63 protein-coding genes (2 of these 63 cut by a window edge) are annotated in these 53,517 nt (G+C 59.9%); 22 read left to right on the forward strand and 41 right to left on the reverse strand.

The genetic code is table 11. From position 1 onward, the window contains the following. Nucleotides 1-478, reverse strand: the start of a protein-coding gene (locus Q1A32_RS18580; RefSeq protein WP_299656551.1) for an alpha/beta fold hydrolase. Its footprint begins 812 nt before the window's first position; 478 of the gene's 1,290 nt are visible here — the first part of the coding sequence; its start codon is at nucleotides 476-478; its stop codon lies beyond the left edge, outside the window. 175 nt (nucleotides 479-653) lie between these two features. On the opposite strand from Q1A32_RS18580, the gene Q1A32_RS18585 reads away from it, so the two are divergent. The 3 genes from Q1A32_RS18585 to Q1A32_RS18595 all read left to right on the forward strand — a co-directional run bounded on the left by Q1A32_RS18585 (nucleotide 654) and on the right by Q1A32_RS18595 (nucleotide 3,622). Then, the gene (locus Q1A32_RS18585; protein ID WP_299656554.1) at nucleotides 654-1,289 is read left to right on the forward strand and encodes a DUF1007 family protein; all 636 of its coding nucleotides are present in this window, start codon (nucleotides 654-656) and stop codon (nucleotides 1,287-1,289) included. Further along, on the forward strand, nucleotides 1,277-2,161 hold the full coding sequence (locus tag Q1A32_RS18590) for a nickel/cobalt transporter (RefSeq protein ID WP_299656556.1): 885 nt from the start codon (nucleotides 1,277-1,279) through the stop codon (nucleotides 2,159-2,161). The genes Q1A32_RS18585 and Q1A32_RS18590 overlap by 13 nt, the downstream gene beginning before the upstream one ends. Before the next feature lie 78 nt (nucleotides 2,162-2,239). Then, nucleotides 2,240-3,622, forward strand: a complete 1,383-nt coding sequence (locus Q1A32_RS18595) for an MATE family efflux transporter (protein ID WP_299656559.1) — start codon at nucleotides 2,240-2,242, stop codon at nucleotides 3,620-3,622. A gap of 55 nt (nucleotides 3,623-3,677) precedes the next feature. Here Q1A32_RS18595 and Q1A32_RS18600 read toward each other — a convergent pair whose 3' ends face one another. The 3 genes from Q1A32_RS18600 to Q1A32_RS18610 all read right to left on the reverse strand — a co-directional run bounded on the left by Q1A32_RS18600 (nucleotide 3,678) and on the right by Q1A32_RS18610 (nucleotide 7,179). After that, nucleotides 3,678-5,390, reverse strand: a complete 1,713-nt coding sequence (locus Q1A32_RS18600) for a calcium-binding protein (protein WP_299656562.1) — start codon at nucleotides 5,388-5,390, stop codon at nucleotides 3,678-3,680. A gap of 159 nt (nucleotides 5,391-5,549) precedes the next feature. After that, a complete protein-coding gene (locus tag Q1A32_RS18605) occupies nucleotides 5,550-5,966 on the reverse strand; it encodes a hypothetical protein (RefSeq protein WP_299656565.1) in 417 nt (138 codons plus the stop codon). Between the two features lie 10 nt (nucleotides 5,967-5,976). Then, entirely contained in the window at nucleotides 5,977-7,179 is a 1,203-nt protein-coding gene (locus tag Q1A32_RS18610) for a pyridoxal phosphate-dependent aminotransferase (protein WP_299656568.1), read from the reverse strand. An 89-nt stretch (nucleotides 7,180-7,268) separates the two neighbouring features. Here Q1A32_RS18610 and Q1A32_RS18615 point away from each other — a divergent pair, with 89 nt between their 5' ends. The 3 genes from Q1A32_RS18615 (at nucleotide 7,269) to Q1A32_RS18625 (ending at nucleotide 8,523) form a co-directional block, all read left to right on the forward strand. Next, nucleotides 7,269-7,664, forward strand: coding sequence for a helix-turn-helix domain-containing protein (locus Q1A32_RS18615; protein WP_299656571.1), 396 nt, complete (start codon nucleotides 7,269-7,271; stop codon nucleotides 7,662-7,664). Next, nucleotides 7,657-7,917, forward strand: a complete 261-nt coding sequence (locus Q1A32_RS18620; RefSeq protein WP_299615344.1) for a succinate dehydrogenase assembly factor 2 — start codon at nucleotides 7,657-7,659, stop codon at nucleotides 7,915-7,917. Before Q1A32_RS18615 ends, Q1A32_RS18620 begins: the two co-directional genes overlap by 8 nt. 120 nt (nucleotides 7,918-8,037) lie before the next feature. After that, nucleotides 8,038-8,523, forward strand: a complete 486-nt coding sequence (locus tag Q1A32_RS18625) for a MarR family winged helix-turn-helix transcriptional regulator (RefSeq protein ID WP_299615346.1) — start codon at nucleotides 8,038-8,040, stop codon at nucleotides 8,521-8,523. A gap of 3 nt (nucleotides 8,524-8,526) precedes the next feature. On the opposite strand, the gene Q1A32_RS18630 is transcribed toward Q1A32_RS18625, so the two are convergent. The 5 genes from Q1A32_RS18630 to Q1A32_RS18650 all read right to left on the reverse strand — a co-directional run bounded on the left by Q1A32_RS18630 (nucleotide 8,527) and on the right by Q1A32_RS18650 (nucleotide 12,969). Continuing rightward, nucleotides 8,527-9,279, reverse strand: a complete 753-nt coding sequence (locus tag Q1A32_RS18630; RefSeq protein WP_299656574.1) for a DUF1194 domain-containing protein — start codon at nucleotides 9,277-9,279, stop codon at nucleotides 8,527-8,529. Continuing rightward, nucleotides 9,276-9,977, reverse strand: a complete 702-nt coding sequence (locus Q1A32_RS18635) for a DUF1194 domain-containing protein (RefSeq protein ID WP_299656577.1) — start codon at nucleotides 9,975-9,977, stop codon at nucleotides 9,276-9,278. The genes Q1A32_RS18630 and Q1A32_RS18635 overlap by 4 nt, the downstream gene beginning before the upstream one ends. Next, nucleotides 9,971-10,399, reverse strand: coding sequence for a VOC family protein (locus Q1A32_RS18640; RefSeq protein ID WP_299656580.1), 429 nt, complete (start codon nucleotides 10,397-10,399; stop codon nucleotides 9,971-9,973). The genes Q1A32_RS18635 and Q1A32_RS18640 overlap by 7 nt, the downstream gene beginning before the upstream one ends. A gap of 94 nt (nucleotides 10,400-10,493) precedes the next feature. Then, nucleotides 10,494-11,882 (reverse strand): surface lipoprotein assembly modifier, encoded by a 1,389-nt coding sequence (locus Q1A32_RS18645; RefSeq protein WP_299656583.1) that lies wholly within the window; start codon nucleotides 11,880-11,882, stop codon nucleotides 10,494-10,496. Nucleotides 11,883-11,970: 88 nt separating this feature from the next. Beyond that, nucleotides 11,971-12,969: a thymidylate synthase gene (locus Q1A32_RS18650; protein ID WP_299656586.1), complete on the reverse strand. Its 999-nt coding sequence runs from the start codon at nucleotides 12,967-12,969 to the stop codon at nucleotides 11,971-11,973. A gap of 208 nt (nucleotides 12,970-13,177) precedes the next feature. Here Q1A32_RS18650 and thyX point away from each other — a divergent pair, with 208 nt between their 5' ends. From thyX to Q1A32_RS18665, 3 genes are all read left to right on the forward strand, one after another. Further along, nucleotides 13,178-14,083, forward strand: coding sequence for an FAD-dependent thymidylate synthase (thyX, locus tag Q1A32_RS18655; protein WP_299656589.1), 906 nt, complete (start codon nucleotides 13,178-13,180; stop codon nucleotides 14,081-14,083). A 189-nt stretch (nucleotides 14,084-14,272) separates the two neighbouring features. Continuing rightward, nucleotides 14,273-15,061, forward strand: coding sequence for a hypothetical protein (locus tag Q1A32_RS18660; protein WP_299656592.1), 789 nt, complete (start codon nucleotides 14,273-14,275; stop codon nucleotides 15,059-15,061). A gap of 358 nt (nucleotides 15,062-15,419) precedes the next feature. Then, entirely contained in the window at nucleotides 15,420-15,776 is a 357-nt protein-coding gene (locus Q1A32_RS18665; protein WP_366141242.1) for a TraR/DksA C4-type zinc finger protein, read from the forward strand. Here the strand turns inward: Q1A32_RS18665 and Q1A32_RS18670 are convergent. Then, the gene (locus tag Q1A32_RS18670; RefSeq protein ID WP_299656595.1) at nucleotides 15,773-16,012 is read right to left on the reverse strand and encodes a hypothetical protein; all 240 of its coding nucleotides are present in this window, start codon (nucleotides 16,010-16,012) and stop codon (nucleotides 15,773-15,775) included. The two genes, Q1A32_RS18665 and Q1A32_RS18670, sit on opposite strands and share 4 nt — an antisense overlap. Before the next feature lie 173 nt (nucleotides 16,013-16,185). Between Q1A32_RS18670 and Q1A32_RS18675 the strand changes: the two genes are divergently transcribed. After that, entirely contained in the window at nucleotides 16,186-16,470 is a 285-nt protein-coding gene (locus Q1A32_RS18675; protein WP_299615366.1) for a hypothetical protein, read from the forward strand. Between the two features lie 66 nt (nucleotides 16,471-16,536). Here the strand turns inward: Q1A32_RS18675 and Q1A32_RS18680 are convergent, their stop codons facing one another. After that, nucleotides 16,537-16,743 carry a cold-shock protein gene (locus Q1A32_RS18680; RefSeq protein ID WP_299045459.1) on the reverse strand — a complete coding sequence of 69 codons (207 nt, stop codon included), beginning with the start codon at nucleotides 16,741-16,743 and terminating at the stop codon, nucleotides 16,537-16,539. A gap of 188 nt (nucleotides 16,744-16,931) precedes the next feature. On the opposite strand from Q1A32_RS18680, the gene Q1A32_RS18685 reads away from it, so the two are divergent. Then, nucleotides 16,932-17,249, forward strand: coding sequence for an arsenate reductase family protein (locus tag Q1A32_RS18685; protein ID WP_299656597.1), 318 nt, complete (start codon nucleotides 16,932-16,934; stop codon nucleotides 17,247-17,249). Here the strand turns inward: Q1A32_RS18685 and Q1A32_RS18690 are convergent. The 5 genes from Q1A32_RS18690 to thrS form a co-directional block, all read right to left on the reverse strand. Beyond that, nucleotides 17,246-17,809, reverse strand: coding sequence for a DoxX family protein (locus tag Q1A32_RS18690; RefSeq protein ID WP_299656599.1), 564 nt, complete (start codon nucleotides 17,807-17,809; stop codon nucleotides 17,246-17,248). The two genes, Q1A32_RS18685 and Q1A32_RS18690, sit on opposite strands and share 4 nt — an antisense overlap. A 4-nt stretch (nucleotides 17,810-17,813) precedes the next feature. Beyond that, nucleotides 17,814-18,572, reverse strand: coding sequence for a DNA-binding domain-containing protein (locus Q1A32_RS18695; protein ID WP_299656601.1), 759 nt, complete (start codon nucleotides 18,570-18,572; stop codon nucleotides 17,814-17,816). A 5-nt stretch (nucleotides 18,573-18,577) separates the two neighbouring features. Next, nucleotides 18,578-19,438: a DUF692 domain-containing protein gene (locus Q1A32_RS18700; RefSeq protein ID WP_299656603.1), complete on the reverse strand. Its 861-nt coding sequence runs from the start codon at nucleotides 19,436-19,438 to the stop codon at nucleotides 18,578-18,580. A gap of 69 nt (nucleotides 19,439-19,507) precedes the next feature. After that, the gene (locus Q1A32_RS18705) at nucleotides 19,508-19,816 is read right to left on the reverse strand and encodes a DUF2282 domain-containing protein (protein ID WP_299656605.1); all 309 of its coding nucleotides are present in this window, start codon (nucleotides 19,814-19,816) and stop codon (nucleotides 19,508-19,510) included. A gap of 192 nt (nucleotides 19,817-20,008) precedes the next feature. Further along, nucleotides 20,009-21,955 (reverse strand): threonine--tRNA ligase, encoded by a 1,947-nt coding sequence (gene thrS / locus Q1A32_RS18710; protein ID WP_299656608.1) that lies wholly within the window; start codon nucleotides 21,953-21,955, stop codon nucleotides 20,009-20,011. Nucleotides 21,956-22,225: 270 nt separating this feature from the next. Between thrS and Q1A32_RS18715 the strand changes: the two genes are divergently transcribed. Continuing rightward, a complete protein-coding gene (locus Q1A32_RS18715; protein ID WP_299615380.1) occupies nucleotides 22,226-22,438 on the forward strand; it encodes a hypothetical protein in 213 nt (70 codons plus the stop codon). 56 nt (nucleotides 22,439-22,494) lie between these two features. Here Q1A32_RS18715 and Q1A32_RS18720 read toward each other — a convergent pair whose 3' ends face one another. From Q1A32_RS18720 to Q1A32_RS18730, 3 genes are all read right to left on the reverse strand, one after another. Next, the gene (locus Q1A32_RS18720; RefSeq protein ID WP_299656610.1) at nucleotides 22,495-22,947 is read right to left on the reverse strand and encodes a GNAT family N-acetyltransferase; all 453 of its coding nucleotides are present in this window, start codon (nucleotides 22,945-22,947) and stop codon (nucleotides 22,495-22,497) included. A gap of 195 nt (nucleotides 22,948-23,142) precedes the next feature. After that, entirely contained in the window at nucleotides 23,143-23,559 is a 417-nt protein-coding gene (locus Q1A32_RS18725) for an MAPEG family protein (protein WP_299656612.1), read from the reverse strand. 3 nt (nucleotides 23,560-23,562) lie between these two features. After that, nucleotides 23,563-24,336, reverse strand: a complete 774-nt coding sequence (locus Q1A32_RS18730) for a helix-turn-helix domain-containing protein (RefSeq protein WP_299656614.1) — start codon at nucleotides 24,334-24,336, stop codon at nucleotides 23,563-23,565. Nucleotides 24,337-24,459: 123 nt separating this feature from the next. Here Q1A32_RS18730 and Q1A32_RS18735 point away from each other — a divergent pair, with 123 nt between their 5' ends. From Q1A32_RS18735 to Q1A32_RS18755, 5 genes are all read left to right on the forward strand, one after another. Further along, the gene (locus tag Q1A32_RS18735) at nucleotides 24,460-25,212 is read left to right on the forward strand and encodes an alpha/beta fold hydrolase (RefSeq protein WP_299656616.1); all 753 of its coding nucleotides are present in this window, start codon (nucleotides 24,460-24,462) and stop codon (nucleotides 25,210-25,212) included. Then, nucleotides 25,209-26,189, forward strand: a complete 981-nt coding sequence (locus tag Q1A32_RS18740) for a carboxylesterase (RefSeq protein WP_299656619.1) — start codon at nucleotides 25,209-25,211, stop codon at nucleotides 26,187-26,189. Before Q1A32_RS18735 ends, Q1A32_RS18740 begins: the two co-directional genes overlap by 4 nt. Nucleotide 26,190: 1 nt before the next feature. Continuing rightward, complete coding sequence (locus Q1A32_RS18745) at nucleotides 26,191-26,619, forward strand: VOC family protein (protein ID WP_299656622.1); 429 nt, start codon at nucleotides 26,191-26,193, stop codon at nucleotides 26,617-26,619. Nucleotides 26,620-26,637: 18 nt separating this feature from the next. Then, nucleotides 26,638-27,252, forward strand: coding sequence for a hypothetical protein (locus Q1A32_RS18750; RefSeq protein ID WP_299656731.1), 615 nt, complete (start codon nucleotides 26,638-26,640; stop codon nucleotides 27,250-27,252). Nucleotides 27,253-27,630: 378 nt separating this feature from the next. Further along, nucleotides 27,631-28,341 carry an alpha/beta fold hydrolase gene (locus Q1A32_RS18755; protein WP_299615396.1) on the forward strand — a complete coding sequence of 237 codons (711 nt, stop codon included), beginning with the start codon at nucleotides 27,631-27,633 and terminating at the stop codon, nucleotides 28,339-28,341. A gap of 162 nt (nucleotides 28,342-28,503) precedes the next feature. Here Q1A32_RS18755 and Q1A32_RS18760 read toward each other — a convergent pair whose 3' ends face one another. The 3 genes from Q1A32_RS18760 to phaZ all read right to left on the reverse strand — a co-directional run bounded on the left by Q1A32_RS18760 (nucleotide 28,504) and on the right by phaZ (nucleotide 32,579). After that, nucleotides 28,504-30,624 (reverse strand): hypothetical protein, encoded by a 2,121-nt coding sequence (locus Q1A32_RS18760; protein ID WP_299656625.1) that lies wholly within the window; start codon nucleotides 30,622-30,624, stop codon nucleotides 28,504-28,506. A gap of 101 nt (nucleotides 30,625-30,725) precedes the next feature. Continuing rightward, nucleotides 30,726-31,301, reverse strand: a complete 576-nt coding sequence (locus tag Q1A32_RS18765) for a DUF6151 family protein (protein ID WP_299615400.1) — start codon at nucleotides 31,299-31,301, stop codon at nucleotides 30,726-30,728. A 3-nt stretch (nucleotides 31,302-31,304) separates the two neighbouring features. Continuing rightward, nucleotides 31,305-32,579: a polyhydroxyalkanoate depolymerase gene (gene phaZ, locus Q1A32_RS18770; RefSeq protein ID WP_299615402.1), complete on the reverse strand. Its 1,275-nt coding sequence runs from the start codon at nucleotides 32,577-32,579 to the stop codon at nucleotides 31,305-31,307. A gap of 160 nt (nucleotides 32,580-32,739) precedes the next feature. Between phaZ and phaC the strand changes: the two genes are divergently transcribed. Both phaC and Q1A32_RS18780 read left to right on the forward strand, forming a co-directional pair. Then, nucleotides 32,740-34,545 (forward strand): class I poly(R)-hydroxyalkanoic acid synthase, encoded by a 1,806-nt coding sequence (gene phaC / locus Q1A32_RS18775; RefSeq protein WP_299656628.1) that lies wholly within the window; start codon nucleotides 32,740-32,742, stop codon nucleotides 34,543-34,545. A 141-nt stretch (nucleotides 34,546-34,686) separates the two neighbouring features. After that, on the forward strand, nucleotides 34,687-35,136 hold the full coding sequence (locus tag Q1A32_RS18780; RefSeq protein ID WP_299615408.1) for a phasin family protein: 450 nt from the start codon (nucleotides 34,687-34,689) through the stop codon (nucleotides 35,134-35,136). A 95-nt stretch (nucleotides 35,137-35,231) separates the two neighbouring features. Here the strand turns inward: Q1A32_RS18780 and Q1A32_RS18785 are convergent, their stop codons facing one another. Further along, nucleotides 35,232-36,104, reverse strand: a complete 873-nt coding sequence (locus Q1A32_RS18785; RefSeq protein ID WP_299656631.1) for a LysR family transcriptional regulator — start codon at nucleotides 36,102-36,104, stop codon at nucleotides 35,232-35,234. A gap of 99 nt (nucleotides 36,105-36,203) precedes the next feature. On the opposite strand from Q1A32_RS18785, the gene Q1A32_RS18790 reads away from it, so the two are divergent. Both Q1A32_RS18790 and phaR read left to right on the forward strand, forming a co-directional pair. Next, entirely contained in the window at nucleotides 36,204-37,133 is a 930-nt protein-coding gene (locus Q1A32_RS18790) for an NAD-dependent epimerase/dehydratase family protein (protein ID WP_299656634.1), read from the forward strand. Between the two features lie 86 nt (nucleotides 37,134-37,219). Beyond that, nucleotides 37,220-37,777, forward strand: coding sequence for a polyhydroxyalkanoate synthesis repressor PhaR (gene phaR, locus Q1A32_RS18795; protein WP_299656637.1), 558 nt, complete (start codon nucleotides 37,220-37,222; stop codon nucleotides 37,775-37,777). Nucleotides 37,778-37,808: 31 nt separating this feature from the next. Here the strand turns inward: phaR and Q1A32_RS18800 are convergent, their stop codons facing one another. The 14 genes from Q1A32_RS18800 to rlmJ all read right to left on the reverse strand — a co-directional run bounded on the left by Q1A32_RS18800 (nucleotide 37,809) and on the right by rlmJ (nucleotide 50,631). Continuing rightward, complete coding sequence (locus tag Q1A32_RS18800; protein ID WP_299656640.1) at nucleotides 37,809-38,705, reverse strand: aminotransferase class IV; 897 nt, start codon at nucleotides 38,703-38,705, stop codon at nucleotides 37,809-37,811. Nucleotides 38,706-38,752: 47 nt separating this feature from the next. Next, nucleotides 38,753-39,931, reverse strand: a complete 1,179-nt coding sequence (locus tag Q1A32_RS18805; RefSeq protein WP_299656643.1) for a DegT/DnrJ/EryC1/StrS aminotransferase family protein — start codon at nucleotides 39,929-39,931, stop codon at nucleotides 38,753-38,755. 95 nt (nucleotides 39,932-40,026) lie between these two features. Next, nucleotides 40,027-41,325, reverse strand: coding sequence for an FAD-binding oxidoreductase (locus tag Q1A32_RS18810; protein ID WP_299656646.1), 1,299 nt, complete (start codon nucleotides 41,323-41,325; stop codon nucleotides 40,027-40,029). 67 nt (nucleotides 41,326-41,392) lie between these two features. After that, entirely contained in the window at nucleotides 41,393-42,754 is a 1,362-nt protein-coding gene (locus Q1A32_RS18815; RefSeq protein ID WP_299656649.1) for a glutamine synthetase family protein, read from the reverse strand. Beyond that, nucleotides 42,747-43,436 (reverse strand): type 1 glutamine amidotransferase, encoded by a 690-nt coding sequence (locus Q1A32_RS18820; RefSeq protein WP_299656652.1) that lies wholly within the window; start codon nucleotides 43,434-43,436, stop codon nucleotides 42,747-42,749. The genes Q1A32_RS18815 and Q1A32_RS18820 overlap by 8 nt, the downstream gene beginning before the upstream one ends. 39 nt (nucleotides 43,437-43,475) lie before the next feature. After that, the gene (locus tag Q1A32_RS18825; RefSeq protein WP_299656655.1) at nucleotides 43,476-44,810 is read right to left on the reverse strand and encodes a glutamine synthetase family protein; all 1,335 of its coding nucleotides are present in this window, start codon (nucleotides 44,808-44,810) and stop codon (nucleotides 43,476-43,478) included. A gap of 4 nt (nucleotides 44,811-44,814) precedes the next feature. Continuing rightward, nucleotides 44,815-45,621, reverse strand: coding sequence for an ABC transporter permease (locus Q1A32_RS18830; protein ID WP_299656658.1), 807 nt, complete (start codon nucleotides 45,619-45,621; stop codon nucleotides 44,815-44,817). Further along, nucleotides 45,618-46,502: an ABC transporter permease gene (locus Q1A32_RS18835; RefSeq protein WP_299656734.1), complete on the reverse strand. Its 885-nt coding sequence runs from the start codon at nucleotides 46,500-46,502 to the stop codon at nucleotides 45,618-45,620. Before Q1A32_RS18835 ends, Q1A32_RS18830 begins: the two co-directional genes overlap by 4 nt. A 73-nt stretch (nucleotides 46,503-46,575) precedes the next feature. Further along, nucleotides 46,576-47,298: a transporter substrate-binding domain-containing protein gene (locus tag Q1A32_RS18840; protein ID WP_299656661.1), complete on the reverse strand. Its 723-nt coding sequence runs from the start codon at nucleotides 47,296-47,298 to the stop codon at nucleotides 46,576-46,578. A gap of 28 nt (nucleotides 47,299-47,326) precedes the next feature. Next, nucleotides 47,327-48,100 (reverse strand): ABC transporter ATP-binding protein, encoded by a 774-nt coding sequence (locus Q1A32_RS18845; protein ID WP_299656663.1) that lies wholly within the window; start codon nucleotides 48,098-48,100, stop codon nucleotides 47,327-47,329. Between the two features lie 122 nt (nucleotides 48,101-48,222). Next, nucleotides 48,223-48,960: a PhnD/SsuA/transferrin family substrate-binding protein gene (locus Q1A32_RS18850; protein ID WP_299656666.1), complete on the reverse strand. Its 738-nt coding sequence runs from the start codon at nucleotides 48,958-48,960 to the stop codon at nucleotides 48,223-48,225. Then, entirely contained in the window at nucleotides 48,960-49,391 is a 432-nt protein-coding gene (locus Q1A32_RS18855) for a TerB family tellurite resistance protein (RefSeq protein WP_299656669.1), read from the reverse strand. Before Q1A32_RS18855 ends, Q1A32_RS18850 begins: the two co-directional genes overlap by 1 nt. Nucleotides 49,392-49,416: 25 nt before the next feature. After that, nucleotides 49,417-49,851 (reverse strand): TerB family tellurite resistance protein, encoded by a 435-nt coding sequence (locus tag Q1A32_RS18860; protein ID WP_299656672.1) that lies wholly within the window; start codon nucleotides 49,849-49,851, stop codon nucleotides 49,417-49,419. A 6-nt stretch (nucleotides 49,852-49,857) separates the two neighbouring features. Further along, nucleotides 49,858-50,631: a 23S rRNA (adenine(2030)-N(6))-methyltransferase RlmJ gene (gene rlmJ / locus Q1A32_RS18865; RefSeq protein WP_299656675.1), complete on the reverse strand. Its 774-nt coding sequence runs from the start codon at nucleotides 50,629-50,631 to the stop codon at nucleotides 49,858-49,860. Between the two features lie 308 nt (nucleotides 50,632-50,939). Between rlmJ and Q1A32_RS18870 the strand changes: the two genes are divergently transcribed. Continuing rightward, nucleotides 50,940-51,317: a RidA family protein gene (locus tag Q1A32_RS18870; RefSeq protein ID WP_299656678.1), complete on the forward strand. Its 378-nt coding sequence runs from the start codon at nucleotides 50,940-50,942 to the stop codon at nucleotides 51,315-51,317. Between the two features lie 94 nt (nucleotides 51,318-51,411). Here the strand turns inward: Q1A32_RS18870 and Q1A32_RS18875 are convergent, their stop codons facing one another. From Q1A32_RS18875 to Q1A32_RS18890, 4 genes are all read right to left on the reverse strand, one after another. After that, the gene (locus Q1A32_RS18875) at nucleotides 51,412-52,011 is read right to left on the reverse strand and encodes a ferric reductase-like transmembrane domain-containing protein (protein WP_299656681.1); all 600 of its coding nucleotides are present in this window, start codon (nucleotides 52,009-52,011) and stop codon (nucleotides 51,412-51,414) included. 9 nt (nucleotides 52,012-52,020) lie between these two features. After that, nucleotides 52,021-52,515, reverse strand: coding sequence for a twin-arginine translocation pathway signal (locus Q1A32_RS18880; protein WP_299615459.1), 495 nt, complete (start codon nucleotides 52,513-52,515; stop codon nucleotides 52,021-52,023). Between the two features lie 132 nt (nucleotides 52,516-52,647). Further along, nucleotides 52,648-52,803, reverse strand: a complete 156-nt coding sequence (locus Q1A32_RS18885) for a hypothetical protein (protein ID WP_299656683.1) — start codon at nucleotides 52,801-52,803, stop codon at nucleotides 52,648-52,650. A gap of 140 nt (nucleotides 52,804-52,943) precedes the next feature. Then, on the reverse strand, nucleotides 52,944-53,517 hold the 3' end of the coding sequence (locus Q1A32_RS18890; RefSeq protein WP_299656685.1) for a CTP synthase. It continues 1,070 nt past the right edge of the window; only the last 574 of its 1,644 coding nucleotides appear in the window; the start codon falls outside the window, past its right edge; the stop codon is at nucleotides 52,944-52,946.

Consider the following 53,517-nt stretch of genomic DNA (forward strand, 5'->3'; position numbering starts at 1 on the left):
AGGTGCTGTCGGTGTGATCGATGGACACAGTGATATAGCCCTTGGACGCAAGGTTCTCGCCCAGATGGCTCATTAGATATCGGTTGCCGGGATAGCCGTGGCTGATCACGATCAGGGGATACCGTCCACCTGCCGCCGGGGCCGCGTCACGCGCCGCCTGACCTGTCAACGTCACCTCCGTCGCGCCATCGCGCAACAATGCGGTATATGTGCCGCCCGGTCGTGTGCCTTCCGCCGCAGGGTACCACACTTCCAATGTCAGCGGACGATCATAGCGGGGCAGGTCGCTGCCGGACACGTTCAACACATCAATACTGTCCGGAATGGTCACTTGCAGGGTCTGGACCCCAATGGGCAAGGGGCCATATGCGGCCAGTTCGGGCGCGTCGGGGCGGATCTGGTCGATGGGGTTCGCCCATGCGCCGGCGGCTGTCAGCGTCGCGGCAAGGGTAATTCCGGTGGCGCGAGTTAGTGTCATGGTGCGTCCTCTGGTCAAAATTCAACCTACGGTAACATATCCACCGCTTATTGCACCACTGTGACAGAGCCGCGGCCCGGTGCAAGATGTGATCTGGGCAGCTGATCCAAGCAGCAGCCCGCGCAATGTGGCAATCAGGGTTGAGACACGGCGTCCGGTCGCCTAAATCAACGCTATGCTTTCACGCGTCTCTCTTGCCATGGTGGCAGCCCTCGTTTTGCCCGGTGCGCCCGCCACGGCACACCCGCATGTGTTTGTCGACACGAAGCTCAAGGTTGTGGTCAGCGCGAATGGCAAGCTCGAAGGGATCGAGGTCAGCTGGACCTATGATGATTTCTACTCTCTCCTTCTCATGGCCGATCTCGGGATTGATCAGGATGGTGACGGCGAGTTGACCCAAAACGAGCTTGTTCGGCTTAACGGATTTGATCTGAACTGGGTCGCGGGTTTTGAAGGTGACAGCTATGTTACGCGCAATGGCAGAAAGGTGAGGTTGGGCAAACCGGAGGGGCGCGGTGTTTCGGCGTCAGGCGGGCGCATCACATCCGTACATTTTCGTCCGGCCAGAGGTCGCGCAGATGGCGTGGTGATCAAGGCGTATGATCCCACATTCTACACCGCCTACGACCTGGTTGGCACCGTTGACGTAGATGGGCCTTGTACGGCATCGATCCAGCCCGCAGACCTTGATGCCGCCTTTACCACGGTCGAAGAGCTGCTTTACGCAACACCCGCGGATGAAGCGGAAGAAGCCTATCCGGAAGTCGGTGAAGTCTTTGCCGATACGGTGAGCCTGTCATGCGCGGACTAAGGATTGGCGTCCTTGTCGTTTTTGCCGGGGCCCTGCTGTGGCTCTTTGGCTTTGGTGGCATGGCCGATATTGGCCAGTGGGCCGCAGCCCAGCAGCGTGAGGCCCAAACCGCCCTCGCGGCAGGCTTGCGTGCCGTCCGGGTAGGCCAGCCGGGGGCATGGATCGCCCTGATGGGCGTTTGTGCAGCTTATGGTTTCTTTCATGCGGCGGGGCCGGGCCATGGCAAGCTGGTCATTGGTGGATACGGTGCGGCGGCGCGGGTCACCGCTTGGCGCCTTTCGACCCTCGCCATCGCCTCATCCTTGGCACAGGCACTCGCCGCCATCTTGCTTGTTGCTGTTGGTGCATGGGTTCTCGGCTGGGGCCGCACCGAACTGACGGACGCTGCGGAAAAGGTGTTGGCGCCGGCCAGCTACATCGCGATTGCGCTTGTGGGCTTATGGCTTGTCGTGCGCGGCCTCCGCCGGGCCAGCAGTGCCGCCGCGCACCCGGTCGATGAACATGGCCATTGCGGCACGTGCGGCCACGCTCATGGTCCCAGCGTGGATCAGGCGGAGTCTGTGTCGTCCTTGCGCGACGCACTTGCCATCATCGGATCCATTGCGATCCGGCCCTGCACCGGTGCGGTATTCCTTTTGATCTTGTGCTTTGGACTGGGCATCCCCTGGGCGGGCGTGGCTGGCGCAATTGTGATGGGCCTCGGCACGGCCAGCGTGACTGTGCTGGTCGCGCTGCTTGCGGTTGGCGCACGCAAGTCTGCGCTGTCGGGCTGGTCGGGGGCAGGGGCCGTGCGGGCCATGGGGCTGATCGAAGTCACGGCAGGTGCTCTGATTGCGCTGGTTGCCACAACACTGGTGTTGCCGCTCATCTGATCGCGCACGTGGCGGCATCCCGTCGCCCGGGGCACGGCAGGGCTTTTCATGCTCAGAAAGCAGGCGTAGGGGTGGGGCATGTCGAAATCCGAGATGTCATATACCGCGCATGCGCGCGCGATTCTGGTCCTTGGGCTGCCGCTGATCGGCGGTCACCTTGGGCAGGTGGCGATTGGCGTGACGGATACGGTCATGCTGGGCTGGTATGGGATCGAAGAGCTGGCCGCCTTGGGCGTCGCAAGCAGCCTGTTCTTTGTGCTGTTTCTCATGGGGTCCGGCTTTGCTTGGGCCGTGATGCCGATGGTTGCGTCCTTCCACGCGGAAGGAGACGAGATCAACCTGCGCCGCGCCACCCGCATGGGACTATGGCTGAGCCTTGGCTTTGCGGTGCTGGCGATGCCCGGCATGATCATGGGCGAAGAGTTGTTGTTGCTGTTGGGTCAGACCGAACAGGTTGCAAAGCTGGGCGCTGATTATTTACGTATCGCAGGCTGGGGTATCTTCCCGGCCCTCATGGTCATGACGTTCAAAAGTTACCTTGCTGCCCTCGAACGCACGCAAATCGTCCTTTGGATCACGCTGGCTGCTGCCGTTGCCAACGCACTGGCCAACTACGCTTTTATCTTCGGCAATTGGGGTGCCCCCGGCTGGGGCATTGCAGGCGCGGCCGTGGCGTCACTTGTCACGCAAGTCATCATGCTGGTGGGTGTCGTGGCCTATGCACTCTGGGTCCTGCCCGAACACCAGCTCCTGAAACGGCTCTGGCGCGCGGATTGGGAGATGCTGGGCAAGGTGTTCCGACTTGGCTTGCCCATAAGCGTCACGAACCTCAGCGAGGTCGGGCTTTTTGCAGCGTCAGCCTTCATGATGGGCTGGCTGGGCACTATCCCGTTGGCGGCCCACAACATCGCACTACAATTGGCCTCGATCACCTTCATGGTGCATTTGGGGCTGAGTAATGTGGCGACGATCCGTGCGGGCAACGCTTATGGGCGCGGCGATCTTGATCACATGTTGCGGGGCGCGCGCACCGTCATCGCAATGAGCCTTGCCATGGCGCTTGCAACCATCGTGCTGTTCATCGCAGTGCCCGAACCATTGATTTCCTTGTTCATGGACCGCGATGAACCCGCGCGTGACCAAATTCTCGAAATCGGCGTGCTGCTGCTGGCGCTTGCGGCACTGTTCCAACTGGTGGACGGGGCACAGGTGATCGCTTTGGGGCTGTTGCGCGGCGTACAGGACACCACGGTGCCTATGGTTCTGGCAGCTGTATCCTACTGGCTGGTCGGTATACCCGCCTCGTATGTTCTGGGTTTCACACTGGGATGGGGCGGGCCGGGCATCTGGCTGGGATTGGTGTTTGGGTTGGCCTGCGCCGGTGTCGCGCTCACGATCCGGTTTTGGACCGTGTCGGTGCCACGGCTCAGCCAAAGGATTGCGGCTGTGCCGACCACGTGATTACTGAAGAAAAGGCGGGGACCGTGCCCCGCCAATCCAATTGTTTTGCTAGGCGTCAGAGAATGAAATCGGCCGCCTCGACCGCATTGACCCACGTCAGTTCGATCATCTCATCGACCGTCCCGTCGCCATCGCTGTCGATCTGCACAAAATCACCATCGAACAGCACTTCGGTTTGCGTGCCCGAGAACGTGTCGCCCTCGACAAAGGTCAAACCACCGAAGGTGGTCAGGTCGATCTTGTCGATGATCGAGGTAAAGCCCCGGATCTCGTCCATGGTGCCCTCGGTGGCGCCACTGTCGCCGGGATTGAAGACAAAGACGTCCCGCGCTTCGATATCTTCGTAGTCGAGGATCAGGTCCGCGCCCTCTCCACCGGCTACGCGGTCTTCTCCGTCGCTGCCTGAAACCGTGTCATCGCCTGCGCCACCAAATATCTGGTCGCGCCCATCGCCGCCCGACATATCGTCAGCGCCAAAACCACCAAACAGCTGGTCATCGCCGTCGTTGCCGCGCAGGTAATCATCGCCGGTGTTGCCGTAAACACTGTCGTTGCCGTCGCCGCCCGAAATGGTGTCGAGGCCGTCTTGCCCCCTCAACAGATCGTTGCCCTCGTCGCCACTGATCGTGTCGTCGCCGAGATTGCCGTTGACGGTGTCATCGCCTTCGCCGCCGCGCAACGTGTCAGAACCGCCGTTACCGTCGATGGAATCCTCTCCATCGCCGCCGATCGCGCTGTCATTGCCCGCGCCGGCAAAGATGGTGTCATCGCCATCGCTGCCGCTCAGGTAATCGTCGCCGTTGCCACCGAACAAAAGGTCATCGCCTTCGTCCGCCCACAACGTGTCGGCCCCGCGACCGCCATACATCCGGTCATTTCCGATGTCTCCGGACAATTGATCAAAGCCAAATCCGCCATAAATGGTGTCATCACCCTCGTTTCCATACAGGCGATCATCGCCGTATCCGCCGTCGACAAGGTCATTGCCTTCGCCGCCGCCCAGTGTGTCATAGCCCTTGTGGCCGTACAGAACGTCGTCGCCTTCTTCACCCCACATGCGATCATATCCGGTCTCGCCGTAAAAGGTGTCATTGCCCTCGCCGCCAGCAGAGGTGTCGCTTCCGGCCCCTCCGAAAACGATGTCGTCGCCGAGCCCGGCCCAGATCCGGTCATCCCCGTCGCCTGCTTCGAATATTTCGTTCGCGGCCCCGGCCAGAACAAAGCTGTAATTTCCCGAACGCAGGGTCTCGTCTTCGTCGGTGCCGTAGACGCGGCTCTCGCCGTTGACAAAGTAGTTCATCCACCCCGCCACGTCGGTCACGCGCTCGTTCTGGTTGCCGTCTTCGTTCTCGAAACGTCCATCGACGATGTCAAAACCCAGATGGTAAATCGCATCGGCAACAGTATCGATGAAATCGCGGCCCCGAAATTCCAGTGCGCCTCCATCACCTTGCACCAAGTGAAAGCCGGTTTCTTCGTCTCCCTCATCATCGCCATGCCCTTCAAGGAAGGTGGCGTAGAGGTCTGGGTCATCCTGAATGAAAGCGGACAGAACATACATGTCATCCGTGCTCAGTATGCCATCACCGTTGACGCCGGTCTCTGCCATTGCGGTCTCGAAAACAACATTCATTTGGCGGGCGGCGGCGGCTCCACCGGCAATGTCTTCGGGATAGATATTGGCCGTCAGACCCGGGTCGGTCTCGACCAGCTCGGCAATGGTTTCAAGACCGTTAGGCGTGATGGGATCAAAGGGTGGCTGGGGCATGACGCATGTCTCCTGGCTGTCGTGTCTCACGGACTACTGCAACCGAAGCGGAATATTTCCTACCAATACGTTAAACGCCGACACCCCATCGGCGGAAAAGGATCAAAACGCGGCCAAAAGCACACATAATGCCAGTGAAAATTCGCCGACGGGCGGCGCTCAGGACCTGTCGCTGGACGCACTTATCAAGCGGTCCGCTTTCTTGCGCACCAGAACAGAACGCAAATCATGCATGGCCAGCAAAAGCGCATCTGTTACATTCTCCAACTGATCGTCGGTGGCCCGGCTTTGCGCCCATTGGGTGGTCAGGTTCAAGTAGTCCACGGCCCGGTGAATGTCGTCGATGTCACGATGCGCGAGAACTTCGGCCCGGTCCTCCATCCACGTTTTGATCCGTGTCAGATCGCCCTGCGACAGCGTGCGATCCCCATGTGGCTTGATCTCTCCATTGCGGATGTTGACGACGGCGATCTGGTCCATCTCGATCCGGCGTTGCCGGTTCTCGGTGTCCACGCGAAACACCGCAGCGCCGTTTTCACGCACACGGAAATAGTATTCTGGAAGCTCCGCGCCCATTGCCGTCCCTTTATGTCAGCCCCGCACAAAAGGTCTGAATGCGGGTGCAGGCCTCTTTCAGGGCCTCGTCCGACGTAGCGTAGCTGACCCGGAAGTTTGGCGATAGCCCAAAGGCCGCGCCAAAGACAACGGCGACGCCGGTCTCTTCCAGAAGGGCCGTGCAAAAGGCTTCGTCATCCGTGATGTCCGTACCTGCGGCAGATGTCTTGCCGATGCAGCCTGCAATGGACGGATAGACGTAGAAAGCCCCATCCGGCACCGGGCAGGCAATGCCCTCGGCAGCGTTTAGCATCTCGACCACCAGATCGCGGCGGCGTTTGAACACTTCGTTGTTGGGCGCAATGAACTCCTGAGTCCCGTTCAACGCCTCCAATGCGGCGTACTGGCTGATCGAACAGGGGTTCGAGGTTGATTGCGACTGCACCTTGCGCATCGCCTTGATCACCTCTTCCGGCCCCGCGGCATACCCGATACGCCAGCCGGTCATGGCATAGGCCTTGCTGACCCCGTTCACCGTCAGCGTCCGGTCATAAAGGCGCGGCTCGACCTGCGCGGGCGTACAAAACTCAAAGTCGTCATAGACAAGATGCTCGTACATATCATCTGTCATCACCCAGACATGCGGGTGGCGCATCAGAACGTCGGTGATCTCTTTCAACTCCTCGCGGGTATAGCCCGCACCGGTCGGGTTCGACGGCGAGTTGAAGATCAGCCACTTGGTCTTGTCTGTGATGGCCGCTTCCAACTGGTCGGCCGTCAGTTTGAACCCGGTCTGCAACGACGCCTCGGCAATCACCGGCGTGCCACCGGCGAGCAGCACCATATCGGGGTAGCTGACCCAATAGGGGGCAGGGATCACCACCTCGTCGCCTTCATTCAGCGTCGCCATCAGCGCGTTGTAGAGGATCTGCTTGCCCCCGGTGCCAACCGTGACCTGCGCTGTGGTGTAGTCCAGATCGTTGTCGCGCTTGAACTTGTCGACGATGGCCTGCTTCAGCTCTGGAATGCCATCGACGGGGGTATATTTGGTCTTGCCAAGGGCAATCGCCACCACGGCGGCGTCCTTGATGTTCTGGGGCGTGTCGAAATCCGGCTCGCCCGCACCAAGGCCGATGATGTCTTTGCCCTGCGCCTTAAGGGCAGCCACCTGACCCGTCAGGGCGACAGTCGGAGACGGTTTGACGCGGTCGAGTGTCGCGGAAAGAAATGTCATGTTGGCCTCGGGGTGCTAGAGCGATATCGAAACCCTCATAGGCGGCGCGCCCTGCGCGATCAAGCGCCTCCGCAGACAAGGAGACACCGATGGACGACGTGCAAGACTGGTACAGTGCAGACGCAGCCACATTCGGCGACCGTGTTGCGGGCGCCCGTGAACAGGCGGGCATGTCGCAAAAGCAATTGGCCAAGCGGTTGGGTGTGCGCCTTGCGACGTTGAAGTCGTGGGAAGATGATCTGAGCGAGCCGCGTGCGAACCGTTTGTCGATGATGGCGGGCCTGCTGAACGTATCGATGATGTGGCTCATCAACGGCGAGGGCGAAGGGCTGGATCCGCCGGTCGATGACCCGGCCTCGTCCGACCTGCGCGAGATCCTGACCGAGGTGCGCGACATGCGCGCCGACATGCTGTCACGCGCCGAACAGCTCGGACGGCTCGAGAAGAAACTGCGTGCCGCAATGCAGACGCCTGCCGATGTCTGAGGAAACGCGCGACCACCGTCTCAAGCGCCTGCACATGCGGTCCATGCGGCGCGGGATCAAGGAAATGGATCTGATCCTGTCGACCTATGCAGGCCGGCATCTTTCGGCCATGTCGGATGCAGAACTGGACGTCTACGATGCGATGCTCAACGAAAATGATCAGGACCTCTATCGCTGGGTCACCGGGCAAGAGCGTGCACCGGACCATCTGGTCCCGTTGATTGATGACGTGGCGCGGACCTTTCAGCCCTAAAAATAAGGGGTCTGACGCATTTAACTGAATATTTCCGAATCACGCCCATGTTCTGTTTTGAGCAGATCAGGTCGGAGAAGACGGATGAGCATTCAGGACCCAATTGGCCAGGTCCCAGGCATGGCCGAAAAAACAGCAGCGAACGCCGGTTTCATGATCGGTTATCTTGAAGCCTTGTCGCTGGTCGAACGGCTGCACAGGCTGCTGCTTGACGTAATCAAGGACGAATTCGAGCGCGTCGGTGTGCTTGAGATCAATGCGGTCCAGGCGTTGCTCTTGTTCAACATCGGCGACAACGAGGTGACGGCGGGCGAGCTGAAAAGCCGTGGCTACTACCAAGGCTCCAACGTCAGCTACAACCTCAAGAAGCTGGTCGAAATGGGCTATATGCACCACCAGCGGTGTGAGATTGATCGCCGGTCTGTCCGCGTCAAGCTGACCGAAAAAGGCCGCAAGATCCACGATGTGGTGAATGAACTGTTCCTGCGCCACGCGGACGGCTTGCAATCCAAGGGCGTACTGGGCCCAGAGGGGATCATCGATATCACAGCATCCCTCAAGCGGATGGAACGGTATTGGACCGATCAGATCCGCTATATCTACTGAACGCTACCTGTCCGCAGCTTCCTGAGTGGGGCGGTCGGGCAGGGGCGCACGCCCCAGAATAAGCGTCTCCAACTCCCGCTCCAACTTGCGGGCCATGGCATTGGCATAATCCTCGAACCCCAATGCGGTTTCGACGAAGCTGTCAGACCCGACAATGACGGTGTTCTGAAAATAGGCAGCCAGCCCGGAAATCTCCGCTTGCTGCAGATCGCCAATGCCGGGGGCATCGGCCCCGATCACAAGCGCATTGATAGTGATCCCTGTGGGTTCGATCTCGGGTTTGACGTCAACAGGGCGAACACCAAGGTTGGATTTTCCGTCCCCCGACATATCCAGTGTGAGCTTCCAGCACTCCGATTGTTGCGCCAGATGCGCGACACCCTCGCGCATCGCCAGACCCAATGCGGTGCCGGGACTGGCTTGGCGACGCTCGGTGGCTCTAAGCTGGCCAATGACCGCATCCAGTACCGGCGCGCTCACAATTGCGGTCCAGGGCAGGATCACCGCCGGGTCTTCCGGCCCGCTCCATTCATATACCAGCAACTGAACGGGCGCAGATGGCATCTGCAGCAGCGCCTGCCGAACTCTGCCGGAATCAAGAGCTGCTGCCAGACCATCCATCTGCAATCGGTATTCACGGGCATCTACCGATCCGGACACATCCAGCCCTAAGGCCAGCGCTTGGCGACATGCCGCATCAGCCGCGGCGCCGACGACGGCCAAGAACATGGCCCCGATCAGCGCGGCCCGGCTCATCCACCGCGCCGCGCATCAGGCAGCGCGCCAATCACCGGGGGGGTCAACTCTCGTTCCAGCTTGCGCCGCATGGCGCGCTCGTAATCTTCAAACCCTTGTGCCACTTCAAGAAATGCACCGGGGCCGCGCAACACCTCGCGCTTGTAAAAATCGATTAGCATGGTCTCTGATGTGAACTCAGCCGCATTCACCACCAAACCGTTCACAGTCACCTCGTCGAACGGAAACTCGCGATAAGCCAGTTGCGGCCCGAACCCTTCGTTGTTCTGCCCATCACCCGCCATATCAATGGTGCGGTATAAACACGACGGCGCCCGTCCGAGCATCTCGGCCCCGTAGCCCAAAGCATAGCCCATGGCGGTCGGGAACTCGTTGTGGGATCGTTTACTGGCGGCCACCGTTTCGGCTGCATCCAGCAGCGCGGCGGGTCCGTCAATCAGTGTCCAGTCCAGCACTACCTCCTGATTGTAGCGACCGGACCACTCATACACGGCCAAGGCCACCGGCGCGTCCACGGCAAAGAAGGCCGCTCGCACCTCGGGCGCTGTCAGCGCGGCCACCAGACCACCGCGCTGCAATTCATCCTCGGTCTCATCAACGGAAGAGGACACATCCAGCGCCAACAACAGTGCCAGACGACACGCCGCCGCGGGGGACGCAACGACGCAGGTCAGAAAAAGGGCCGCAGCCCTTACCAATGCCCTGTGTTTTCCATGCTGGACCAGGGCTCGGCCGGGGCGAGCGCATCACCGGCCTGCAACAGCTCGATCGAAACATTGTCAGGCGACCTGACAAAGGCCATGTGCCCATCACGTGGTGGCCGGTTGATGGTCACACCATTGTCCATAAGGTGCTGACACATTTCGTAAATATTATCGACGCGGTAGGCGAGGTGGCCGAAATGACGGCTGTCATCTGGCAACCCCTCGTCACCATCCCAGTTATATGTCAGTTCAATCGGGCATTCGGGCTGGTCAGGCGGTGCCATGAAAATCAGCGAAAACCGGCCCCCTTCGCTGTCCATGCGCCGCGTCTCTTCCAGACCCAGCAATTTGTAAAACGCCATCGAGGCCTCAAGGTCTTTCACCCGAACCATTGTGTGCAGATATTTCAGTGCCATGCTCGTGGCCTCCTATTGTGTGTAGGGGCGAAGCGTAGCACGCGCATCACTGGTGTCGAGATGGACCTGTTCCCAACTGCGTGCGCGACGCGCGTCAGAAAGAGGAACGGATCTGAAAATCGACTGAAAACTCGCGACTTTCAAACCGGCTGATATTGCTGTCACGACGGCCTGTGCGGACCCGAACCGACGGGGCGAATCCAGCATAATCCCAGTCAGAAAAGAAAAACGTAACGTCTGCATATACAGACTCGTCCTTTCGTCCGTCCGGCACAGAGATAAAGCCAACGCGATAGTCATCGAAATCGGCCTGTCCAATCGTCAAGGATGTGGACACCTTTGCCGGGCCTAGGGGTTTTCCAAACCCGTAGGTCGCACGGATGGACTGGGAACTCGAAGCCGCATTGCTAAAGTCCGAGGCTGTTTCGGTAAAGCCCAGCGACACGCCGATTGAATCGCCGTTTTCTCGTTTGTACTGCACAGACGTGCCCAGTTTGAAAAGCGTTTCGTCCAGAATTTCGTGGATCGCGGACGCGCGATCTTCGACCGAGGCTGTTAAACTCAACCGTGTGCGGTCTCCAAGGCGTATGGAACGAGACCCCCGAAGCGACAGAAAATCGAACCGTTCGTCGCCACCGGACCATGCGCGTCCAAACCCAAATCCGACCGATGCCGTATTGCCCTTTGCGCCAAGGGCAAAGTGGTGCGTCACAGAATTATCAAGATAGGTCGATCCCAAATCCTCGTTCTCAAGGTCGGGCGCTTGCGCTTTGGCCTCTGAGGACAGCCATACCTTGCGCACATAAACCTGACTGCCGACGCTCGTTTCGGAACGGTCTGTGCGGCGCAACCGATATCTCAAACTCAGGTCAAAGAGCCCGATATTGCCGTCCAGCGCCTGGGCACTGCCCGACAGCACGCCCACAGCCGGAACGCCGTCAATCACCTGCAGCGCGCTATCAGCGCCGTTGTTGACGTTGTTGGATGGGCGAAACCCGAGCCCGACGCGGAACGAAAACGGATTGATCTGGCGCACCCGTTGGTAGTCTTCTGCAATTCGTTTCTGGCTCACCTCATCCGTGGCGTGAACCGCCGCACGACGTAGCCAAAGCTGGGTAAGAGTAGGGCGCTCTTCGATCAACGATGCGCGTGCGGCGAATTGTGCCGCGGCCGCCCGGTCGGACCTGCTGTCACTGATGCGATAGGCGCGCGCGGCAAATTTGCGTGCGGCGGTCGCATCGCCTGACTTGGCCATCGCCGCGGCCAGAATGAAGTGCGCGCTGGCATCATTCGGATCCGCGTCAAGCAAGCCGCGCGCAATCTTGATTGCAAATTCGATGTGACCGCGCTGCAGTGCTTGGTAGGCCAGAACGCGCGCTTGATCGAGTGTCACGTGCGCCGCGTTTTTCGGCTCCGCCTGTGCCAGCTGGTTTTCCGCATGCCCTGTAAATGGAATCAGGTTCAGGGCGAGTGCCGCGCACATCGCACGGCACATCCTTTTCACGGTGCGATGACGCGCCTTCGGTGTGTCCAAATATGCCATCTCAGCAAGACGCTGACAGTTGGTTACATCAACCATCCACGTCGGCACAAACCGCCGCACTCTCCAGCGGACCGCCGCAGCGTCCAAGCACGAAGATACCGTATTCTTCTTCGGCGGTGGTTCCATCCAGCAGATGGTCGGCCACAAAAATGGCGCCTGAAACGGCCTCGCTGTCGACGCCGCCGAAAATACCTGCGTAATCGCCAATATCGCCGCGTGTTGTGTCGCCTTCGAGAACAATGTTGCCAACGAACGTGCCATCTTCATCAATGACGGATGGGTCAAGTTGCAGCGTGTCTACATCCAATGTCGTCTCGCCCGGTGCCATAACGCCGAATTCATCATCGTCATTCAGATCCAGATTCCGGTTGAAGATCGCACCATTCACCGCGTTGTCCGAGAAATCGACATTCAAGAAGATTTCACCGGTTACAACTGCGGCCTGCCCAGTTGCGAGAGCCGGATCCGTTCCTGCGGGGAAGGGCAACAAGTCGGTTGGATCACCGTCGAGGTTTGTCACGCCAACATAGGTCCCGGCATAGCTGACCTGTCCGGTGTCCTCGTCCAGCGTCGGTCGATCAAAGTCTCCGTCCCGGGCGTAGGCCGCACCACCATTGAACGTGCCAAACTGTCCACCGGTCACAATCACACCGGCGCGCGTGCCGTTCAGCGATTGCACATAAGCGGTTGCATGCTGGTCGATAGGGTCGTCTTGCGCGGTGAACGCGATGTATCCGGGGACATCGAGGGCCGGCGCGCGGCTGTAGGCGGAATCGAGCAAGTCTTCATCCAGAAACACACCTTCGACCGTCAATGTGCCGCCATTCGGATCGGATGGGTCCGGCACAAAGGTGAAGCCGGACAGATCGCTGGCAATGGATGCCGGAATCGTAATCCCTGCCGCGCCCGGATCTGTCGGCGTCGTCGGCGTCGTGTCGCCATCCTCTGCGTTGTCCGTAAAGGGGTTGCCGTCACCGCACGCCGCCACAAGGGCGACAAGCGCGCATACTGCTGCTGTCCGTTTCATACCTGTAAAAACCTTTGCGGTTTATGTAACTGCCTCTTTTGCGTCAACAAAGCGCCGTAACCCCCGCAAAGTCAACGCTTTCATTCCCACCCCATTTCGCGCACCCCGCGAACCGTTGCCAAAAAACGACCCTCATATAGTGGTTCTCATGTCGTGATCCCCAATATAAGGTGTAGGCCTGATAGATTCTGTGGATAAAGGACGCGTCATGCCGCTCAGCCCCGAACAACAAGCCGAAATCACTGAGCTGCGCGGCGAAACGCGCCCAACCCTGCGCGCCACCGTACCGGGGATGGAGGCGCATCTTTACAAAGCCCAACCCGTGCTCGACCACGGCTTTGTCCGCGTCATTGACTACATGGGCGACGACGCGGCCATTTGCCAGGCCGCCCGTGTCAGCTATGGCAAGGGCACCAAATCCGTCCAGAACGACGAAGGGCTGATCCGCTACCTCATGCGCCACTGGCACTCGACACCCTTCGAGATGTGCGAGATCAAGCTGCACGTCAAACTCCCCGTCTTCGTCGCCCGCCAATGGATCCGCCACCGCACGGCCAACGTGAACGAATACTCCGCCCGCTATTCGATCCTCGACCGCGAATTCTACATCCCCGAACCCGATGCGCTGGCCGCCCAATCGGTCGTCAACAACCAAGGCCGGGGCGAAGCACTGCAAGGGGAGGAAGCCCAACGCGTCCTCAACTACCTGCGCGACGACGCCATGCGGTCCTATGACCACTACGAAGAGATGATTTCCCAGGATGGCCAACAGGGCCTCGCCCGCGAACTGGCGCGCATGAACCTGCCCGCCAACATCTACACCCAATGGTACTGGAAAGTAGACCTGCACAACCTGTTCCACTTCCTCCGCCTGCGCGCGGATGCCCACGCGCAATACGAAATCCGGGTCTATGCCGACGCGATCTGCGAGATGGTCAAGGACTGGGTACCTGCGGCGTACAAAGCGTTCGAGGATTACCGGATGGGCGGGGCGACACTCTCCGCTACTGCGGTGGCCTGTGTGCAGCGGATGTTGAAGGGGGAAGAGGTGACGCAGGAGAATTCCGGTATGTCCAAGGGGGAATGGCGGGAGTTCATGGGGGTTATTGGGTAAATATTTGAAAACGGCAGTTTCCAATCTGATGTGCGTGCCCAACGCATTTAAACCGTAATACCAAGTCATTCACTTCAGTGCCAAAAGAACACTTTGGTTGTCGTATTTCTTATCTTTATCAGATTTCAGATCTAACCGTGATCGGTGCAAAGCAGAGCGGATAAAAGATTACGTATTGGGGAAGGTTTATTGATAGAGATGTTTAGTAAAAAAAGAAAAAGCCATATTTTGCCCGAAGTATCACCTTTTGTTATAAAGTATTTTGATCTTGCGTCGCGCCATTATTATGAAAGTGGATCTTTGAAAATTGGAACGCTTGAGGAGTATAGGAGCCAAGAAAATATTCAGACATTGGGGGCAAGGCTTGACTCCGAAGAGGGCATCCTGAAAGTCAACGTTTCTTTAAATAACCATGTTATCTCACCAGGTGAGATCGACGAAGACCTTGGGATTTTAAACAATGGAACGGGACGACTGATTTTTCGAGGTGGCCGGACTGCAATTCGACTTAGGCACAACTCCTATGTTTGGTGCGCATCAAACGGTTGCTATAGTAAGGCGCAGCATAAAAGACTGCTTCAAGGAAGCAAGGATTATTCAGGAAACCCGAGCTTGCTATGTTGGGCGACATTTGACGCCGTAGCGCTAGACAACGCATTAAAGAACACTCTCCTACGCCCTATTTCCTATGATGGTGGCTTTATGAGTTACCAATACTGTTGGGGCCATGTGGATTACAACAGGGATACTTTGGAGCGTTTATCAGATAGGAACCACCGTGAATGGATATCCTCTAATGAAATGTCAGAGGACGATTACTTTGATGCGATTTTTGCAAAACCGAATAGATATGCATTGGAGAATGAGATAAGGCTTGCATTTAACCCAAAGAGAGATCAGGCGGTGCCAAATGGCGCATCACCGATATTTCTTTCATCAAACGAAATACGTGATTCAATTATTGATATCGGCCCATAAACTTGGCTAAAGCTAGTTTCGGGTGTGTTGAATACTCATGGAATCAAGGCCAAAGACCGCCATGCCAGCGCCGACCCCGGGGCTCCGCCCGTGATTGCCTCAAACGATCCCCCGGATGTTTGTCACTGCGTGAACCGGCAATCACCCCACCCGGGCCGGCGCTACATCATCACCAGCACATCGCCCCACCAAACTCACTCACATAAAATCCGTAAACCGCGCCGCAACACCGTCGCTGAGCCAACTCGCGGTCCGACGCTGTCACGGCTCAGCGCGTTATTGAACCGCCGAATGGAGGGATGAAATCCCACCCTACCGGAACATATCCACGTGCAGTAGGGCGGGGTGTCACCCCGCCTTGCGCCAACCATCGATCAAAGCCTACGCTCCGCACATGGACCCGCGCACCCACCTCCACGACCGCCTCACCGACCTCGATGCAGAGGACGCCGCGGGCGAGGCGGCTCAGGCCACTGTCCAACTCGACCAGCAGGCCGTCGGCCGTCTCTCACGTATGGACGCGCTCCAATATCAGGCCATGGCCCAAGCGCAGGCCCGCCGCCGCCAGACCGAACGCCAACGCATCCGTGCCGCCCTCAAACGTATCGAAGATGGGGACTACGGCTACTGCAGCGATTGCGGTGAAGACATCGAACCAAAGCGGCTGGAAGCAGACCCGACCATCCCCCGCTGCCTCGATTGCACCCGGGGTTAGCGGATCGCGCGGTCCCGCAACTGGGCCACAAGAACGCCATTCTCTTCTTCCCACATCTTCCAGGCGCGGTACCCTTCGATCTGGGCCTGCGGACCGGTTGACCCTTCGGCAAAGTGGGATTTGACCGCGTGGTAGTGGCCCATGCAGCGCGCCCATTCTGTGGGCGACGGGAACTGCGTCTCCGCCGACACTTCGCACGCATAATACAGGGCCAAAAGGCGCATCAGTTCCGTCATGGGGGCCGCTCCTTTGCCATCCGTGTCACTGTTTCCATGCTATGCACAAACCCGCAAAATTTGAGTAAATCATGCGTGCGCTGGCGTGTGCAGGCAAAAATTCTGGACTTGTGATCAGGTCAGAGGCATCGTGCCCATAGATTTCGTGGTGTGTTGAGAGAAAGAGGGAAGATATGCCATTTACCAAAGTGATGACCGCAGCCGTGGCTTTTGCGCTTCTGGGGACGGGTGCGGCGATGGCACAGGATCAGGCGGGTCCCAAGATTTATGCCTACCACAGCCAGCACAATTTCTGCCCCACAGGCCTGCAACCCGTGAGCATGGACGGCACGATATGTTGCGGGCGCCCCAATCAGGACATCAGCTACCAGCAAGCTCTCGCCCACGCCGCCGCAAAGAAACGGCACGCGCGTCGGGTCAGCTGCCCCGTAGGAACCAAGGGCTGCTCGTTCAACTGATCGAACGGATGAGATAATCAAGCGGCGCAGGACGGCTTGTCATGCGCCGCTTTGTCGTGCCCGGGGTCAGAGCAGTTTCAAATCTCCGGCCATCTGACGCCCGTCGCGTCCTTCAAGCAGTTCGAAACTGACTTTTTGGTCATCGGCGAGGCCCGTCAGACCTGACCGCTCGACCGCTGAAATATGTACAAAAACGTCTTTGCCACCCTCATCCGGGGCGATAAATCCGTAGCCTTTTGTGGTGTTGAACCACTTCACGGTGCCAGTTGGCATGATCCCGTGCCTCCTTTACCTTGCAGTCTCCCCCGCGTCGGTCGTTCGGGCAGGGGTCGTCGGTGCGCCAGCACAAAACAGCTGCCGCCGCTAGAATATGAGATTGCCCTTAGGGCAGGAAAATCAAGGTTGGGGGTCGCATTCCGCGCAGGATGCCGCTTAATTCAACGCAAATGTGAGGTCGGGATATGGAAATATACGGTTTGAAAACTTGCGACACCTGCCGCAAGGCGATCAAGGCACTGCCGGATGCACGCTTTGTCGATGTGCGGGCAGACGGTGTGCCAGCGGATGTCATGCAGGCGGCGTTGGCGGCCTTTGGTGAAAAGCTGGTCAACACCCGCTCCACAACATGGCGCGGCCTGTCGGAGGAAGCGCGTCAGGGCACGCCTCAGGCACTGCTGGCCGCCCATCCGACGCTGATGAAGCGGCCATTGATCACAGATGGGGACGACATGCATCTTGGGTGGACCAAGGATGTGCAGGCCGCCCTTGGCGTGGCCTAGGCGGCGACCGGTGCGGCTTTGGGGGCAAAAGCGCGGTCGAACGACAGCGGTCCGGCACCCTTGATCACCAGCAGCAGCAACAGGAACACCCACAGCGCGCGTTGGTCCATGATCAGGCTGTTGGAGGGTGCGTCAAACCAAGCACCAAGCACCAGTCCGTCGCCCCATTTGTCGTGCCCGTTCAGATCCGTCAGCGACTGCACCACGATGAACCCGATCATGCCCAACGACGCCAAACGCGTGAAAAGCCCGATAATGATCAAAAGTGGCAACACGAACTCGGCCACAGTCCCCAATGTGACAACGGCCCAGTGATAAAAGCTGAGCTGTGTGACGTCATAGCCCACATTCTCCATCACCTTGGGAAAGATTTGGGCGTAGGCGCCCAGTGAGGGTTGAAAGATTCCGAAAACGCCTTCGCCCAGCTTGGTCATGCCCGACACCCAGAAATACCCTGCCAGGATGGCGGCAAAGAGGAAACGGGCGAGGGTCGGCAACAGCCAGTCGGCGCGTTCAAGGGGGGCAAATATTGCGGCATGCACACGGGAAAGGGCAGTCATGGGGTCATTCCTTTGGGGGAGTTAGGTCAGTCAGGGCATTGTGCTGCACCAAAAGGGTCAACACCGGCCCAAGGTCGAAGTCAGGGTCTTCGGCAGTGGCGGTATCCACGGCATCTTCCAGCGTCGCGCCATCGCGGATGGCTGTCAGCCACGCGAATTGCGCACGGGTGATGCTGTGCGGTTCGGGGTCGAATTCGGTTCGCGTGATCAGAACCGATTGCGCAATGCCGCGCGGCTTTGGTGCGTTTGCAACGGTGTTGTAGGTCCAGATGTCATGGATCGGCCAACGGGAGTGCAATAGCTGTACAGAGGGAGTCAGGTGCAACTGTGTACGCATCAGATCCTCCGGAGCCAAAGCACCCAGCCGGGCCGGGTCCAGTGGGGCGGCATCAGCGGCGTGATAAGCGCGACGCAACGCCAGTTCCAACCGGGCCACATCAGCCAGATAACCGATATGTGCCAACGGCTTAAAGGCATCCAGAAAAGCAGGCAAGTTCGCGCCATAGTGCATCATCACCGGCGACGTGGGCGGATGCGCGCGGGCAAAAAGCCGTGCCAGTTGATCGAAGTTCTGGTCGCCCAACAGCTTCTGTATTACCGGAAAGCCGGTGCGCAGCGCCTCGATCAAGGCTACGGTCACGTTGTTGCGGTAAACGGCAAAGCGGCGCGTTGTCGGACGTCCGTCTCCGTCGATTAGCCCGTCAGGAACGGCGCGTTCTGGATCCAGAAGGGCCGCGCGAAAGTCGGTTTGCGTGGCCACCATCTCGATCACCCGGCAGCGACAGCAGACAGCGCGAGTGCCGCGCGATCCGCCTCGGCACGCAATGTCGGCCAATCCGGCACATCATTGTCCCACTCGACCAGCACCGGGGCAGGCCCAGTGCCCGCAAGCGCATGATCCAGCAACGCCCAAACAGGCTCCGCAGCCTCGCGACCATGGCTGTCGATCAGCAATGGGGCGCCGTGGTCATCTTCGTCCTCGTCATGCCCTCCCACGTGAATTTCTCCAACTGCGGCAAGAGGATAGGCATCGATATAGGATTGCGGCGTATAGCCAAGATTGGTGGCTGAGATGAACACGTTGTTCACGTCCAGCAACAGACCGCAGCCTGTACGACGCACCAGTTCGGCCAGAAAGTCGGTCTCTGACCACGTGCTTTCTGCAAAGGCCAGATAGCTTGAGGGATTCTCAAGCAGCATCCGCCGTCCAAGCGTCTCTTGCACCTCGTCAATGTGGTCCGCAACACGGGTCAGCGTTGCGTCGGTATAGGGCAGGGGCAACAGGTCATCCAAAAACTCGGCCCCATGGGTAGACCATGCCAGATGCTCTGAAAAGCTCGCGGGCTCCAACCAGCCGACCAGATGCTTGAGACGGGCGAGGTGGTCCGGATCAAGGCGATCCTCACCGCCGATCGAGAGGCCGACACCGTGCACGGACAGGGCAAACTCGTCCCGCAGGGCGCGCAGCTGTGCGTGCGGGCGACCACCGTCGCCCATGTAGTTTTCGGCGTGAATTTCCAGCCATTTGACGGGGCCGGGGGCCGCGCGCAAATCAGCAAAGTGCTGGGCTTTGTATCCTACTCCCGGGGCCGCAGGCAGGCGGGGCGGTGTCAGCGTCGCATCCAGCATGTGGGGCCTCCGAATAGGGGAGTGGGAACGCCGGACCCTGATGGATCCGGCGCAGGCGTGTGACGTGCCTTAGGCGGACGGCAGATCGCGGTCCAGCTCTTCCAGAGAGCCTGTGCGTGCTGTGCCGTCGGCCAGAGCGGGCAGTTCGATCTCGGTGCAGGTGCCCGAGTCAACAAGCGTCCAGGCGTTGCCCTGGTAGTCCACGGTCGATGTACCGGCACATGTGGTGCCGGGACCTGCAGCGCAGTCGTTTTCACCGGCCAGCGAGATGCCGTAGCATTTCTCTTTGCCAGCGGCTTCGGCGCCAGTTGTGGTGTGAGCTGTCATTGCGGCGGCAACTGCGCCAACAATGGCAACGGATTTCAAGGTCTTCGACATCTTCATCGTCCCTTTCGGATATCGGTTACGGTACGTTCGTGCGCCATACATAAGGTGGCTCGGGACAAAGTTACCACTCACGAGGCGGTGTGTAACAGACCCGTTATCACTTGTTAGAATTTGGGCCGAAATCCCCCGGGATTCCGGCCCATTTGTTGCAAGGTTCAAGGAAATTGTTGCAGCGCGACGGGTTCAGCGCAGATCAGGCGGCGTGGCATCCTGACCGAGGCTGGCAGCCACATCGACCAACGGTTGCACACTGGTCTGCTTTTCACCCAGACGCCGCACCGAAACCGTTTTCTCTTCCACCTCGCGCGCCCCGACGGCAAGAATAACCGGCACCTTACCAACCGAATGCTCCCGCACCTTGTAGTTGATCTTTTCGTTGCGGATGTCCGCCTCGACCCTCACACCTGCGGCACGCAGGGTCTCGACCACTTCGGCCACGTACTCATCGGCCTCGGACGTGATTGACGCGACAACCACTTGGCGCGGGGCCAGCCAGAACGGCAGCTTGCCGGCATGTTCCTCGATCAGGATGCCGATGAACCGCTCGAATGATCCAAGGCAGGCGCGGTGCAGCATGTATGGGCGGTGTTTTGCACCATCCTCACCGATATAGGTCGCCCCCAGCCGTTCAGGCAGGTTTGGATCAACCTGAAAGGTGCCGCATTGCCATTCCCGGCCAATCGCATCCGTCAGTTTGAAGTCCAGCTTGGGTCCGTAAAACGCACCTTCGCCCGCGTCCAGAGTGTAGGGATGCCCGGTCGCCTTGATCGCAGCTTCAAGGGCATTCTCAACGTGATCCCAGCTTTCTTCCGATCCCACACGCTTTTCCGGGCGGGTGGCGAACATGATCTCGAACTTTTCAAAGCCAAGGTCTTTATAGACAGAAGACAGGTAGGTGATGAAGGCCGCGCATTCCGCCTCGATCTGATCCTCGCGGCAGAAAATGTGCCCGTCATCCTGGGTAAAGCCGCGCACCCGCATGATCCCGTGCAGCGCGCCCGACGGTTCATAGCGGTTGCACGACCCGAATTCGGCCATGCGCAGGGGCAGGTCGCGATAGGACTTCAGGCCCTGATTAAAAATCTGCACGTGACACGGGCAGTTCATCGGCTTCAGCGCGTTGATCGCCTTTTCGCGGGCGTGTTCCTCGTCCACCTCAACGATGAACATATGTTCCTGATACTTGTCCCAGTGCCCAGAGGCTTCCCACAGCTTGCGGTCCACCACTTGCGGGGTGTTCACCTCGACATACCCGGCCGCACGTTGCTTGCGGCGCATGTAGTCCTGCAGCGATGTGTAGACGGACCAGCCGTTCGGGTGCCAGAAAATCTGGCCGGGCGCCTCTTCCTGCATGTGAAACAGGTCCATCTCGCGGCCCAGCTTGCGGTGGTCGCGCTTGGCGGCCTCTTCCAGCATGTTCAGGTGCGCGCGCAGCTTTTCCTTGCCGGTAAAGGCCACGCCATAGATGCGCTGCAACATGGCCCGGTTCGAATCCCCACGCCAATAAGCGCCCGCAATGGACATCAGCTTGAAACTGTCACCCGGCACCTGACCGGTGTGCTGCAAATGCGGACCGCGGCACAGGTCCTGCCAGTCACCGTGCCAATACATGCGCAAGGGCTCATTACCCGGAATGCTCTCGATAAGCTCGACCTTGTACGGCTCCCCCCGATCCTCGTAGTACTTGATCGCCACATCGCGATCCCACACCTCGGTGCGTACGGGATCGCGCTTGTTGATGATCTCTTTCATCTTCTTTTCGATCGCGCCCAGATCCTCGGGGGTAAACGGTTCCGCGCGGTCGAAATCATAGTACCAGCCGTTCTCGATCACCGGGCCTATAGTGACTTTGGTGTCGGGCCAGATTTCCTGCACGGCACGCGCCATGATATGCGCCAGATCGTGGCGCACCAGCTCGTTGGCCTGCACGTCGTCCTGCATCGTGTGAATGGCGATCTGCGCATCTGCATCGATGGGCCATTGCAGGTCCCAGTGTTGGCCGTCCACGGTCGCACTGATGGCTTTTTTGGACAGGCTTCTGGAAATGCTCTCGGCAACAGCCGCAGGGGTCACGCCTGCATCGTATTCGCGCGCATTGCCATCGGGAAAAGTCAGAGAGATTTGGGCCATATCGGCATCCTCGTCAGTTTGGCGCCCACGGAACGCCCGGTTGCTTGGTTTTGTATGGAGCGCGATGTGACAGGGGCAGGCGCACCCGTCAAGCCAGACTGAGCCGCCACGCCTCATTTTGTGGCGACTGTGGCATGGCATACAAAGGCATGCAGAAAAACCGACAAAAATCCGTCATTTTACGACCTTTTGCACTGGACGCAGGCGCGCGAATCCCTAATTACAAGGGTGTTCACTATCGGAAACTTCTGATCGCCAAAGGAACACGCAGTGCCCAAGTACAACAAGACGTTTGAGCTGTCCGTCGAAGACCTGGACCTGATCGAAGATGCGCTACGCGCGTCAAAAAACGCGGCCATCAATGATGACCTCGCCGTGAAAGCCGCGAATGACAACGTACGCCAGATCCACGAACTGCTGGGACGGCTGCACAATCAAAAGACGTTCTACCGCCCCGCCAAAGGCACCTATGTCGGCGGTTAAAATCATGTCGCTGAAAAGTGGTGCGCACTTTTCAGCTTCTCGACATGCGGCAATTGTCATCCCAGCCGCAGACTGAACCGCGGGCCGGTGCCGCTTCGGCGCAGGAACCCCTCACGCTCGTAAAACCGCCCGGCCTTGTGATTGTCGGGATGCGTGCCCACGGTCATGAAACTGCACGCTTGCGCCCGCGCCTCGGCCTGACAGGCGCGCACCAGCGCGGCCCCAACCCCATTGCCACGCGCATCGCGACACACGAACAGATGGTGCATGTCCATCCCGCGCACGCCGAACTGCAGCTGCGCCATCGGCAATAGGGCAGCGTATCCCAGCAGTTGCGATCCACCATCGGCCACCAGCACCGTCGCCCATGGATGCGGACCCAGCGCGTCCCGCGCCAACCGCTCGGCATCAATATCCGGCACATCATCATGGCACGCGGCCAGCCCGTTGATCATGGTCACAACCTGATCCACATCGGCCTCGGTCATCTTGCGTATTTGTATGGGCATCTCTGCCTCCTTCGCTCAAACGCGCCGCGTTCGGGAAGGCAGGGGAAAAGCCGCTCGAACGCGGCTTTGGTGTTATGCAGGCACACCAAAAGCACGCAAAGAATGCGCGCCAAAATAATACCAATGTGCCATGCGGGTGCTCATATGCGCACTCAAGCGGTCAGACCCGCGCCCGTCAAGGGGCGCGGGATCAAATCAGGCGGTAAAAAGCGCCCAACCCATCAAAAGGCAACACACCCAGCCACCGGTAAAGATCAGCGGGCGCCCCGGAAAGCGGGCGGTGCCAGTGATATAGCCAACGGCATGCGCGATGCGCAGCATGAGAAACGCCACGCTGGCCCACAAGGTCAGCGCCGAAAACCCGTCCACCCGGTCGACCAGCAACACCAGAATGGCGAAGGGCACCGATTGCTCCAACAGGTTCAGATGCGCACGGTACGCTCGGCGCACCCAAGGGCGGTGCACGCTGGGATCAGGCGGAATGACAAACCCATCCGGGGCGTCCGCAGGGATCGATCCCTCGGGTGCCGTGTTCACACCAACAATGTAAGGGATCCAAAGCGATGCCGCCATCAGGGCCAAAGCGCCCAGAACGATCAATTCAACAGCCATGCCTCACGCCTCCGCCCGGTCCATGGGGCCGATATGCGCATCATTGCCCGTCTCCAGCCACGTCTTGAGGCCAGACGCCCAGCGCACCCAGCCATCGGCCACACCCTCTCCGGGCACGGCGGGGGCCCCAAGGTCGTAATGCTCGATGGTCAGACGGATGAAATCGCCCTCAGGCTTCAGCAGGTACAGAACACGGCTGGCCGGAATGTTCGCAGATGGGTCCCATTTCGGCTCAAACGTCCATTCCATCCGGCTTTTCGGGTCCGATGACAGCAGCCGGTTGATCAGCATCGGTGATCCATCGGGAAAGTGCATGGTGATGGCATCGCCATCCCGCGTCGCCTTGCTGCAGATGAAGTGGTAATGCGGGATCGCGTCTTCATCCAGCAGCGCATCCCACAGCCGGTCCTGCGTGGTCTTGATATATGTCTCCATCACGAAATCTGGTTTTGACATCTCGGGGTCTCCTTCGTCTTCAAGCTGAGATTTGAGGTCCAATACCGCTCGCGCCACTGGTTTGGCCCGGTAGGGGTCGATCCAGCGGTCAATCGCTTCCTGCAAGGGCAGGGCGTTGAGGTAGTGGTGCTTGAAGCGCCCCACCTTCTTTGTGGTGATCAGTCCTGCCTCTTCCAGCACGCCCAGATGCTTCATGACCCCGAACCGGGTCATGTCGAGCAGCCCCTGCAACTCCTGCAATGTTTGCCCGTCGCGGTCGCGCAGGCTGTCCAGCAGCGTGCGGCGGGCTGGATCAGCCAAGGCTTTGAACAGATCATCCATGTCAGCCTTATAGGTGATTAAATAGTCACGTGACAATATGGTAACGTATAAAAATCCCCCAGCGTCAGGATGGACAGATCCCGTAACCTTGCAGATGATCCCGCAAAACGAAGGGGAGGGGTCATGACCGCACCTGACTATCTGGACACGCCACACGGTCGGCGGCTGGCCTATCACCGCACCGAAGGCACCGGCCCCTGCGTCGTGTTCCTCGGCGGACTGAAATCCGACATGGAAGGCACCAAAGCCATCCATCTTGAGGCATGGTGCAAGGCGGCTGGCCGCGCCTTCCTGCGCTTCGACTATTCCGGCCACGGGGAAAGCTCCGGCACATTCGAAGAGGGGTGCATCGGTGACTGGGCCGAGGATACGGCGCATGCCCTGAAGACGCTCACAAGCGGCAAACTGATCGTCGTCGGCAGCTCCATGGGTGGCTGGCAATCGCTGCTCTTCGCCCGCGCGCATCCCGACCGCGTGGCCGGACTCGTAACAATCGCCGCCGCGCCGGACTTCACCGAAGACGGCTACTGGGTCAGCTTCACCGACGCGCAAAAGGCGGAACTTGAAGCAAAGGGTCAGATCGCCATGCCGTCGGACTACATGGAACCCTACATCATCACCAAGCGCCTCATTGAAGATGGCCGCCAAAACCTTGTCCTGCGCAGCCCCCTCCCGCTCCCATTTCCGGTCCGCTGCCTGCAAGGCACCGCCGACACCGCTGTCAGCACCGAAACCGCCACCCGCCTGCTGAACCACGCCGACAGCCCCGACATGGCATTGACGCTGGTCAAAGACGCCGACCACCGCTTCTCTGACGGCCCCTGCCTCGGCCTGATCGAGGACGCCATCACCGACATCCTGAAAGCAACCCAATGAAAACCTTCGGCAAACTGCTTGGTCGCGCCCTTCTGATCGCAGCCCTCCTGATCGGCGCACTCTGGTTCTTCGGTCCCTACGAAAAGGCACCATTGACGCCAACAATCGCCAGCATCAACCCCGACCTCGACGCGCATTTCGCCGACGTCGAAGCCACGCACAACGACATCACCCCCGGCACCGAAAAGCGGATCATCTGGGCAGACAACCCCGGCACGCAAACGGAATGGGCGATCCTCTATGTCCACGGCTTTTCCGCCACCTCGGAAGAAATCCGCCCCGTCCCCGACCGCATTGCGCAAAGCCTTGGCGCAAACCTGATCTACACCCGCCTGCAAGGGCACGGGCGCAGCGGCGACGCGCTGGCCGACGGCACGGTACAGGGCTGGGTCAACGATCTGGCCGAAGGGTTGGACGCTGCACGTATCGCCGGTCAAAAGGTGCTGATCCTGTCAACGTCTACGGGCGGCACGCTCGTGACGGCCACGGCACAAGACCCGGACCTGATGCAGGACGTTGCGGGTCTCATTTTCGTCTCACCCAATTACGGTCTCAACACCCCTGTGGCCAAGCTGCTCAGCTGGCCCGCCGCACGGTACTGGCTGCCTACACTGGCCGGGGACCGACGCAGTTTCACCCCGCACAACGAAGCCCACGGCACCTACTGGACGACCGAATACCCAAGCGTCGCGGTCATGCCCATGGTGGCGCTGATCGATGCGGTGGCAGACATGGATCACAGCAGCCAAACCATCCCGGCACTCTTCTGGTACGCGCAAGAGGATGAAGTCGTGCGTCCCGACATCACCGCACAAGTCGCAAGCGTATGGGGTGCGGCGTCCCAAACAGTGAACCCAACCATGGGGCCGCAGGACGATCCGCAAAGCCATGTCATATCAGGCGACATCATGTCTCCGGGCCAGACAAATGCCACGGTTGCAGGTATGCTCGACTGGATCGCAACATTGGAGCCGTAACATGGACCAGCGCGTCTCACTCATCACGCTCGGCACGCGCAATATGGACCGCCTTGCGGCCTTCTACGAAGCGCTTGGATGGGTTCGGGTCGACAGCCCCGACGGGGTCATCGCCTTCGATTTGATCGGACAGACCCTTGGCCTCTATCCGCTGCAAGCGCTGGCAGACGAGATTGGATTGCCGGTTAGTGAACTTGGTCACGGGGCCACGACACTTGGCCACAACGTTCCCAACAGGGAAGACGTCGCGCCCCTCCTGGCCCGCGCCGAAGCGGCAGGCGCCAAAATCCTCAAGCCCGCACAGGATGTGTTCTGGGGCGGCCATCACGGCTATTTCTCGGACCCTGAAGGTCACATTTGGGAAGTCGCTCACAATCCGTTTTCCCCGCTTGGACCAAAGGGTGAATTTCAATGGAACGGGGCCGCCTGAATGCGTCGCCCCGCCAGCATGTGGAGCCTCGAAAACCTCGGCCGCGTGCGGCTGTCGAAACACTTCTACATGCGGGATTTCCTGTACTCTGAAATTGGCAATTATCATCAGATCCAGAACCTGCCACGCGACCCGGACCTTGCGATCAGGAATGGCCGTGAACTCTGCGCCCAACTCCTCGACCCGCTCGAAGAAACCTTTGGCAGGCTGGCCATCCGTTCGGGCTACCGCTCGCCAGAGCTCAACCAATATGGCAATGAAAACAAGTTGAATTGCGCCCGCAATGACAATCCCATCGAGTGCCACATCTGGGATTGGGGGCAGGGGGAGGCGGCCATTGCGGGCACGTCACTCGCGATCCAGTGGTTCACGGATCAATACGAGCGGGGGCGCGATTGGCGCGACCTCGCGTGGTGGATACACGACCATCTGCCATACTCGGGGATGTGGTTCTTTCCCAAGCTTTGCGCATTCAACCTTGATTGGCGACCCATACCGCAGCGCATGATCGGCAGTTACATCGCGCCCAAAGGGCTGCTCTTGCGCCGTGGTGACGACCCATCAGAACCGCTGGCACAAAGGCAAGCCCGCTATACCGATTTCCCGCCATTCCGTGGAATTGCATACCCGTGACGCTGTGGCGGTCGTTCGGCATCTGTGAACCGCGATGTTGAACCTCGATATTGTGGTTTGTGAGGCGAGACGTGCCCAAAAGCGAATGACACGCAGCGGTAGATACAGACAACGACCCCATTCATAGCAAGAGTGCACGTGCTGATTTCGAAGGCGCATTGGCGAGGAACCGCGCATCTTTGCCGTGGCGATGGAAGCATTGCGAAACTCAAGCAAAATGACCATTGCAACAAGGGTGCGAGCCGTCATTTGTTGCTGTTTACAGATCAGATCAAAAGCTGACGTCTCGCAAGGGCTTGCGGCGTGGACAGAGCCGGGTCATGGTTAACAAAAAGTAAATCGGCAGGCAGTAAATGACGCGAATGGCAGGGTCGGGGCATGGCTGAGCCCCTTGTTTTTCTTCCCGGTATGATGTGTGACGCGCGGCTCTTTGGGCCGCAGATTGCCGAGTTGTCCTCCGAGTTTTCGGTCATGGTGTCACCTGTTACCCGCGGGGAACGGGTCGAGGAGATTGCGAGCGGCTTGCTTGATGAATTGCCTCAACGCTTTGCGTTGGCGGGCTTGTCGATGGGCGGGATCGTCGCGATGGAGGTATTGCGCCGTGCGCCCGACCGGGTGACGCGACTTGCGCTGATGGACACCAACCCGCTGGCCGAAACGCCCGCAGTGGCCGCCGCCCGCGAGCCGCAGATCGTGAAGGTGCGGACGGGGCGTATGCACGAGGTGATGCGGGATGAGATGAAGCCGAACTATTTGGCACCGGGTCCTTACGTGGACGAGATCCTGGCGCTGGTTATGGATATGGCCGAGGCGCTGGGACCGGATGTGTTCGTGCGCCAGTCGCGCGCGCTGCAACGCCGTCGCGACCAGCAGGGGACGCTCAGAAAATGCAAGGTGCCGACGCTGGTCTTGTGCGGCGCCCATGATGAGTTGTGCCCCGTCAAACGGCACACGTTCATGGCCGAGCTGATACCGGGTGCCGAACTGAAGGTGCTGGAGGATGCCGGGCATCTGCCTACACTGGAAGCCCCCGCAGAGACGACGCAGGCGTTGCGAGACTGGCTGAAACAGCCGCTTATCCTGCGCTAGGTCGAATGTGTCCCCGCGGGGACACGGTGTTCGGGGGCGTCACCCAAAATCAACCGATCTGTGAAACACCCGCACGGTCAAAGGCTTGGCGACCGCACGCCGCGTTTCAGCGAAATTAACCAGCCAAACCGCACACTGGTGCGCGAAGGGGCGCGACGGGTTTCAGACTTGGTTTTCGGCGACCTGTTGATCGGTGTCGGTGGGTCCATCGAAGAGCTTGAATTGCACGGCGTTCCACATATGCTTCCACACTTGGTGATCGACGAAGTAGCCCAGATGCCCGTGAGCATCGACATCCAGGTTCTCGTGCACGCCCGTATTGGGGGCGATGCGCGTGCCGACGTAGTCGTCGATGCGAAAGATATTGAACCATTTCAGCCCGTCCGGCATTTTTGCCGTCGATACCTTAAACGCCAACGGAAAGTAGTGGCGGTACACCTGTGTCACCGGAGACCCCATTGTGATCAACGTGACCGGCGGGTTACCGGCTGTGCGAAGCAGATCCTTGACCCACCCGTTTTGCAACATCTGGGTTGCGATGACGGTGCCTTGGGAATGTGAGATGATCGTTATGCGGGACGGCGTCGTTGCGTCCAGACTGTAGTGCAACACGCGCTTGAACCGGCTGTTGATATCCTCGCGCAATATGAAGTTCCTGCGATAACGGCCCCGTTTCACAAGGCAGATGCAGCTTTCCTGAACAGCATAGGTCACAATATCGCGGACGACCCCGAGCGCGCCCGCAACAACTTGCGGAAAGTTGTAGATCAACACGCCCAGCCCAAGGGCAATCGCGCCGATGATGCCATTGCGTGCTTCGTCGAACGCAACAACATCCATCATCCAATCGACGACAGTGCCCTCGGCCATGAAGGCGAAGTCAAAGCGGGCGAGAAAGAGGGCCACGACCAAAGCGAACATCACAATCACAAATCCCTTCAGGATCAGCGACAGCACCGGGTTCAGGATCACGCGGCTGAGCGATGCCGGGGGGGCATCCTTTTTCAATGCGCCACGGCTGAGCCGTCGGATCAGAACAAGCAGCATTGCCGCTGCCAGAAACAGGCCCATGGCATAAATCGACAGGCCCAACGTATCCTGTGCATTGCCGAATTGCCGACCGAATATGCCATGCAGAAAGCCATCGGGTTGGTGCGCCATCTCAATCGATGTGCCTGACGGATGGCCACGCGCAGTGCTCAGCCGCGAGACCACGCTTTTGAACAAAAGCCAGAACGACGAAGAGAACGTCATCCAGAACATGATCATTGCGCCGACAATGCTGGGGTACAGGGTGTCGGATTGACCATTTGCGGGAGCGGTAACTGAGCGCGGCAAGAACCAGCTGGAGACCAGAACAATGAACCCGAGGATGATCGTCGCAAACCAGGACGCCTCAAGCGCGGCGACGGTGTAAGAGACAAAGCATTCGAGCGACCCTTGCGGGTCTGCACGCAATTGAAAGGCATCCAGCGGCTCGGTCGGGGGTGGGCACAGTGGCGCCGGGTCAAAGCCCCCAAGGAGCAAGAGCGAGCCGTGTGCCGTTTCAATGCCATTGGACAGCCAACCCATCGCTGGCAACTGGTATCCAGCCCAGATCAACACGATCAAAGCCCCAAACAAAGCCAGTCCTCGGGCGAAGATACTGATCAGATACGTCAATCGCGCCGCCACCCAGATCAGGCCGGCAATCGCCAGTGCAACGAGGCCCTGAACCAGCAGGATTGCCGCTGTTGGAATATGGGTGCCGATGTTCAGCGGTGTCATGTCGATCAACAGCAGAACCGCGCCAATCAAGAGGATCGCATTCAGCGGGGCGACCAATCCGTAAAAGGCCCACGTAAAGGCGTGGAACAGCATGATGGATGCGCGGCCGCGTGTGTTTTCGACATTGTCCATGCCGATATAGCCGAGGCCGAGGATCACTTTGAGCAGGTCAAAAGCGGTCCAGAAAAACCCGTTCGGCGCGGGGGATTTGTCGGCCCAGAACACTTCGGCAAACACCGCTTCGTTGTCGCCATCCTGGCTTTGCGCACGTCGGACACGGCGCAAGTGCACTGGAAAAAGCCTGGCCTTTCTGGGGGTGCCGTCAAATTCCTGTTCCGGCAATTCGATCAGGTCGCGATAGACATCCACCGGCCCGTTGCTTTGACGTTCCTTGTCCGGGTTCGGAGCCTCAGGGTCCACAAGATCGGTTGTGGCGGCGCCGACAATGGCATCCACCGTGTCGCCGGGTTTCTGTTCTCCGATGCCGTGTACGGCGAGGATCAGATGCCGCCCCATGACGCGCCTCGATCAAATTAACCAATAACGGGAAGTAAGCCGCAGGACAGCGTGATCGGTCAAGGGTGTGCGAAATTCGGCTGGGTTGCCTGTGATCAGGACTATTCGGGGTAAATCGCTGCGCGGTCCGCGTCCGAGACGACGTGTATGTCACGCACGGCTTTGCCTGCGTCATCAAAGAAGGGCGTGTTTCTCCAACGGCCCGTGACGCGTCGAGACAGGGCGCGGGATGCAAAGCCAAGCATGAAAGTCAGCCCGCCTTCATGCCCGCGTTTGCCGTTTGGTTTGCGCACAAAGGCGCGCGCCTTGATCGGTCCGAGCGGGCTGTCATCGTCCAGCCGGTCGGTGCGAAAGGATGCAAAGGCGATCTTGGGTGTACGCACAGTATTGAACAGGACCGCGCCGCAGCACCGTGCCTGCCAGCGCAAAAGCCCCTTGTCAGACAATGAAAAGACCGCGAGTTGATCGAGCCCATCGTCAAATCGCACGCGGTCTGGAACGGTTTGGTAAAGCTGCACGCCACCTGGTGCCGGGTCGGGTTGCCCCGCGTAGAGTTCGGTCGCGCGGCAGTCGTGACAGAAGCATTCGGCGCGGGTGCCGTTGGATGGCGACACGCCCAGAAGCGTGCCGCGCAGTTTTCCGCAATCGCAGGCGAAGGGAAGATCGACGCCTGCCATGCGTTACGCTGCCTTGTTCTTGTTCGCCGCCTTTTTGGTGGGCGTAGGGGGCGAGTTGGCATCGATGAATTCCAGCACCAGGGGCCGGATGTTGTTGCGCCAGCTTTTGCCCGCGAAGATGCCGTAGTGACCGGCGCCGGGTTCGACGTGGCTGGCCTTCTTGTCGTCCGGCAGGCCGGTACACAGGTCGAGCGCTGCCACACATTGACCGGGGGCTGAAATGTCGTCATTCGCCCCTTCGACCGTTTTGACCGCCACGGTGGTGATCTTGCCGATATCGACCTGTTTGCCGTTCACGGTGAAGATGTTCTTGGCGATCTCGCAGCGTTTGAAGATGCGGTCGACCGTCGACAGGTAAAACTCGGCCGTCATGTCCATAACCGCCAGATATTCGTCGTAGAACTTGTTGTGCTTGTCGTGGTCGCCTGCCTCGCCGCGTGCAGCGTTGCTGATCTGGTCCTGGAACGCCTTGGAGTGCTTTTCCGCGTTCATCGACATGAAGGAGGCGAGTTGCAGGAGGCCCGGATAGACCATGCGGCCCACGCCCGGGTATTTGAAGCCAACGCGCTGGATCATGGTTTCTTCCAGCTGGCCCATGGTGACGCGGCGGCCAAAGTCGGTCACTTCCGTGGGTGTCGCGTCGGGGTCGATGGGGCCGCCGATCAGGGTAAGCGAGCGCGGCTGCGCTTTTGGGTCTTCTTCGGCCAGGTAGGCGGTGGCGGCCAGTGTCAGCGGGGCCGGTTGGCACACGGCGATCACGTGGCTGTCCGGGCCGAGGTGGCGCATGTAATCAACGAGGTAGAGGGTGTAATCCTCAACATCGAACTTGCCGGCGCTGACGGGGATGTCGCGGGCGTTGTGCCAGTCGGTAATGTAGACTTCGCAATCGGGCAGGAGGGAGATCACGGTCGAGCGCAGGAGCGTTGCGTAGTGACCGGACATCGGCGCCACCAGCAGGACCTTGCGGCTGCGCGGTTTGCGGCCCGTGACGTTGATATGGATAAGGTCGCCGAAGTCACCGGGCACAACGGTGTCGATGCTGACAAGGTGATCCTTGCCGTCTTCTGCCGTGAAGGACGGGATGCCCCAGTCGGGTTTGACAACCATGCGCTGGAAGGTGCGTTCGGTTACTTCGCCCCAGGCGCGCATCCATTCCATGGCCGGGTTGGGCATCATCGAAAAGGCAGGGTAGGCACCGATAGCCTGGGCTGTGGCCCCAAGCCATTGGTTGGTGTTTCGCATGGTTTCCATGAAGTCGTAGCTTAACATGTAGCGCATCGCGCTTTCCTTCATTTTGGGGCGGGTACGCACGATCCCGCATTTGGCCCGCGTCGGACGGTTTGTCGCTTTGCCCCCTGAAACATGCGACCATACATAGGCGGCGCTGACACGTCGGCGTCAATGCTGCACATGCGAACACTACGAGGAAGACCTTAATATGACAACCAAGGACACAACCAATGGTGCAGTCTCTGGCGAAAACCTCGACAAATTGAATAGTAATCTCCGTAAAGTTGAGGAGTTGACCCAACGTCTCACCCAGGTTTTGACGCACCGCAGCACGCACAACGCCGCCCTTGATGGTCCGAATCAGGAGTTGTTCCAAAAAGCCGCGACCGCGTATTGGCACGAAGCATTTCGTGAACCCGCCAAGGTGCTGGAGCACCAGTTGCAGTTCTGGTCAAAGTCGGTGACCCATTTTGTGGAAGCCCAGCGAGCGCTGGCATCTGGCAAGTTGCAGGCCCCCGCCGATCCCGGCCCGAAGGACCGCCGCTTTGCCAATCCGCTGTGGGACACACACCCTTATTTCAACTACGTCAAGCAGCAGTACCTGACCAACGCCAATACGGTGCTGAGCGCGGTCGAGGCCGTATCGGACCTTGATCCCAAGGAGAAGCAGCGCCTTGCCTACTTCTCGCGTCAGATCGTGGACCTGATGGCGCCCACAAACTTTCTGGCCACCAACCCGGATGCGCTGGAAAAGGCCGTTGCCACCGAAGGGCAAAGCCTGATCGACGGGTTGGAAAACCTGATTTCCGATCTGGAAGCCAACAACGGCGAGCTGATCGTGAAGCTGGCCGACGACAAGGCGTTCGAGTTGGGCGGAAACATCGCCACCACGCCGGGCAAGGTCGTCTACCGCAACCGGATGATGGAGCTGATCCAGTACACGCCCACCACCGAAAAGGTGCACAAGACGCCTGTCGTGTTGTTCCCGCCGTGGATCAACAAGTACTACATCCTCGATCTCAAAGAGCAGAACAGCCTTGTGAAGTGGATTGTCGAGCAGGGGCATACCTTGTTCGTCGTGTCCTGGGTGAACCCCGATGCAGCCTATGCCGGTGTCGGCCTCGAGGACTATATCGAAGACGGGTATCTGGCCGCGATCCGCGAGACCAAGGCGATCACCGGCGAAAAGCAGGTGAACACCATTGGCTACTGCATCGCGGGCACCACGCTGTCGCTGACCATGAGCCTGCTGAAACAGCGCAAGGACAAGTCGATCAAATCGGCCACGTTCTTTACGGCGTTGACGGATTTCGGTGATCAGGGGGAGTTCACTCCGTTCCTGACCGACGACTTCATTGACGGGATCGAGGCGGAGACAAAGGACAAGGGCATCCTGCCATCGGTCATCATGGCGCGGACATTCACGTTCCTGCGCTCGAACGATCTGGTCTACACCCCCGCCATCAAAAGCTACATGCTGGGGGAAACACCGCCTGCGTTTGATTTGCTCTACTGGAACGGGGATGGGGCGAACCTGCCTGCGAAAATGGCGATGCAGTATCTGCGCGGCCTGTGCCAACGCAACGAGTTGGCCGACGGGGGCTTTGACCTGATGGGGCATCACCTTGAGCTGGGTGATATCGATGTCCCGCTTTGCGCCATCGCGTGTGAGACGGACCATATCGCGCCTTGGAAAGACAGCTATCGCGGCGTGCAGCAGATGGGATCGAAGGACAAGACCTTCATCATGACCCAGTCGGGGCACATAGCAGGCATTGTAAACCCGCCCACCAAGAACAAGTACGGTCACTATACCAATGACGATCTGAGCCTTGATCACGAGGCGTGGCTGAAGGGCGCGGATTTCCACGAGGGGTCGTGGTGGCCGCGCTGGGGTGCTTGGCTGAAAAAGCGGGGCGGGGCCATGGTTGCGGCACGCGAGCCGGGCGATTCTGATCACCCAGTGCTGTGCGATGCCCCCGGAACCTATGTGGCGGTCAAGGCAAAGCCCTGATTTTATTCACGCATTCCGTTAGGGAAAGTTTTTTCGCTGCACTGCAGCAAAAGACTTGATTTGCTGCAGTGCAGCATGTATATTCTTTTGCAGACGCAGAAAAGCGGGGTGGGCCCGCAGCGATCGAAAGGATTGAAGACAATGGCTAAGCAAGCACAAGACGTTACAGCAATGTTCAAAGACATCATGGGTGCATTCCCCGTGGACACAGCAGCGATGGAAGACGCGTTCAAAACCGCGACATCGCTGAACGAAAAACTGAGCCACGTTGCTATCGACGCCGCTGAAAAATCGACCGAGATTTCCTCCAAGTGGACCAAAGAAACTCTGGCGAAACTGGGCGACATGTCCAAAGCCAAAGCAGAGCCTGCCGACTACGCCAAAGCAATGACCGACTTCGCGTCGTCCTATGCTGAAGTGACAGCCGAGCACATGGCCGCTTTCGCTGAAGTGGCCAAGAAAGTTCAGATGGACACAGTTGAACTGATGATGGCCGCTGGAAAAGACATCAGCGAAGACGCGCAAGCCGTGGTGAAAAAAGCAACCGGTGACATGACCGCCGCTGCCAAGAAAGCTGCTGCTGCGAAGTAATCGCACTCAACAGAATACTGCGCCATCTTTCCTCCCTGAAACGGCGCGGTGACTACGGCGGGTCCACAATTGGACCCGCCTTTTTCTTTTGCGCCTCAGCCGAGATGCGTGGCCAGCCAGTCATAGACCCGCCGGACCCGTGGGATGCGCCGCAAGTCCGGGTGCGCTGTCAGCCACAATGGCATCGCCCCAACATCCTGATCCCCTGACACGCGAATAACCCGAGGGTCTGCATCCCCCACGCGGCGCTGCCCGAACCCGATGCCAAAGCCCGCGATCACCATGTGCCAGCAGAGCACCTGATCGTCGCTGCGGAAGGCAAAGAAATCCCGTCCCACCTTGAAGCCACGGTCTGCAAACCCGTCGATGATCAGCGGGCTGCGGTCGTAGCCGATGACGATGTGGGTCTGCAGGTCCTCCAATGTGTCCGGCCTGCCGTGCCTGTCGATATAGCTCGGTGCTGCGTAAACGCCGAGCGGCAGGTCGGTGACATGTTTTGCGATCACATCCGGTTGGGTGGGGCGGTACATGCGCAGGGCGATGTCCGCCTCGCGCCGCAGCAGGTTTTCCGTGGTATCCGAGGCGATGACCTCAATCTCCAACCCTGGATATGCGGCATGAAGATCCGTCAGGATCGGTGGCAGAATGAAGTTGGCCACGACATGGCTGGCTGTCAGTCGCACCGTTCCGGCGATTTTGTCCCCGTGCCCATCCCGGTCGGTGCCGAACCGGGCCGCGGCGTCGGCCATGGTTGTGGCATGCGCCAACAGGTCCGCGCCCTCATCCGTCAGCACCATGCCCCCGCTTTTGCGCTCAAAGAGCCGCGTGCCCAACGTGGCCTCCAGCTGTGCGATGTGCCGGCTGAGCGTGGGTTGGCTGCTGTTTTGCGCACGGGCGGCGGCGGAAAGAGACCCGTGTTCGGCGACAGCGGCAAAGGATTGGATCTGGGACCAGTCGGGTTGGGACATCTATTCATTTTTGAATTGAGGGTTTCGAATTGAGCGGAGTTATATCCGAAAAGGGATGGTTTAGCTAGGGTGCAGATGGATCAGAACAGGAGAGAACCGATGGCATCTGTAATTGTATTGGGCGCAAAGGGCCGGTTTGGACGGGCTGCGGCGCAGGCATTTGCATCCGCCGGATGGGATGTGACCCGCGCGGGCCGTGGTTTGACCGGGCCCGGGTGCGTCGAGGTGGACGCGATGGACGCGGATGCGTTGACCCGCGTCTGCGCGGGTCACGACGTTATCGTGAATGCGGTGCATCCGCCTTACCCCGAATGGACAGCCAAGGTCCCCGTCTTGACATCTGCCTTGATTGCAGCCGCGCGGCAAACCGATGCGACCGTCATGATCCCCGGCAACCTTTACAATTACGGTTCAGAGGTGCCGGAATTGCTGACGGAGGACACCCCTTGGGTGCCGAACACCCGCAAGGGTAACATTCGCATTCGTATGGAGCGTGCGTATCGCGACGCCGGTGTCCGCACAATCGTGCTGCGTGGCGGCGACTTTCTGGAAGGGGCAAAAACCGGCAATTGGTTCGACACCTACATCGCGCCAAAGGCGCAGCAGGGCAAGCTCACTTATCCCGGCCCGCGTGACCAAGTGCATGCGTGGGCCTACCTGCCGGATATGGCGCGCGCCATGGTCGGTTTGGCTGAGCGGCGCGCTGAATTCGCGGCGTTCGAGGAGTTCGGGTTTGGAGGCTATGCGCTGACCGGCAACGAGATGATTGCATTGGTGGAGCAGGCGGTGGGCAGGCCTATGCGAGTGTCTCGGCTCCCGTGGTTTGCATTGCGCGTGATGGCGCTTTGGTCGCCTTTGATGCGTGAGGTGCTGGAGATGAAATACCTGTGGTTCCGCCCGCATGCTGTAGATGGAACGAAGCTGCGCGCTGCACTGCCGGAATTTCGACCGACACCGGTTCAAGAAGCCATCGGCAATTCCATTGCGCAAGGTACGGATGCGTATGTTGCGCGTGCCGTAAACGCCTGATTTGCCGCAACTGCACACACCCTTTCTTTTTCCCCGCGCCGCGCCTAAGCTGCAATGCAGCACGCGGCATCGGGGAGATCAGGCACGTGACAGAAAAACCAGCACCCTTGTTGATCAAGCGGTATGCCAGCCGGCGCCTCTACAACACCGAAACCAGTGACTATGTGACGCTCGAAGACATCTCGGGCTTTATCCGGGACGGGCGCGAGGTCCAGATCGTGGACCTCAAGACCGGGGATGACCTGACGCGGCAATACCTGCTGCAGATCATTGCGGAACACGAAAGCCGGGGCGAAAGTGTCTTGCCGGTGGATGTGCTGAACGATCTGGTCCGCAGTTACATGGGCGGGGGTGCGTCCGTGGTGCCGCAATTCCTGCAAGCGTCATTCGAGATGCTGCGCGATGGTCAAAGCAAAGTGGTGGAGAACATGTCTGCCATGAATCCGATGGCCAAGATGCCGGGGTTCGAAATGATGCAGGCGCAGCAGGAAGCGTTCATGAAGGCGATGACGGGCGGGCTCACCACGCCTTGGGGGGCCTCCGGACCCGCACCAGATGCCGAGACGAAGGAAGAGAGCGAAGATCTGGACGCCATCAAGAAGCAATTGGCCGAATTGCAGGACAAACTGTCCAAGATGTCCTGATGGCCGGGCGGGGCGCACCAGCAGGTGCGCCTTACGCAACAGGCGTCCGGAATTCAGGGCGCATGATCCAGTCAAAATAGCGTGCGCGCAGGTCCGTGGCGACCGGCCCCGCTGTCCCGTTTGAAAAGTGCCGATCGTCGATCCGCGCCACCGGGATGACCCCACCGGCTGATGACGACAGGAACACTTCGTCCGCCATCCAGAACTCATCAAGCGGCAGCGCCCGCGTTTCAGTCTTCAGTCCAGCCTCTGCGCACATGTCCAGCACAGTGCGCCGTGTGATCCCGTGCAATACGCCATGATCTGATGTGACGACCCTGTCGCCAAAGACCGCAAAGACATTGAACCCGGGTCCTTCGGTCACGTTGCCCGCGTGGTCGAGCAGAAGCGTGGTTTCATATCCGTTGTCTTTTGCCTCGAAGAGGCCAGAGGTGAAGTCGCCCCAGTGGTAGTTCTTGACCCTTGGGTCCACGCTGTCTGCCGGGATGCGACGGACGGACTTGGCGATCCAGACGGATGTGCCTTTCGCCGCAACCTCGGGTTTGACGATGTGTACGTAAGGCACGCACCACGCATAGAAGTGGTTTGTGCAGTCACGCGGATCGCGGCGGCCCGCCACGGGATTGCGCCCACGCGCCGCGACCATGGCGACGTAGGCATCCTGCAGCCCACTTGCCGCCACCATGTCAGTGAGGGCCGCGCATATCGCCGCGTGGTCCATTCCGATGTCGTAGCGTCCCGCCGTCAGGGAGGCGATAAAACGCGCCACATAATCATCCAGCCGAAAGAATGCGCCGCGCCAGACCGGTACGACATCATAGGCAATGTCCGAGTGGGTAAGGCCCCAGTCAGTGACCGGGATTGCCGCATCTGAAATCGGAAGGGTCGCGCCGCCCATCCATGCGGCACCTTTGCTCAGGTCTGTCATATCCCCACGCTACTGAGTCGCGACGAGGGTGCAAGCGTCGGCGGCTGTCAGGCCGCGCGCTGCTTGGTCGCTGTGGCCACGGCTGACAACAACACATCAGCGACGGCGTCCAGCGTGTGCGTCGGCAAATGTACGGGCAAGCGCACGTCGCAGGCCCGCATCAGCATGGCGCGGGTTTTCGGCAGCTCGGGCAGATCCGGGATGAACTGCCAGTTCCAGAAGGCGCGCGCGTTGTCTGTGCTGGCGCCGAAGACCTGCACCTTGACCCCCTGGCTGCCAGCTGCGTCGACAAAGGCTGCAACTTGATCGTCCGTCAGATCGACGAGGTTGAACTGTATGGAATCTGGCGCGCGGACTTCACCCGCAAGTGGGGCGGGCACGTGGATATGCGGGCTTTGATCCAACAGTGCTGCCACGTGATCGTGGTTGCGTCGCCCGTCCTCGACCCGTTTGGCCAGATGTGGCAGTTGCGGGCGGATGACTGCTGCACTCAGGTTCGACATGCGGAGATTGTAGAGCGGCCATTTGTTCTGGTGCGCGGCGAAAGCGTTTTGCAGCACCGGGTGTTTCTTCCAGTTATGCTCATATGCGCCGGACATGATGATCGCGCGCGCCACAAGGTCGGCATCGTCGGTGATCATGATCCCGCCTTCGCCCGCGTTGATCATCTTGTAGGATTGGAACGAGAAGCACCCGATTGTGCCCATGGTTCCGATTTTCCGGTCATTCCACAGGGTTCCAAGCGAGTGGGCCGCGTCTTCGATAACGGGGATGCTGGCGGCTGTGCACAGCGCCATGATTGCATCCATGTCCGACGTGTGACCGCGCATGTGACTGACGATCACCGCGCTCACATCGGGCAGTTTGGCAATGAAGTCGTTGATGTTGATGCGGTAATTGTCGTCCACTTCGCACAGCACGGGCAGGCAGTCAGCGTGCATGACGGCCGAAGGCACAGCGGCGAAGGTAAAGCCCGGTATCAAGACTCGCGCATCCCGGGGCAGGTCCAACGCCTTGAGCGACAGGAACAAAGCGGCAGAGCACGAAGAGACTGCAAGCGCGAACTTGGCACCCATCATCTCGGCAAACTCGGCTTCCAGAAGGGACACTGGCGCATTTTCGGCAGCCGTGTAGCGGAAGAGATCGCCTGAGGTCAGAAGGCGGTCGATGTCTTCGCGGGCGGCGGCGGGGATTGGTTCGGCGCTGTGCATGTCGGGCAGGGACATATTTCAGAATCCTTATGCATGGTTTCCGGTTTACTAAAACCGTTGCGTGCAAAAGGAAATGGTTTTGTGACGACTGACCCGGTTTGAGCGGTGTTTTACAGACCCAGACGGTCGCGCAACGCGTACCAGGTCATCGCCAGCATCAGCAGCGGGCTGCGCAAGCGCGGGCCGCCCGGGAAGGGATGCGAAGGGATTGCCGCCATGGTGTCAAAGCCGTTCGATTGGCCCATGACCGCCTCGGCCATCAGCTTGCCCGCATGTGTGGCCGTGCCAACGCCGTGCCCCGAATAGCCCGATGCGCTGAGCATGTTTGGCGCAAGGCGCGCGACATAGGGCAGGCGTTTCATTGTGATCGCAAGTGTGCCGCCCCACGCGTAGTCGATGGGCACGTCGCGCAAGTGTGGAAAGATCTGCGTCATCGGCGTGCGGACCTTGGCTGCAATGTCCGACGGAAAGCGGTACCCGTAGCTTTCGCCACCGCCGAACAGCAGCCGGTTGTCATGGCTGAGGCGGAAGTAGTTCACGACAAAGCGGCTGTCGGACACGGCGATGTCGCGGGTGAGAACGCGGGCCGGATCATCAAGAGGGGTTGTTGCGGCGATGAAATTGTTGATGGGCATGACGCGTTTGGCGACAGGCGTGTTCAGATCACCCAGATAGCCGTTGCAGGCAAGGATGACGTGAGGCGCGGTTACTGTGCCTTCGGAGGTTTGAACCTTGATCCGCGGTCCTTCGGTCACCTCTGTGACGGCACTGTTTTCATGCAATGTAACGCCTGCGGCTTCTGCCGCCGTCGCCAACCCAAGCGCAAAGCGCAAAGGGTGCAGGTGCCCTGACAAGTGGTCGATCACGCCGCCTCTGTACGCGGGCGAGGGGCAGATGGCGTGGAAGGCATCGCGGTTGAACACATCGACCCTATGATCATAGTGCTGCGCCATATGCTCTGCGTATGTGTGCAGGTCTGCGACGTCCTTGTCACTCTCGGCGGTCCAGGCCACGCCGGGGCGATACATGCAGTCGATCTTGTGCGTGTTGATCAGATCACGCACCAGATCCGTCGCCTCGAGCCCCAGATCCCAAAGACGGCGTGCATCGTCGTGGCCCAGCATCTCTTCCAGATAAGGCTGCTCAACCCGTTGGCCTGTGCCCAGTTGCCCGCCATTGCGTCCCGACGCGCCAAACCCAGCGCGATGCGCCTCGAGCACGACAACACGTCGCCCGGCCTGCGCAAGATGCAGTGCTGCGGACAAACCAGTATAGCCCGCGCCGACGACGCAGACATCAGCTTGCACGTCCCCGTTCAGTTTCGCGCGGGGGGGCGGGATGTCCGCGCTGGCGGCATACCAGCTGTCGGGATACGATCCGGCGCGGTCATTGGTGTACAGAAGGTTCATCTATTCTGTTCCAAGTGTTCGCCCGTCAGATGGCTGTGCAACGGCAAGAGAAGGGCCGATGTGCCACCTAAACGTTCAGCAGCAAATGTTCGCGCTCCCACGGTGAGATCACCTGAAGAAATTCGTCATATTCGGCGCGTTTGACGATGGAATAGACACGGGCAAATTCGGGGCCCAACACGTCGTGCAGCGCCGTCGCCTCGTCAAACAGATCAAGCGCCGTGCCGGGATAGCGCGGGATGTCACCGTCGCCTTCATAGGCGTCGCCCTTGAACTGGGCGGAAGGGCGTTGCTCTTCCATCATCCCAAGGTAGCCGCAGGCGAGCGATGCGGCGATGCCGAGATACGGATTGCAGTCCATACCCGCGATGCGGTTTTCGACGCGGCGGGCCTGAGGGTCGGACAGGGGAATGCGGATGCCCGTGGTCCGGTTGTCGCGCCCCCATGCCAGATTGATCGGCGCGGCGTGGTCCTTCACGTACCGGCGATAGCTGTTCACGAAAGGGGCCATCACAGCCAACGCGGCGGGCATATGGTTCTGCAGGCCCGCGATGAAGTGAAAGAATGCGTCGGTGTCACCACCTTGCGGCCCCACAAAGATGTTGTCGCCCGTCTCCATGTCGATGATCGAGTGGTGGATGTGCATGGCACTGCCCGGCTCGTTCGCGATGGGTTTGGCCATGAAGGTGGCAAAGCAGTCGTGACGCAAGGCCGCCTCGCGGATCAGACGTTTGAAGTAGAACACTTCGTCCGCCAGCTTCACCGGATCGCCGTGGCGCAGGTTGATCTCGAGCTGGCCAGCACCGCCTTCCTGCGTGATGCCGTCGATCTCGAAGCCTTGGGCTTCGGCGAAATCATAGATGTCGTCGATCACGGGCCCGAATTCGTCCACTGCGGTCATGGAATACGCCTGACGCGCGGCCGCCGGACGGCCGGACCGGCCCGTCATGGGTTTGATTTCCTGCGCGGGATCCAGATTGCGCGCGATCAGAAAGAATTCCATTTCCGGTGCCACAACCGGCTTCCAACCCTTGTCCTTGTAAAGCTGCACGACCCGCTTCAGCACGTTGCGGGGCGAGAAGGGCACCGGGTTGCCCTTGCGGTCATAAGCGTCGTGGATCACTTGCAGGGTCCAGTCGCCTGTCCAGGGGGCCGCTGTGGCCGTGGACATATCGGGGCGCAGGATCATGTCCTTTTCGATGAACCCGTCCTCGTCCGCAGCCTCGCCCCAATCGCCGGTGATCGTCTGGTAGAAGATGCTGTCGGGCAGATGGAAATAGTCCTGTTTCGCGAACTTGGACGCAGGCACGGCCTTGCCGCGCGCGATGCCGGGCAGGTCGGAGATGATGCACTCGACCTCGTCCAGCCGTTTGCCTTCGAGGTAAAGCTGTGCCGCCTCGGGCAACAAAGCGGTCCAGACTTCAGACATCGACACGTGCCCCCTGTTTCAAAAATGCCACCATATCTTCGGCCACCTTTTGGCGCTGCGTCGGAACATCAAGCTGCGCGCGCGCGTCTTCGACCAAATCGCCGGGTACGACGCCCGGAGCACGGTGGACTGCAAGGGCTTCGATCATGTCTGCGCCAAATTCCGGATGCGGCTGGATGGTCCAGATCCTGTCGCCATAGACCAGCGCCGCGTTTTCGCAGAAGTCGCTGGAGCCGATGACTTCGGCACCCGGCGGCAGTTCAACCACCTGATCCTGATGCCACGCGTTCACGGCAATTGTTTCGCCTTTGTACGTGTATTGCCGCCGTCCCACGGACCAACCGCCTTCGAATTTCACAACCTTGCCGCCCATGGCTTGCGCGATGATCTGATGCCCGAAGCACACCCCGACCATGGGCCGCCCGCTGGAGTGGATATCGCGGATCAACTCTTCAAGCGGCGGAATGAAGGCGTGATCCTCGTAGGCACCATGTTTGGAGCCAGTGACCAGCCAGCCTTCGCATGCGTCGGGACCGTCGGGGAATTCCATGTCGACGACGCCAAAGGTCTCGAAGGTCAGTCCATGACCGTCCAGCAACCGCGCGAACATGGCGTCATAGTCGCCAAGCGATCCCAACACTTCGGTGGGCGCGTGGCCGGTTTGCAGAATGCCGATTTTCATGGATCTCTCGCGGGTTACGCGCCGAAGATAGTGTGTGCCTCAGACGCTGTCGAGGTAGATTTCCGTTTGCTCGTCAGGTGAAAGTTCCGCCATGTACCGCGCCTCTTGCCGCTTGGTCATAAGCATGTTGCGGATCAGTTCTGCGTTGAAGATGCGGGCGATTTCGGCGCTTTCTTCGAACGCCTTTATGGCATTGTCCCACGTGCTGGGAACTTGCGGCAGGTCCTGTGCATAGGCGTTGCCGGTGATGGGGGCGGCGGGACCTGTGGCATCCTCCAACCCGTTCAGAGCAGCGCCCAGCACAGCGGCGATGGACAGGTAGGGGTTCACGTCACCCCCCGCGAGGCGGTGTTCAATGCGTCGCGCAGCCGGAGGACCGGACGGCACGCGGATGGCAGCGGTACGGTTTTCATAGGCCCATGCGATGCTCGTGGGCGCATGCGCCCCCGGCACCAGCCGTGCATAGGAATTGGCGTGGGGGGCAAAGATCAGCATGGAGCCGGGCATGGCCGCCAGACATCCCTGGACCGCGTGCCGCAATGCGTCGCTGCCCGCGTCCGTGCCGTCATCAAAGATGTTTGTGCCGGCGTCATCCAGTACGGAAAAATGCATGTGCAGCCCGTTGCCCGCGTAGTCCGCGTAGGGTTTGGCCATGAAGGACGCGGCAAAGCCGTGCTTGCGGGCGAGCCCCTTGACCAGCATCTTGAACAGCCACGCGTCATCTGCGGCTTTCAAAGCATCAGGCTGGTGCATCAGGTTGATCTCGAACTGACCCAGCCCGCTTTCGGATATGGCGGTGTCCGCGGGGATGTCCATCGCCTCGCAGGCGTCATACAGCTCGGTAAAGAAGTCGTCGAAAGCATCGAGCGTTCGCATCGACAGGATTTCGCCCGCCACACGCCGCTTGCCGGAACGCGGAGACATCGGCACCCGCAGGCGGCTGCCTGTGTCGTCGATCAGGAAGAACTCCAGCTCCACCGCAACAACGGGGGTCAGGCCCTTGTCTTTGAAACGTTTCTGAACGGCGGCCAGGGCGTGACGCGGATCACCCATGAAAGGCTGGCCATCGTCGTGGAACATCCAGATCGGCAGCAGCCCGGTCGGTGTGTTCAGCCACGGCATCGGCACAAACCCACGCTCCGTCGGCTTCAACACTCCGTCACGGTCACCACTGTCCATCACAAGCGGGCTGTCCTCGATGTCCTCTCCCCAGATGTCGAGGTTCAGCACGGACATGGGAAAGCGCGTACCGTCGGTCGTCACCTTGTCGGCAAAGCGCACCGGCATCCGCTTGCCCCGCGCAACCCCGTTCAGATCAGCAGCGGCGACGCGAATGGCGCGAATTTCGGGGTTATCGACAAGCCAGTCGTGCATGGGATTACCGGATCAGGTTCATGCGCAGTTTCATCTTCTGACGCGTATTGGCGGGCAGGTGACGGTTCAGCCGCCGGTTCACAAGGCCGAACAGGCTGATGATGACCAGCGTCAGCAGGATGAAGTAGGCGGCCAGGATCGGGTAGGGGATGAACGGGTTGAACGTCTTGTCCGCGAAGTAGTTGGCATAATAGAGCGCGTCGCCCCGCTGTTGCCATGCTGGAAACCCCGAGAAGAAGACCAGCGTGGTCGCGTGGAAAAGAAAGATCGCCTCGTTCGTGTAGGCGGGCCAGGCCAGACGCAGCATGGTGGGCCAGACAACGCGCTTGAACCGGGGCCAGCCCGAGAGGCCATAGGCATCGGCGGCTTCGACCTCTCCCTTGGGGATGGATTGCAGCGCACCATGGAAAATCTCGGCTGAATAGGCGGCGGTGTTCAGGAACAGCACGATCAGCGCGCCCAGCCATGCGGCTGTGAACGGGTCAAAGAACGGGTGTACGCCCTTGAGTTGCAGAAACAGGAAATAGGCAAAGAAGAACTGGATGAACAGCGGCGAGCCTCGGAAGACAAAGATGAACCATTCCGACGGCTTGCGTGTCAGATTTGAGGTGGAGTTCTTGCCCATGGCCACCGCCGTTGCCAGCAGGAAGCCAAAGATCAGGGCCAACACACCGAAGTAGATATTCCAGATCATGCCGGAGCCGATCAGCGTGATTTGCTGGCACAGGGTAAAGTCGTCGCGGGGCAACAACCGCTCACCAATTCCCACGGCGCGCAGACCGTAGTCCATGATGGTTTGGACGCAGCTCACGCCGGGGCCTTTCGCTGCGCTTCGCCGCCCGTCGTTGCCTGCCCGCGGGTGAGGCGGGTCATCAGGCGGTCCAGCACAATCTCGGACGCGCGGGTGAATATGAGGTAGAAGATCAGGAGTGCCAGGAAGTACCACATGCGCCAGTCCCCATGCGGGTATTCGGTAAAGCGGGACGTCTTGGTCCCGCCCAGTTCGCGGGCCCAATACACGATGTCCTCGACCCCCAGCAGGAACAGTAGCGGTGTCGCCTTGATCAGCACCATCCACAGGTTTGACAGGCCGGGCAGGGCAAAGACCCACATTTGCGGCACCATCACCCGCCAGAACGTCTGGCGCGGGGACATGCCATAGGCTTCGGCGGTTTCAAGCTGCGCCTTGGGCACGGCGCGCATGGCGCCAAAGAGGACGTTGGCAGCGAATGCGCCAAAGACGATGGCAAAGGTCAGGACGGCGATGGAGAAGCCGTAGGTTTCGTGCACCCATTGTGGCGCATTGCCCAGCGGCATCTTGGCGGCGGCACACACAACGAAATCGTTGCCTTGCCGCACGGGTTCTGACCAATCGGGGCAGAGCGCACGGTGGCGCAGGTATTCGATGGCCTGATCCAATGCGATGACGAAGAACAGAAAGAACGCGATGTCGGGCACGCCGCGCACAATCGCGATATAGCCGCGGCCCACCCACGACACCGGCGCGATGCGGGACCGTGCAGCAGAGGCTCCGGCAAAGCCAAAAGCCAGCGCGGCAGGGGCAGTGATGGCCAGAAGCAGCAGCACGGTCAGCACGGACCAATAGATCGACATGTGCTTGCCCGTGGTCAGGTAGCACGCCATCCACTGCCAGTCGGACAATGTGCTTGGGTCTGTGCAAAAGCTGAAAATGGCGGGCCTCGGGCTGGGCGTATGGTCAGAAAAATGGAGACGGCGGTTGGCCGTCCCCAATCAGGTCAATCGCTTAGAAGCCGTCGCCGATTTCCCATTTGGCGATCAGTTCATTCAGCGAGCCGTCTTCCTTCATCGACGTGATGGCCGCGTTGAACTTGTCCTTCAGCTCTGTATCGCTTTCGCGCAGGCCAAGGCCGATGCCGCCGCCGATCAGCTCTTCTTGTTCAAGCATGATCAGGTCAGCGTCTTCGTCCGCGATGGGCGTCAGGAATGCCTTGTCGGCCAGAACCGCATCCGCTTCGCCGTTTTTGACGGCTGCGATGGTTTCTTCGGGCGTTGCGAATTCAACCAGCGTGGCACCGCTTTCCGCGATAAAGGCCGCTTGGATGGTGTTGGCCTGTGCCGCGATCACACCGCCTGTCAGGTCCGCGTCAGCTGATGCGGCAACGTAAGCCGAAGGGTCAGGCAAGGTGTAGTTCTGCGTGAAATCGATGACTTCGTCGCGTTCGTCGGTGATGCTCATGCCCGCGATGATCGTGTCGTAGTTGCCGGACACGAGGTTGGGGATGATGCTGTCCCATTCGTTGGTGACCCATTCGCAGGTCAGCTCGGCGCGCGCGCACAGCTCGTCGCCCAACTCGCGTTCAAAGCCGTCCACTTCGCCCGCGTCGTTGATGAAGTTGTAGGGGGGGTAGGCGCCCTCGGTGCCCATGCGGACAACGGCGTGGCCGTCGGCCAGTGCGAATGTGGCAGTCATGGCGACAGCGACAGTCGAAAGCAAAATGGATTTCATGAGTGTTTTCTCCCGGTTTTTTGTTGGTTTACGCGGCGTGGGTTGCAGACAGAAACCCGCGCAGACGTTCTGATTTGGGTGCGCCGAACAGATCGTCTGGCGCCCCTTGTTCTTCGATCAGGCCCTGATGCAGGAACACGACATGGTCGCTCACATCATGGGCCAGTTTCATGTCATGGGTGACGATCAGCATGGTGCGCCCTTCGGCGGCCAAGTCCTTGATCACCTTGACAACTTCCTGTTCCAGTTCGGGGTCGAGCGCGCTGGTGGGTTCGTCAAAGAGCAGCGCCTCAGGCTCCATGCACAGCGCACGCGCAATGGCGGCGCGTTGCTGTTGGCCACCGGACAGTTGCGCCGGATAGACGTCGCATTTGTCGCCGATGCCGACCTTGTCGAGATAGGCGCGGGCGGCTTTCTCCACCTCTGCCGGATCGCGGCGCAGCACTGTCACCGGCGCTTCCATCACGTTTTGCAGGATGGTCATGTGGGCCCATAGATTGAATTGCTGGAACACCATCGACAGGTTGGTGCGGATGCGCAGCACCTGCTTGGGATCGGACGGGCGGCGGCCATGACCGCTGCCTTTCCATGTCACAGGTTCGCCCTTGAACAGCATCTCACCCTGTTGGCTGTCTTCGAGCAGGTTGCAGCAGCGCAAAAGGGTGGATTTGCCAGAGCCGGAAGAGCCGATCAGTGATACCACGTCACCGCGCTTGGCCTTGATGTCCACGCCTTTGAGCACTTCGAGCGCGCCGTAGGCTTTGTGCAAATCGCGAATTTCGATGACGGCTGTGTCGGACAAGGGGCACGCTGTTTTGTTTTGGTCGCCGGGCATAAGGGAGGAAAATATGGGCCTTGTCCACGGGCAAAAGGGACGTTTTGCCTGCGTTTTGTGCAAATTGACGTGGGGAGAGGCCGGTTTGGTTAAGGCGCGGGCGGTATGGGGAGCGCTAGGTACTCGGATGCCGGGATATCGATCAGGCCCTTGAGGCGAAGGGTTGCGCGGTCATTTGCGGATAGTGCCGCGATGCCTGACCGGATTGCGTTGGCAATCGGGATGGGATCGCGGCCGAGAGCCGTGATGTAGGGCAAGGCAGGGGTGGGCGATGTCCGCGCGAACGTATCGATCTGCTGCGCCATGTCCGGATTGACCTGCGCCCAAAGCAGGTAAGTGAGCGCGTCGATGCCTGCGTAATCGGCCGCACCGCTTAGGACCGCTTCGATACTGGCGATATGTGCATCGGTTCTGATGGTGTTTCGCGGATGCGCGCCGTGGTTCTTCAAATGCGCGATGGGCGCGGCCCAACCCGACTGGGACAGAGCATCATTGTAGGCCATAATACCTTGTTTCGACAGGGTTTTGAGGTCCCGTGCATCGCTGCGTCTGCGGATCAAATAGCTGAAATAGTGACCGGCAGGGCAATCCGGCAAGTCATAGACCGGGGTGCCGACCAGCGTGACCTTTCCATGCAGGCGTGCCCGGAACGGCAAGCCGCATGTTTGTGCCAAAAGCAGGTCGGGCGACTGCCATTCTGCCCAGGCGTCACCGTCGCGGGTCAGATGATCGGGGCCGTGTCCCAAGGCGGCGCGGATGCCAGACCAGAGCCGGTCGTGGGCATCCCGCAGGTGCGGCATGTCGTACATGCCAAGGGACGCGATCATCAGCTGACGCGTTGGCGGGCGCGGGCGCTGTCTTGATCGGTGATGCCCAACAGGTTGGTCACAAGCCGCAGCAGTGCGTCCTCTTCCTGTGCGCGTTGACCGTCAGCCAGCACGACCTTCCACAGGGCTTCGACCACGGCCAGCCGATCTTCGTAAGCGACGGCCTCCTTGATGGCGCGGGTGAAGCGAACGGTGTCGGGGGCCTCTGCCTCCATCGCTTCGGCTTCGGTCCGCAAGGCATTGGCATCGCTTGCAGAAAGCCCATAGCGGTCTTGCGTGATCTGGTCGATCAATGCCCGTTCGTCGCCGGAATAGTCGTTGTCCGAGCGGGCCACACGGACCAGAAGAGCGCTCAGGGCAAGCCGCGCGTCGGCGTCGGCGATGGGGGCGGGCTCGGGCTGGATCAGCCGTTTGAGGAGGTCCTGGAACATGAGGGGCTATGTATGCCGCCGTTTGCTATTCGCCAAGCGCGCGGGTGCGAATGTCAGCGCTGTCTTCGGCAGTGATACCCATCGCGGCTTCGATCTGGTGCAGCACGGTTTCCTCGATATTGGCGTGATCTCCATCGGCCAGAAGGACCTGCCACATCGCCATGGCAAGGCCCAGCCGGTCGGCGTAAGGCACTGTTTCCCTGAGGATATCCGCAAATTCAGGCGTGCCGGGCGCGTGACGTTCCAGCGCTTCACAGGTGGCACGCAGCTTGGCGGCATCCAGCGGTTTCAGATCGAAGGTGGCCGACAGGATCTTGTCGATCGCAGCCACTTCCGGGGCCTGATATTCGCGGTCTGCCATGGCAACCCGCACCAACAGCGCGCCCAGGGCAAGCTGTGGGGTGGGTTCCGGCAAGGGTTTGGTTTCTTTGGGTCTTTTGGGGAAAAGGCGTTCGAACATTCGGTATCACTTCACTTGGTCTAGCCGAGTTTTCAGATTTGCGGCCTGTTCGGCAAGCCCAAAGGGAGGTCGGATCACGAAAAGGCCAGAGCCCACCATACCATGACCCGGGCGCGCAGGCGGGAACCGAACCTCGTGACGCAGAGCGTCGGGATGGTCGTTGGCAAGTGTTTTCAACATGTTGGCATGTGCACCTGATGTCAGGATCGGGTACCACAAGACGATGATGCCGACATTCCATGCACGTACATATTTTTTGATATGGCCGGGGATGGTCTCGTAATCGTCCTTCACCTCGAAACTCGGGTCGATCAGCATGAGGCCACGCCGGGGTGTTGGGGGCAGCATCGAATGGGCCATCGCAAAGCCGTCGGCCCGGCGGACCGTGGCTGTGGGCAAGGCCAGTTCAAGCGCGTTGTGTTCACTTGGATGCAGCTCTGCGATGGTCAGAGTGTCCGTGTCGCGCAAGGTTTGTGCAGCAATGAGGGGCGAGCCCGGATAGGCGTTTTCCCCATGTAGATCAGAGGTTTGTGACAGGCACTTCGCGTAAGGGTGATCCGCCTCAAACCAGTGCCGTACCCGCACAATTCCTTGTGCAGCTTCGCCCGTCTTGCGCGCCTCGTCCGCGTCCAGATCATAAAGCGCGCGGCCGCCATGGGTTTCGATGTAGCTGACGGGTTTGTCCTTGCGCGTGAGGTAGTCGAGCATCCACGCGAGCAGGCTGTGCTTGTGGACGTCCGCCAGATTTCCGGCGTGGTAGATATGTTGGTAGCTGAGCATGGGCGCTTATGGCCCGGGCACCACCGTACGCGCAACGGTTAACGGAGGTGGCCCGCCTTTGCGCTGGATATGCGGGTTAACGCCAATGAAACAAGGGGATTTGGGCTGTCACCCCCCGTGCACCCCCTGTGCACCCCCCGTACACCGGCTTGTGCACATCTGGCCCAGTTAACGGGGCGAACGGTGAACGTGTAAAAAACCGGTTAACGTCTCTGCGCCGGGTCAGACGGGCGGCAGCATTGCGCGTCCGCGTGTCGTCCGTCATGCAGGTGGCACGACCACGTCAATCAAGAAAGGAGACATGACGTATGACAAGACACTTCATTGTGGATGTGCCGGGGGTGCCGCCGTCACCATCGCCGATATCCAACGCGGTGGTGGTGGGTGATACCTGCCACATCTCGGGTCAGTTGGCGGTGTATGAGGACGGCTACCGGCCCGGCACCGCACGTCAGGAAGCCGAGCGGGCGTTTGATCTGGTGTTCGCCATCGCGGCAGAGGCCGGGTTTGCGAAGGAAGACATTGTGTATGTCGATCTGGCCTTTGCCGATCTGGATGATGTGCCCGAGGTGAACGCGCTTTACGGAGCGCTGTTCGACCCGCGTCCGGCGCGCACCATCTATCAGGCGGCGCGTTTGCCGTTTGATGCCAAGATCAAAGTGCAGGCCATCGCGATGCGCGCCTAGCGGATCGCCTGCGGTGACATGCGGTGAGGCAGGTCCGGTTGCGACCATCGCCTGATTCGGATGCAGCGCAAATCAACAAGACACCAAGGCGCGATCAGCCCGAGCGGCGGGCAAAATCCCGAAACCGCCCCGCGCGCCAGACCACCCGAAGCGTGGCCACCAGTACAAAACCCGCAAGCAGCCATTTCGTAACGACCTCCATCGTGCCCTCGATCAGCAGCGCATGGGTGACGGTCCCGGCGGCGATGACAAGGCCCAGAACCAAGTGCACCCGCCGCCATGTCATTGGACGCAGCGGCAGCCGTCTGCGCCACGCCGCCAGAAGGGCCGTTGCAAACACACCCCACATTGCGATCACGCCCCAGACCGAGAAGGGGGTGGGCGACGTGAAGGTCAATGCATCAACCACGTCCGGTGGGCTGGTGATCCACAGCCCCGCAACATGCAGCAGGACAGCGCCCAAAAGCAGGGTGCCCGTCACGCGGTGCACCCGCCGGGCGTCTGATTGGGACAAGGGCAGGTCGCCCGCTGCCAACAATGGCTGGACCAGCAGCAAGGCCATCCCGACAACGCCGGCAAAACCGGATGCGATGTAGATGCCGTCCCGCCATTGCAGTTGCGGGCTGAACGCTGCTGCCGCAACCGGCGCAATGATCGCTGCCGCCAGCGCAGTCCAGATCAGGGTGGCGCGCATATGGTCAGATCAGGCGGTTTGCAGCACGAAGGCCACGTCGAGCGTTGTGTCCGACGCGCTGCGCATCACCGGGCGCAGGAACACCGTTTCAAAACCGTTCTGATCAAACTCCGCGTCATAGGCGAGATGTCCGTGAGGTTGACCAAACGCGGGCACGATCTGTGGCATGTCCATCCGGAAGCGCCCCTGCGCGTCGGTCAGTGTCGCGCCGTGACTGCGTTCGTCCCGTTCATGCCCTTCGGTCGTGTGCGCCCACATCTGGATCCGGGCGTTGGGAATGGGCGCGCCATCGCCCGCGCGGCGCACGGTGCCTGTCATCAGGAACCCGCCGCCGCCGATGCGGTCCACGATGGGCGCACCGGGGCGGTAATTGTTGGCCCCACCCCGCATGGTGGGCGTGGGTTCGATGCCCTGAGCACGGGCGGGCAAGGTCAGGCCGGTGGCTGTTGTCAAAAGGGCGGCGCTGCCGGTGGCGAGGACGCTGCGGCGGGGGAGTTTGGTCATGGACGTGTCTCCTCAGAAAATGGGCTTGTGACTGAGGTAAGGGCAGATCACGCGGGATAAACCGGGGTCACGGGGTCGTGAACGGACATCGGCCGGGAACAGCGGGTGCGCCCGGGCCACATGTGCGCCGGATCAATACCGCCGATCGTTGTGAAAGTGTGACTTAAGGTCCTGCTCTTGGCGGACGCGAAGCGCATGGCGTTCGTCCATCAGGCGCATCTTTGCCACGACAAGAGCGATGCCCAGCATTACGTTGAGCACGACAAGAGTTGGTAACAGAACAGCCATTTCCAATCCTCCGGCATTGTGTCTGTACCCTTATATATAGGGTCGCCGGGCGCAATGTCGCACCCTGACAGGCACATATCTTGGTGAGCCGGTGGTTTTTGTTGTGTCGGGTGCGGGCACATGGCCCCCCGTCACTGGCCCTAGACGAGGCGGCTCACATCCTTGGCCGCGCGCACGAAGTCTTCGAACAGCGGGTGGGGGGCGAAGGGTTTGGATTTCAGTTCGGGGTGGAACTGCACGCCGATGAACCATGGGTGATCGGACCATTCCACGATCTCGGGCAGCCGACCGTCTGGGGACATGCCGGAGAAACAAAGCCCCGCCTTTTCAAGCTGTTCGCGGTACTTGATGTCCACCTCGTAGCGGTGGCGGTGGCGTTCGTCGATGGCCGTGGTGCCGTAGACTTGGGCCACCCGGCTGCCGTCGGCCAGCGTTGCGTCATAGGCGCCAAGCCGCATCGTGCCGCCCTTGTCGTCGCCTACCTTGCGTTCGACCTTGTGATTGCCCTGCACCCATTCCTTGAGATGGTACACAACCGGTTCAAACCGTTTCTTGCCCGCCTCGTGGTCAAACTCTTCGGAGCCTGCGGTTTTCAGGCCTGCCACGTTCCGCGCCGCTTCGATCACGGCCATTTGCATGCCAAGGCAGATGCCCAGATACGGGACCTTGCGGGTGCGGGCGAACTCGGCCGCCTTGATCTTGCCTTCGGTCCCG

It is taken from the genome of uncultured Tateyamaria sp. (assembly GCF_947503415.1).
Classification (GTDB): domain Bacteria; phylum Pseudomonadota; class Alphaproteobacteria; order Rhodobacterales; family Rhodobacteraceae; genus Tateyamaria.

Coding starts and splice junctions, on each gene's coding strand:
- Q1A32_RS18740 (WP_299656619.1), top strand. CDS start 25,209: ATGAAAACCTTCGGCAAACTGCTTGGTCGCGCCCTTCTGATCGCAGCC.
- Q1A32_RS18645 (WP_299656583.1), bottom strand. CDS start 11,882: ATGTGCGCGGCACTCGCCCTGAACCTGATTCCATTTACAGGGCATGCG.
- Q1A32_RS18860 (WP_299656672.1), bottom strand. CDS start 49,851: ATGTTCGAACGCCTTTTCCCCAAAAGACCCAAAGAAACCAAACCCTTG.
- Q1A32_RS18785 (WP_299656631.1), bottom strand. CDS start 36,104: ATGTCCCAACCCGACTGGTCCCAGATCCAATCCTTTGCCGCTGTCGCC.
- Q1A32_RS18670 (WP_299656595.1), bottom strand. CDS start 16,012: ATGACGGAACTGATGCGCCTTTTGGCCCTGTATTATGCGTGCGAAGTG.
- Q1A32_RS18750 (WP_299656731.1), top strand. CDS start 26,638: ATGTGGAGCCTCGAAAACCTCGGCCGCGTGCGGCTGTCGAAACACTTC.
- Q1A32_RS18880 (WP_299615459.1), bottom strand. CDS start 52,515: ATGACCAAACTCCCCCGCCGCAGCGTCCTCGCCACCGGCAGCGCCGCC.
- Q1A32_RS18840 (WP_299656661.1), bottom strand. CDS start 47,298: ATGAAATCCATTTTGCTTTCGACTGTCGCTGTCGCCATGACTGCCACA.
- Q1A32_RS18875 (WP_299656681.1), bottom strand. CDS start 52,011: ATGCGCGCCACCCTGATCTGGACTGCGCTGGCGGCAGCGATCATTGCG.
- Q1A32_RS18585 (WP_299656554.1), top strand. CDS start 654: ATGCTTTCACGCGTCTCTCTTGCCATGGTGGCAGCCCTCGTTTTGCCC.
- Q1A32_RS18720 (WP_299656610.1), bottom strand. CDS start 22,947: ATGCCCATACAAATACGCAAGATGACCGAGGCCGATGTGGATCAGGTT.
- rlmJ (WP_299656675.1), bottom strand. CDS start 50,631: ATGCTCAGCTACCAACATATCTACCACGCCGGAAATCTGGCGGACGTC.
- Q1A32_RS18650 (WP_299656586.1), bottom strand. CDS start 12,969: ATGAAACGGACAGCAGCAGTATGCGCGCTTGTCGCCCTTGTGGCGGCG.
- Q1A32_RS18680 (WP_299045459.1), bottom strand. CDS start 16,743: ATGCCAACTGGCACCGTGAAGTGGTTCAACACCACAAAAGGCTACGGA.
- phaZ (WP_299615402.1), bottom strand. CDS start 32,579: ATGCGCTACATGTTAAGCTACGACTTCATGGAAACCATGCGAAACACC.
- Q1A32_RS18790 (WP_299656634.1), top strand. CDS start 36,204: ATGGCATCTGTAATTGTATTGGGCGCAAAGGGCCGGTTTGGACGGGCT.
- Q1A32_RS18810 (WP_299656646.1), bottom strand. CDS start 41,325: ATGAACCTTCTGTACACCAATGACCGCGCCGGATCGTATCCCGACAGC.
- Q1A32_RS18885 (WP_299656683.1), bottom strand. CDS start 52,803: ATGGCTGTTCTGTTACCAACTCTTGTCGTGCTCAACGTAATGCTGGGC.
- Q1A32_RS18675 (WP_299615366.1), top strand. CDS start 16,186: ATGCCATTTACCAAAGTGATGACCGCAGCCGTGGCTTTTGCGCTTCTG.
- Q1A32_RS18605 (WP_299656565.1), bottom strand. CDS start 5,966: ATGGGCGCGGAGCTTCCAGAATACTATTTCCGTGTGCGTGAAAACGGC.
- Q1A32_RS18820 (WP_299656652.1), bottom strand. CDS start 43,436: ATGAAAATCGGCATTCTGCAAACCGGCCACGCGCCCACCGAAGTGTTG.
- Q1A32_RS18745 (WP_299656622.1), top strand. CDS start 26,191: ATGGACCAGCGCGTCTCACTCATCACGCTCGGCACGCGCAATATGGAC.
- Q1A32_RS18735 (WP_299656616.1), top strand. CDS start 24,460: ATGACCGCACCTGACTATCTGGACACGCCACACGGTCGGCGGCTGGCC.
- Q1A32_RS18870 (WP_299656678.1), top strand. CDS start 50,940: ATGACAAGACACTTCATTGTGGATGTGCCGGGGGTGCCGCCGTCACCA.
- Q1A32_RS18595 (WP_299656559.1), top strand. CDS start 2,240: ATGTCGAAATCCGAGATGTCATATACCGCGCATGCGCGCGCGATTCTG.
- Q1A32_RS18730 (WP_299656614.1), bottom strand. CDS start 24,336: ATGGATGATCTGTTCAAAGCCTTGGCTGATCCAGCCCGCCGCACGCTG.
- Q1A32_RS18825 (WP_299656655.1), bottom strand. CDS start 44,810: ATGCACGACTGGCTTGTCGATAACCCCGAAATTCGCGCCATTCGCGTC.
- Q1A32_RS18640 (WP_299656580.1), bottom strand. CDS start 10,399: ATGGCACTGAAATATCTGCACACAATGGTTCGGGTGAAAGACCTTGAG.
- Q1A32_RS18815 (WP_299656649.1), bottom strand. CDS start 42,754: ATGTCTGAAGTCTGGACCGCTTTGTTGCCCGAGGCGGCACAGCTTTAC.
- Q1A32_RS18625 (WP_299615346.1), top strand. CDS start 8,038: ATGGCCGAAAAAACAGCAGCGAACGCCGGTTTCATGATCGGTTATCTT.
- Q1A32_RS18610 (WP_299656568.1), bottom strand. CDS start 7,179: ATGACATTTCTTTCCGCGACACTCGACCGCGTCAAACCGTCTCCGACT.
- Q1A32_RS18600 (WP_299656562.1), bottom strand. CDS start 5,390: ATGCCCCAGCCACCCTTTGATCCCATCACGCCTAACGGTCTTGAAACC.
- thrS (WP_299656608.1), bottom strand. CDS start 21,955: ATGGCCCAAATCTCTCTGACTTTTCCCGATGGCAATGCGCGCGAATAC.
- Q1A32_RS18765 (WP_299615400.1), bottom strand. CDS start 31,301: ATGGCAGGCGTCGATCTTCCCTTCGCCTGCGATTGCGGAAAACTGCGC.
- Q1A32_RS18615 (WP_299656571.1), top strand. CDS start 7,269: ATGGACGACGTGCAAGACTGGTACAGTGCAGACGCAGCCACATTCGGC.
- Q1A32_RS18695 (WP_299656601.1), bottom strand. CDS start 18,572: ATGGTGGCCACGCAAACCGACTTTCGCGCGGCCCTTCTGGATCCAGAA.
- Q1A32_RS18780 (WP_299615408.1), top strand. CDS start 34,687: ATGGCTAAGCAAGCACAAGACGTTACAGCAATGTTCAAAGACATCATG.
- Q1A32_RS18805 (WP_299656643.1), bottom strand. CDS start 39,931: ATGTCCCTGCCCGACATGCACAGCGCCGAACCAATCCCCGCCGCCGCC.
- thyX (WP_299656589.1), top strand. CDS start 13,178: ATGCCGCTCAGCCCCGAACAACAAGCCGAAATCACTGAGCTGCGCGGC.
- Q1A32_RS18690 (WP_299656599.1), bottom strand. CDS start 17,809: ATGACTGCCCTTTCCCGTGTGCATGCCGCAATATTTGCCCCCCTTGAA.
- Q1A32_RS18850 (WP_299656666.1), bottom strand. CDS start 48,960: ATGATCGCGTCCCTTGGCATGTACGACATGCCGCACCTGCGGGATGCC.
- Q1A32_RS18620 (WP_299615344.1), top strand. CDS start 7,657: ATGTCTGAGGAAACGCGCGACCACCGTCTCAAGCGCCTGCACATGCGG.
- Q1A32_RS18755 (WP_299615396.1), top strand. CDS start 27,631: ATGGCTGAGCCCCTTGTTTTTCTTCCCGGTATGATGTGTGACGCGCGG.
- Q1A32_RS18630 (WP_299656574.1), bottom strand. CDS start 9,279: ATGAGCCGGGCCGCGCTGATCGGGGCCATGTTCTTGGCCGTCGTCGGC.
- Q1A32_RS18590 (WP_299656556.1), top strand. CDS start 1,277: ATGCGCGGACTAAGGATTGGCGTCCTTGTCGTTTTTGCCGGGGCCCTG.
- Q1A32_RS18700 (WP_299656603.1), bottom strand. CDS start 19,438: ATGCTGGATGCGACGCTGACACCGCCCCGCCTGCCTGCGGCCCCGGGA.
- Q1A32_RS18800 (WP_299656640.1), bottom strand. CDS start 38,705: ATGACAGACCTGAGCAAAGGTGCCGCATGGATGGGCGGCGCGACCCTT.
- Q1A32_RS18760 (WP_299656625.1), bottom strand. CDS start 30,624: ATGGGGCGGCATCTGATCCTCGCCGTACACGGCATCGGAGAACAGAAA.
- phaC (WP_299656628.1), top strand. CDS start 32,740: ATGACAACCAAGGACACAACCAATGGTGCAGTCTCTGGCGAAAACCTC.
- Q1A32_RS18685 (WP_299656597.1), top strand. CDS start 16,932: ATGGAAATATACGGTTTGAAAACTTGCGACACCTGCCGCAAGGCGATC.
- Q1A32_RS18705 (WP_299656605.1), bottom strand. CDS start 19,816: ATGTCGAAGACCTTGAAATCCGTTGCCATTGTTGGCGCAGTTGCCGCC.
- Q1A32_RS18725 (WP_299656612.1), bottom strand. CDS start 23,559: ATGGCTGTTGAATTGATCGTTCTGGGCGCTTTGGCCCTGATGGCGGCA.
- Q1A32_RS18855 (WP_299656669.1), bottom strand. CDS start 49,391: ATGTTCCAGGACCTCCTCAAACGGCTGATCCAGCCCGAGCCCGCCCCC.